The sequence below is a fragment of the Ruegeria sp. HKCCA4633 genome, assembly GCF_013034605.1.
Lineage (GTDB): Bacteria > Pseudomonadota > Alphaproteobacteria > Rhodobacterales > Rhodobacteraceae > Ruegeria.
Genome location: NZ_WQGJ01000003.1, coordinates 113,206 through 170,331, shown reverse-complemented (window position 1 = coordinate 170,331; position 57,126 = coordinate 113,206). Strand labels below are relative to the sequence as shown.

Here is a 57,126-nt window from a genome sequence, read left to right as displayed (position 1 = left end):
TTTTCTACTCAGCACAACCGCAAGTGGCGGTTCAAAATGAAATTGAGCTTAATTGTTATTGTCAGGCAAGAGCAGCCTCGACTTAGAACCGTAGACCGAAGCCTATCGAAAAACCGGAAAATTCTTCGGCAACTATACCGTTTAACATTAAGCGTCCCGCTCGAACGGCCGGTAGGCCGGTCAAGCGAGTATCAATCTCAAGTCCGAAACCAGCCGTTGCTAGCCAATCGGTATCAAGAACGGTTGCGCTGTCACCGTGATACAGCACGACACCGGCATCCAGAACAAGTTGCGTTGGGAGTTCGAAGAGTCTGACGTTGTTCAGCGGATAGCGATGACGTGAGAACAAGGTTGTTTGATTGGAACTCGCACTTGCGTTCCCAGCCTGCGGCTCATTGATCGGGTTAAATTCCAAGAATGTTTGACGGAAACGGTATTCCACTTGCCACGGCCCAAATTGCGCCTCTCGGAAAATGCCAAGCGAAGCACCGATCCCGAATGCGTTTAAATTCCCATCGATCAGTTCGTTGGAGTTAGATCTCGGGCCCAGCAGTGGAAAGTCGGCAAAAATGGCATCTGCAGTCACTTGGCCAAGTGAGAAATGTCCGACCGGCCGAATCTTCCACTCGTTTATCAAGGGAAACTCCCAGCCGACGCCAACCGTTGCTGCCACGCTTGACCAAGTTACATCCAACTCAGTGCCGGTAGCGATCCCCGGGAAGAAGATTACCGGGTTGTACTTTTGGTAGGCAACAAGACCCTCTAAATAAAGCCCGTTTTCAAATGGCTTGTGCCCTCCTCGCAGCTGGGTCGAGCGTAGACTTTTGGTACCTCCGGAAGCATCAAGAAAAGAAAACGAGGATAAAGTCTCATTTGGGGTGGCGGCGATACTCAAGACAGACAAAGCCGCTTGTGCAGCGGCCTCGGAGGCATCAGGGTTTATACTTTGAGCAAAGGTTGGACTGGTCGTATTTGCAGCCGACAGTGCGGCGAAAGCAAGAATTCGTCTCAAGGTATCGGCTCATTTACCAGAAAAAAGAAGACCAAGCGATATCTCTTCATCTTAGCACTACAAGAACAAGAATACCGCGCCTTTTGCTGTAAATATTTTGTTGTTAGTCAATTTTGCCTGGTTTGTGACGCCTTAAGAAAACCCGCTCGAGTTCTTTCTGGGTTGATGGGTTGATCTCCCCGATTGATCGTTGCCGCAACAAATGGAAGCTTTGTCTGCAGACCGGTCATTCAACCAACCTTCAACCAACGTCCTTTTTGGACAAAAGGAACAAAAAAATGGGCCCAGTCAGATCAGGCTGCTCAGCCTTCAGGAGACTGCACCTATTTGTCCACCGGATGACGTAGAACCCAATGCCTTTAGTAGTAAATCAATGTTCGCTCTTGCGGCACCTTCGTTAGCTTTTTGCAACCTTTCAACGCCAACAAATGCCTCCGACAAATCTGCCGTGTACTCCGACTTTATAGTTCTGTCGAAAAGTATCCTGCTATTAGTATCAATAATGTTGTATCGGACGGTCATTGCGACCTTCAATTCGAAGCCAACAAGCGGTTGTTCGACACTAAGAATATCAGCACGTAGCGTGTACTGGCCTGAAGTAGAGTAAATTCCAGCTTGACGAAGAGAAGTTTCTAAAGCCGCCTGAAAATCTTCTTTTGATATTTCCGATGTCCACATGGGGTTGGTTTCTTCCCCACCATATCCAGTCACCTTTCCGACTGAACTGTGGTATTTTGCCGAACTTGGTGTTGGTGCAATTGAACCCGGAACCATGGCCGTTTTTTGCGCTGGCTGAGCACAGCCGGCTAAGAGTATGCACATTGCCACCCCTGTTACTTTGCTGGCAAAATCAAAAGGCATAATCCCCCTTTCATTCACAGCCACTGTTATTTGGCTCAAAAGTGAAGTGAACTGCCAATGATTTAATGATCTTAGGCCAGAAGCGTCTTTGATGTGTATCAACTCAGAATTTAGCTGGCACCGCAACGAGCGTCCCCAATAAGGGGACGCCTTTGTCCGTTAAACGTTCCATCAAAAAATTTGATGGTGCCGCACTGGTGCAAACGACAGCTTTGTCCGCAATTCAGTCGCAGCACAAATTTTGTCGAACGTCCGCAGATTCGTGTGAAACTGCAGTTGAAAATGCTTGTTTTTAGGTCTTGCCCCCAGAGTGCATTAAAATTGCTCCGTAAACGAACCGAGCCGCCACCGATCTAACCGCGAAGCTGCACGACCTTTGCCTCAGTCTGGGTCGCATAATCGGCCCACTACTGCATGAGGATGCGCCGCTTGGCTGTTCTCCGTCTCAAGCCGCTGACGCTAACGTTCCGAAATTGGATCTGCCCCCAGCGCTAGAACACCAGCCCAATACACACGTTGCTTTCTTGTGTCGGCCAGAGATACCTCTGGGATGTCTGACATCCGCACCTGTAGGCCTGATTGAAGGATTTGCATAACGGAAGGTTTCTGGCTCATCTGAACCGTTAAGGAGTGAAGATGAGACGGAAAGCTGGAACAGACAAACCGACGCCTGAACGGGTCGTCAAGGACATTCGCCGCAAGACGCGCAAGCATCATTCTGCGGAGGAGAAGATCCGCATTGTGCTGGAGGGTTTGCGTGGCGAGGAGAGCATCGCTGACGCTCTGCCAATGGAACCGACGATGTTCTTCCTCAAGCCATTGCTGCCACCAGGGTACTCCGACCTACTGGATGCGCTTGCCCCAACAGAAGGCTTTTAGTCGCGAGGAAAAGTAGCCAGGTAGCCGTCATTTGTCTGTCTCAAACTTTTGTCGGGCTGGTTGGCGGCGTGTTTACTCGTTTCTATACAATCTGGAGTAGAAAAATGTTCAGATACAGTGGTTTACAAGTTTAATCAGTTCGTGAAAATATCAACGCAGTGCTTGCCACACATACCACGCAAATTTCATTTTTTATTGTTATAGTTCGATCGTTGCTCTGAAACCGATCATACCTGTCTGATCTAGACCGGATACCCAAGATCCTGGATTAACTTCCAAATGTCTCTGTTTGCCGCAGACAACTGATCAACAACCCCTTCGATCTCGCGCAGGGCTTTATCGTCTACTGTGTCTTCGCGGCCGAGTTTGATGTCGGTTTTGCGATCCGCGATGCGCATCAGGATGGTCTTTGGATTACCGCTTTCGGGGTCGAAGGAATAGATACAATGATTGTATTTGTTGCGGATGCCCGACAGCTTTGTCAGACGCTGCGTATGCGCAAGGATCGGGTCGCGGATTTGTGGCGGACGCCCCTCCATCTTGGCCAAGCGTTCGACCAAATCAATTCGGGCACGGGTGGTGTTCAGAGTTAGAAAGATGATGACGGAGACGTCTTTGGATGCCCCTGTTAGGCCAGCTATCAGATGGATCAACAGGCTTTCGGTGTTGGTCCACATATAGTTCAACCTACCAACCAATAAGATCAACCGGTCGAACCGGGTTTCGAACGTGTCAGTCAAGGGCGGGCTGCTGCACCGCATGAGGTGCGACCTCGAAATAGAAATGAGCTGCTGCAGTTCGGTTGTTGACGCCAATCTTGCCGACGACATTGTGCATGTGCAGCTTAACCGTATGTTCGGTGATGCCCAGCTTGGCTGCGATCAGCTTGTTGCTTTTGCCTTGCGAGACCAATTGCAGCACCTGTTTCTCGCGGCGCGTCAGCTTGGCGTAGCGTGAATTCAGATCGGTACCATTTTGTGTGACTGGGGGCGAATGTACAGCTGCCGGTGTCGGGTTCTGGGGGGTAACTTGTACACAATCGGCCAGAAAGCTGGGCAAGTACAATTCTTCATGCATCAGCAGTCTGAGGATCGCGCGCCAGGCATCCGGTGCAACATTCATAGGTAGAAAACCGATCTCACCCAACCGGGCCCGATCCCACTGCTGAAACAGGCGACGCGCCAAACCTTCCTTACGATAGGCAAATGCAATACAGCCCGAGCCTGTACAATTGGTGTAGACGTCGGGACGCGACAGCAGATCTTCGATCATCATCTGGTCGACAACTATGATCTTGTTGCTGTTTTGCGCATTCGCGCTCATCGCTTCGAGGGATTCAAAGCGTTCGGCGCGGACGCCAAATTCGGTTTGAACGCTTCTGAGTGTTTGGTTGGAATAGAACAATTCTTTTCCGACAAAGACGATCGACAAATCTTCGGAATAATTGCCCTGAGTGGCAGTTTCATTCTGCAAAGACTTACTCATTATTGCCCCCTACAAAACAGGCGTAACTGGAATTTGATTCTTAAAAAATGGAACGAGTAAAAAACGTTAACTAATCAATAAATTATGGTCCTTTTATTATAACTCGAATCTTGAATGCCTACAACCTGATGGCGCAAGCCCACACTGGGATTCATAGAACTTTCGTTTAGGATTTTGCGGTCTCTTTTGTGTAACCGGCGGAAACAATTGTGTTTATTTTTTGTCAGTATCTCCGTCTAGAACTTTTGCCCCGGCTATGTGCTGGCTGAGATTGTTTTTGTAAAAAATACAATAAAAACAATAAAATAAACTTGTCAGAACTTTTCACTAGCTAGGCGCGAATCGGGGTCGCTGCAAACATGGGCGGGCTTCAATTTCAGAAGTGACTATCCCTGACGTGATCGCCCTCAGCGTATTTTTGCTTTGATTTGGAGGGTCACGTTTTCGGCTTGGCCGGGAAAGGAGGTGGCCCAGAGTAAGAAAACGAATACCGCATTCAGCGTCTTTTTCGCTGTGTGTGCTTTTTTGTTTCAACCGCGCCTGATACCGCTTTGTAGATGAATGGCGGTCTGGCGTTCCAGAAATGGGAATTTGTCATGAGACGTAATGTAAATAATACAAACGTAACGACCGTCGATGAAATTAACGTCGAAAATCTGGATGCACCGGTCAATGTTGAGATCCCTGTAGAAGAAGCCTTTGTCGAGGCCGATCTGACAGCACAACAACAGCAGCAAGACCAGAATGTCGACAACTCGAATGATCAAGGTCAGGGTCAAGACCAAGGTCAAGGCCAGGATCAAGGTCAGGGACAAGACCAAGGCCAGGATCAGGGTCAGGACCAAGGCCAAGGTCAGGATCAGGGTCAGGGACAAGACCAGTCTCAGTCGCTGGATGCCGGTGACGACAGCAACGACAACTCCAACAACAACGCCATCAATATCGATTTTGGTGGTGGCGAGTGGATTCCGCGCGACGATGATCAAGTTGATCTGGATCTTGGGGATTCCGCGACAGTTGGCGATGTGATCACCGCAGGCCGTAATCTGAACTATGATCCCGGCGATGACATGAATCTGGACATCTCAATGGATGGTGCGGGCACCGCGATGTCATCAGTTAACAACCAGGTTGCCAGCCTGAGCGATGACGACACGCTGGAGTCAGCGAGCGTTGCGAACAATTCAGGTTTCTACCAGAACGGCGACGCCAATGGCGGCACAGCCACGGCTGCAGAAGGTATCCGGGCGAATGCAGATGGCGGAACATCGGGTGACGGTGGAACCACAGTAGGCGGTTCGGCAAACTCGTCAACGCTTGGCAGCCACGCGTGGGCCGCAGGTGGAGACACCGGCAGCGCCGATGCGGATTCGGCAGGCGGTGACGGTGGGTCTTCGGGTGACGCGTCCAACGCAAGTATGGGTATGGGTACATCCGATGCCAGCTCGACCGGCGATAGCTCGGGTGGCAATGGCGGAGATGCTGACGGCTCGGCCTCGTCGGACAACGACGGCAGCACAAGCGTAGACGGTGATGGAACCGGTGGCGCTGGTGGTAGCGCGGATTCGTTTGGTCTGGGTCTGGGTCTGGGTCTGTCCGGTGCAAGCTCTTCAGGTAACGCCGACGGTGGAGACAGCGATTCCGATTCCACCGGCACCGGTACCGGTACAGCGGATAACGCAACGGATGCGTCCGGAGCTGATGGTGGTGACGGCAGTGCTGCGACAGAAGGTTCAGCTTCGAACAGCAGCGACAGCGACACTGAAGCCAATGACGCCTCGGCAGGCGACAACACGGCGGATGGCACTGCAGACAGTGGTGCGGACAGTTCTGCTGATGGTGACGGCGGTGATGGCACAGGCGGTGACGGAACCGGCGGTGATGGCACTGGTGGTGACGGAACCGGCGGTGATGGCGAAGGTGGCTTTGCCGCGATGCTTGAAGCTGCGATCATGGAGTTGCAGGAACAGCTGGGCATGATTGATGCCGAACCTGGCGAAGGCGGTGACGGAACCGGCGGCGACGGAACCGGAGGAGACGGCTCTGGTGGTGACGGAACGGCTGGCGATGGCTCGGGCGGCGATGGTTCGGGTGGCACTGCAGATGCAGATTCCGACGCCCAGGGTGTTGGCGATCAATCGGCAAGTGGTCCGGATATTGATCAAAGCCCAGGCGATGTGAACGGTTCAGCCAGCAATTCGCAAGCAACGGATGGCAGCGGCGGTGACGGCGGTTCAAATGCGGCTGACGGCGCGGCCGATGCGATGGGTTCCGGAACATCAGCTGCAGATGGTGACGGCGGTGCAGGTGGCAGCACCACTCCGACGTCTACTTCCAGCGGCAACGGAGCTGGATCTGCCGATGCAGCCAATACTGCAGGCGGCGGCGGTGCAGCGGATGTCTTCGGAGACGCGGACACAAACGGTGCGGCGGACAGCTTGGCCGAAGCGATTGCCGGTTACGGTGGCGCGGGTAGTTCCGACAACGACTCGACCTCGACCGGATCCGGTGACGCAATGGGTTCGGCTGATTCAGGGAATGCTGGTGCCGGTGGCGCGTCTGCTGCAAACGGCGGAACCAGCGGAGCCTCGATGGGCAGCGCAACCTCGGGTGACACCATGGGTGGCACCATTACGGGCGGCAGCGCAGCCGGAGCCTATTCGGGTGACGGTGGCGCAGGCGGCTCGGGCGGCAACTGGGGCGCAAACAATGGTGGCGATGGCATCGTGACCGGCGAATCCTACGCCTCGGCTGCGGCGGTTGTCGACACCTCGGCCTTCAACCAGTCGATCGTCATGGGTGCCAATGTACTTGGCAACTCGGTTGATACGACCATGGTTGGCGGTTCGATGACGTCCTCGTACGCAAGCGACGACACCGACACCTAAGTCACAAAAGCGGGGCCCGCATTTCCGGGCCCTGTATGTCTTTTGAAACCTGCCGAGGCCGTTCATCGCGGCCTCGGCCCAACTGAACCCAAAGCGGAAATTTTGGCCGGTGCGGGTGTAAAGGAAAACCGACATGGCCCTTGACAGTATTTCCGAGACGATAGCGCATTTTGTTGGAACATTTGAGCTTACGATCGAACAGTCCCGGTTGCGGGATCAGTACGAGGAATTCACAGCGCTGAGGCGCAAAGCCGATGTCGAAGGGCTGGACGATCCGGCCTCGATCCATATCAAGGCAGACTTGGATATTCCGGCAGGCGAGTACAAAGCTCTGCCCTACAGTTTTCAACCCTCTGAACCCGAAATGCCGCTGCCGGCTGCACCTCTTGGGCCGGTGTCAGAGGCGGTGATTGTTTTGGACGGTCCCGGAGAGCCTGTGCGTTATGTGCCGGAAAACGAAATAAGCGATACGGGCCCGTCTTACTTTGTCCAACTGATCATTCTGCAACCGGAAACCGTGCCGCTGGGATCGGCCGTGACCGTTACCGTGCAGACGGTTTACATGCGCGACAATGACGTTGTGGGCGACGGAGATTTTCGAGACCCCGAAGCGCTAATGGTGCAGGGCGAGCAGATGCTAGACATGGCTCTGTCGCTTCACGCCATTGCCGCGCCATCATTTTCACTCGCGGACTACCAATCGACCGAAATGCTCGCGGCACTCGCCGATCAGATGGCGAACCCGATGATCTCGGACATTGAAGGCGTAACGGTGCATCAATTCCACGGCGGCGATGCGATGGGTGTGATCGTCAACGGCGAATACGTCACGGACGCTCCGGAATGGAAAGATCTGCTTCCTAAATATCATCAGCCCGATGACACGGAAAACACGGCTGAGCTGCCGTATCCTGTAGAATGGGATCAGTCAAAGGACCCAGAATTTGATGACGGGCACCTGGTTGTGACCGGTGGCAACGTTGCGATCAATGCAATGGCGGCCACTGTGGCTTGGGTGGATGCCCCAATCATCGCGGTCGGAGGGCAGGCGGTCAGCCTGACGGCCATTAGTCAGGTCGCAGTTGTTTCCGACTGGGATCAAGGTGAGCCGGGAACGGGCAGTGGCACAAACATCGTGCAGACCTCGCAAATCGAGGTCGAATCCAAAACGGCACCTTGGCTGGGTGCATCATCTGGCGCTGCGTCTGCGGCACCGATTGTTATCGTGGACCATGTTCAGGGTGATCTGGTCGTCGCGAATTTCATCAAGCAGGATATCGATGCCACGGATATCGACCAAATCGAGACCGAAATTTCTGCTTCGTCAACCATGTATGCGCTGGGCGACAACGAGATGTACAACGTCTCGGACCTTATTCAGCTGGGCAATTATTATGATGTGATCATCATCGACGGAAACATGATCTCTGTGGACGTTGTAAACCAGACACTCGTGTTGGTTGACGACGATGTCATTAGCGGCGGCATGGACCCGGCAATGGACGAAGACGAAGCGGGTGGCGACGAAAACCTCGTGATGAACGAAGCCTCTGTCAAAACGGTAGGGGATGACACCTATCAGGACATGTCCCAAGAAATGTCGGACACTATGGCGCTGGCTGATGACGACATAGCCGCGCTTGAGGATGCCTTGATGAATAATCCTGATTTCGCCGGGATGGAGCAAATACGCGTTCTCAAGATCGACGGCGATTTGGTGCAGGTCAATGTCGTGGAACAGACAACCGTGGTGCAGGATCAGGACGACATAGAGCTATCCGGCCCCGATGCATCCCAGACAGAAGTGGTTGCTGGCAGCAACGCCCTGTTGAACAGCGCAAGCGTGACCAAGATGGGTGTGGATTCGACAATCATGGCCGCAAACGGAGCGTACTCGGATCTGCTTCTGCATCAGGCCAGTCTGCTCGACATGCCCACCAATGAAGACATAACGGCAATGACCAATGAAGCCATCGCCGCAATCATGAGCGATATGAGTGTCGCGCAGCCTGATGCAGCGTTGGCTTTGACCGCTCCAACAACTGATACCACGACCAACGACGATGGCCTGCAAACCGTGCTGGCTTGATTTTTTCGTTTTTTACCGAGTGACCAGAAGGTTAGTAGATGTCGATCGTATTTACGTCGCACCGCCCGTACTTATCCAGCCCCTTGGACAGGCAGGGCGGAGGAAGGCCGCAAAGCCAAAATCTTGGTGAGAAGGTGAAAGCCACGCCCGCAGGGCCCAAAATTGCGCCGCGTCTGCATCTGACAAAGCAAATGCGCGTGTCGGACCCGAAAGCAAAACAATCAGTGAAACCTGAGAAACTGAAGCAATCCGAAGATCACGACCACTCACGCGAACAACTGCGCGCTGATCCTCCCCATCAGTGTGCAAAGCCGCAACCCGCGCATGACAAAGACCCGACGGGTGGCGGCAATGGGGTGGCCGATGCTGATGGCCCTGGTCAGGTAACCGCCGAGGAAACGACTGCGCGCAAGACCCCCTCTGCGCGCGCGGCCGGCGAAAACCGCATGGGCACCACGATCGAGGCCAAGGCAAACCAACCTCTGCCGCAAAATCAGACTGGTGGCGGAGACGGCAAAGGGCCACCCCAAACCTTTCACAAGCGCACCCCGCCCGAGGACTTTCAGCGCACCCTGCGGGTGTCGATCCGCGCGATCTGGCGCAACCTAGCTTTTGTGTTGGTTCTGACTTGCGCCACGAACATTTTGATCCTGGCGATCCCGATATACCTGTTTCAGATCAGTGACCGCGTTCTGACCAGCCGGTCTCTGGATACATTGATCATGCTGACCGCAATTGTTGCGGGCGCGGTGATCTTTCAGTCAGCCTTCGACGCGGTACGCCGTTTCATGCTGATGCGCACCGGGGTCGAAGTGGCAGCCCGTTTGGGCGCGCCGGTTCTCAGCGCGGCGGCCCATGCGTCGCTGCATGGCAACGGGCGCGAATACCAGACGTTAGGCGATTTGCAGCAACTACGTGGCTTTCTGGTTTCGGGCACTCTTATCTCGTTCCTGGACGTCCCCTTCGCGCCCTTGTTCATCCTGATGATTTTCCTGGTGCATCCGCAGTTGGGCATGATCGTTGTCGTAACCGCGCTGCTCTTGATGACGATTGCCCTGATCAACCAGAAAATGACGGCCAAACCCTTTGCCGAAGCCAACAAGGCGCAGTCGCTGGCGAACCAGCATCTGGATTCGATGTCACGCAACAGCCAGATCATCAACGCGCTGGCCATGATCCCCGAAGCTGTGCGGATCTGGGGCAGGGACACCGCTCAGTCTTTGACTTGGCAGGTGCGCGCTCAGGACCGCAACGTGATCTTCGCAGCGGTTTCGCGCGCTGTCAGGCTGCTAACCCAAATCGGTATTCTGGGGTGGGGTGCCTATCTGGCGTTGCAAGGAGAGATCACCGGCGGGATGGTGATTGCCGCCTCGATCATTGCGGGGCGCGCCTTTGCACCCATCGAAGGCTCGATCGAGGGTTGGAACAGCTATCTGCTGACACGCGGCGCTTATGGGCGGATCAAGGCTTTGCTGTCGACCTCTGCCCTGCAATACGAAAAGCTGCGCCTGCCGCGTCCCGAAGGCCGCTTGGATGTTGAACGCTTGCTGTATGTGCCCGGTGGGACCAAACGGGTGGTTTTGAACGGGATCACATTCTCGCTGACACCCGGAGAAACGTTGGCCATTATCGGCAATTCCGGTGCGGGGAAGACGACGCTGGGGAAAACACTGGTCGGGTCTATCCTGCCCACTTCGGGCAGTGTGCGGCTGGACCTGATGGATATTCGCAACTGGGATCCGCGCCAGTTTGGGGAAAGCATCGGCTACCTTCCGCAGGATGTCCAACTGTTCCCCGGCACGATCAAGGACAACATTGGTCGGATGCGGGCAGATGCGACCGACGAACAGATCCACGATGCTGCCGTTTTGGCCGATGTTCACAACATGATCGCGACCCTGCCGCAAGGGTATGAGACGGTGGTGGCCGCAGATGGCGCGCCTTTGTCTGGTGGGCAAAAGCAACGTATAGCGCTGGCGCGGGCGTTCTTCGGCAACCCGAGAATGGTTGTGCTGGACGAGCCGAACTCGAACCTCGATGTTGCCGGTGACAAAGCGCTGGCCCGGGCGATTGAGCAGGCGCGCGAAAGCAAGATCACCGTAGTTGTCATCACGCAGAAACCGACGCTGTTGAACGTAGTCGACAAGATCATGTTGCTGACCGATGGGCGCGTGGCCTTGTTCGGTCAACGCGATCAGGTTCTGCAACAAATCAACGCGCCGCGCAAAGAAACCGGAATTGAAGGCCAGCAGGGGGGCTGAGCATGAACGACCTCGTACCTGTGAAGAATTCTGCCGACGAACCTCAACTTTGGTATGCCGAGGTTCCACGCTCAATCAACCGGCTGATTGCCATCGGACTGGTCATGCTACTGGTGTGCTTTGGCGGTTTCGGGGTCTGGTCCTTCAGCGCCCCTCTGGCGGCTGCGGTGATTGCGCAGGGCAGTTTTGTTGCAACCGGTCGAAACAAGATCGTTCAGCATCTTGAGGGCGGGATCATCGAAGAAATTAAAGTAGTCGAGGGGCAGTCGGTTCAGGCCGGGCAAGTGCTGATGACGTTGGACCAGACCTCGGCGCAGGCCAACGAGCGTGAACTGTTCATCCGCAAGATACGCCTGCAAGCCATGACCCAACGGTTGCTGGCGGAATATGGTGAACGCGAACGCCTTGTCTTTTCTACGGACCTTCTTGAAGCTTCCCAGGATGTCGAAGTCATGGCCATTCTGGACGGGCAAAGGCTCAGCTTTGATGTATCGCGCAAGACGCTTCTGAACGATGTCGCCTTGCTTGAGAGGAACATGGAGGCGCTGAAGATCCGGTCAAGAGGGTTTGAGGCTCAGCTGGATAGCATGGTGCGGCGCGCCGAGATTTTGCAGGAAGAATATGAGGCCAAAAGCCAGCTTTACGAAAAAGGTCTTGTTCGCAAAGGAGAGCTCAACGCGATCCGACGCGTTCAGGCCGAAGCTGAAGGGCAACAAGCACGGTTGCAGGCTGAGGCAGCCGAGATCAACCAGATGCTACTGAAATACGAAGAACAGATCACGCGCACCCGGTCTGCTTATCGCGAGGCTGCGCTGGATGAACTGGGCGTGATCGAGGCCGATCTGGAAAGTGTGCGCGAAAAGTCTCGTCAAGCGCGCAACGTTCTAGAGCGAGCCGTAGTTCGGGCCCCTGTGACCGGTACGGTGGTGCGATTGCACTATCACACGCCGGGTGGTGTTATTGAAACCGGCGAACCCATTGCCGAAATTTTGCCCGCCGATGCGCCCCTGATCATCGAGGCACAGATTCCCCGCACGGAAATCGACAGCGTAATAACCGGGCAGACTGCCTCGGTCCGTCTGATTGCTTTGAACCAACGCACGACTCCGGTGTTATATGGCGAGGTTTTCTATATTTCTGCTGACGCTTTGCCCGAACAGACCTCGGGCAGTCCGCAGGAAGTGTATCTGGCGCGCATTTCTCTGACACCGGATGAGTTGCAACGGGTCAGTGGCTTTATTCCTACGCCTGGGATGCCGGCCGAAATTATGATCCAGACCGAAGAACGAACTTTTGCCGCTTATATCGCCAAGCCCGTGTCAGACAGTATGTCACGCGCGTTTCGCGAGCATTAGGGTAGGGCTTTCAGGTCACCTCTACACCTTCCAAATTCCGCATGTTACCCTTTGCCGGTGAGGTGAAGGAGAAGATACATGCCGGTGACGGTCAAAGACATGATGGAGGCCGCTAATGCGGTGGTCGCGCGGATCGATACCGCGCAGGCAAAGACTATTCTTGAGCAGGGCGGGCTGCTGCTGGACATTCGAGACGCGGCAGAGCTGCAAGCCACGGGTCGCGCCGCAGGCGCGCACCATATCTCACGGGGAATGCTGGAATTCCGGGCTGATGACACGTTGCAATCCCATGACCCGGAACTGCGTAAAGATCGCCCTATCGTTCTATATTGCGCCTCGGGGGGCCGAGCGGCGTTGGCTGGCAAGCTGCTGAAAGACATGGGATATCGACAGGTCTACAACCTTGGCGGCTTGGCGGACTGGGTAAACGGGGGCGGTGAACTTGTGGGGGCTTGATACAAAACCGTTCTGCATCTGACACAAATCAAGGCAAAACACATTCGAATCGCATGATATATGGCCGGAAGTTACCTAAAGGAAATCCGGACATGTTTCGTCTTGCCGCAATGCTGTATTCACTGATTGCAACTGCCCTGTCGGGTTCGGCTGTGATCGCAGTTTTGACTGCTGGGATGGTTTCGGTCAGCGCAATTGTTGGGGCAGCAGCAGCAGGGGCCGTGATTGCCGCGCCCGCGTCTTGGATGGTAGCCAAGCGGCTGTATCAGGGCGCTTGATCAAGCATTCAGAAACGTTCTGACGGCCGCTTCGAACTCGCGCGGTTTCTCGGCGTGCAGCCAATGCCCAGCGCCTGGGATTTTGGCAAACCGTGCGCTGGGAAACAGCGCGCGGATTTTGTCGCGATGCTCTGGCAGGACGTAATCAGATGCACCACCGGACAGGAACAATGCAGGCCCGGTCCATGATGCAGTTAGCTCGGGAAAGCCCATGATATTGGGCATTTGGTCCGCCAATACATCCAGGTTCAGCAACCAACGTTTGCCATTGATGTCCAGGGATTGCGTAAAGAAGCTTTGCAACGCTTTTTCAACACCCTGTTCAGCCAGTTGTTGTTCTGCGTCCGAACGGCGTTCGATGCGTGAAAAATCAACCGCCTGCATGGCCTCGATGAACTGGATTTGACTGTGCGTGTATTTTACCGGCGCGATGTCGGCGACCACCAGTTTGTTCACCAAGGCCCCATGGTGCAGCGCTAGGGTCATCGCAGCTTTGCCACCCATGGAATGCCCAAGCACATCGGCCTTGCCGCCGATATGTGCGATCACTTCGGCGATGTCCTGCGCCAGGTGGGGATAGTCGTGTTGCGGGTTCCACATGCTGCGGGCGTGGTTGCGCATATCCACGGCCACAACTTGCCGTTCGTCCGATAGCCGTTTGGCTATCACACCCCAGTTGCGGGCAGAACCATACAGGCCATGTGCAATGATGAGTGGGGGAAGGGCGGTTGGTGCGCCATGTACAATCGTATTTAGCATAACCCGAGTGATACTCGCGCACATCGCGGACGACCACCCCCATTGTAGGTCTACGAACCAGCCGCTAGATTGCGCGGCAGGAGGCCACCCATGTCGCAAGACCCAGACATTCAGACCCGGATCGCCGATACCGTGGCCTTGTTGCGTGCCAAGCTGGGCGTGCGAGACAAAACCCTTGAGGCATCAATCCGAAAGGCCAAGCGGCGCTTACCGCGTCGTGTCTACAAACAGGCTATGGTGCTGGCCCGAGCCGAGGCGATGGCGGCACATCCGAAACTGAGGCAGGTTCTCGACACACCCAAGTTGATCCGGGCAGCAGATGTGGTGCAGGGGCATCTCAGCGCGATCAACCTGGCCGACCGCAGATGGGGGTGGTTTCTGGGGATGCTTGGTGGCTTGGCTTTTAACCTGCTGGCCCTGACGACACTGCTGCTGGTCTTTCTGTGGTGGCGCGGCTTGATCTGATCTTGGGTTTTAAGCTGCGTACTGTAGCCCAGCGGGAAGAAAAGACTTGAAAAGGCCCTCAAGTGAACCAGCGACGCGCACAGTAGTTCTGCGGATAATGACAAAAAAAACGGCGCCTCGGGGGCGCCGTTTTCTGATGTGCTGAACTTCTTACAAGTTCGTATAGATCGGGAAGCGTGCGCAGAGTTCTGCGACTTCGGCTTTGACCTTTGCTTCGACAGCAGCGTTTCCGTCTTCGCCATTGGCGGCCAGGCCGTCGACCACTTCGATGATCCAGTCGGCGATCTGGCGGAACTCGGTCTCGCCAAAGCCGCGGGTGGTGCCGGCGGGTGAGCCCAGACGGATGCCCGATGTCACGGTCGGCTTTTCGGGGTCAAACGGCACGCCGTTCTTGTTGCAGGTGATATGCGCCCGGCCCAGGGCTTTTTCGGTCGCGTTGCCCTTCACGCCTTTGGGACGCAGGTCGACCAGCACCACATGGGTGTCGGTGCCGTGGGTCACGGTGTCCAGACCGCCCTTGATCAGTTGATCCGACAGCGCCTGCGCGTTGGTGATGACCTGCTGGATATAGGTCTTGAACTCGGGGCGCTGCGCCTCACCAAAGGCCACGGCCTTGGCCGCGATCACATGCATCAGCGGGCCGCCCTGAATGCCGGGGAAGATGGCCGAGTTCACTTTCTTGGCGATCGCCTCGTCATTGGTCAGGATCATGCCGCCGCGCGGGCCGCGCAGGGTCTTGTGCGTGGTCGTTGTGGCCACATGCGCGTGCGGGAAGGGGCTGGGATGCTCGCCTGCCGCGATCAGACCGGCGATATGGGCCATGTCCACGTGCAGATAGGCACCGACCATATCGGCGATCTCGCGCATGCGAGCAAAGTCGATGGTGCGCGGGATGGCCGAGCCGCCGGCAATGATCAGCTTGGGCTGGTGCTCTTTCGCCAGCGCCTCTATCTGGTCATAGTCGATCAGGTTGTCCTGCTTGCGCACGCCGTAATGCACCGCGTTGAACCACTTGCCCGATTGGTTCGGGGCCGCGCCGTGGGTCAGGTGGCCGCCTGCATCCAGGCTCATGCCTAAAATGGTGTCGCCGGGCTTGATCAGCGCCTGGAACACACCCTGGTTGGCCTGGCTGCCCGAGTTGGGCTGCACGTTGGCAAATTCACAGCCAAAGAGCTGCTTGGCGCGGTCGATGGCCAGGTTTTCGGCGATGTCGACGAACTGGCAACCGCCATAATAGCGCCGACCGGGATAGCCTTCGGCATATTTGTTGGTCATCACCGAACCCTGCGCTTCCATTACGGCAGCAGAGACGATGTTCTCGGAGGCAATCAACTCGATCTCGTCGCGCTGACGGCCCAGTTCCGATGTGATCGAGCCAAAAAGCTCAGGGTCGCGGTCAGACAGGGATTGGGTGAAAAATCCGGTGTCACGAAGATTGGCGTTCATGGGCGCTCCACATGGCTGGGTGAAATCTTGCGGATTTCCTATCGGAAACGTTGCTTCTCCAAAAGGCTTAAAGCGACGAATTTCTAAGCTGGCGCGTCAAGACTGGCCTATTGGGGAAAGGTATGTTTGTTTCGGAACCAAATGCGTAGGACCGGAAACCGTAAAATATGAAAAAGAGAATCGCCTTTCTTGCCAGTGAGGTCAAAGTGGCGCAGACGGCCCGGGATGCTCTGGTGGCTAAACACGGAAACGCTGCACCGCGCGACGCAGATGTTGTGGTTGCTCTCGGCGGGGATGGCTTCATGTTGCACACCCTGCACAACATGCAGCATCTCGACACACCGGTATACGGTATGAACCGGGGCACGATCGGCTTTTTGATGAACGAATACCACGAAGACGACCTGATCGCGCGTCTCGAGGATGCCGAAGAAGAGGTTATCAATCCGCTGGCGATGCGCGCAATGGATCAATCAGGCAAGTTGCACGAGGCGCTGGCCATCAACGAAGTGTCGCTGCTGCGGGCTGGCCCACAGGCTGCAAGGCTGAAGATCAGCGTTGACGGTCGCGTGCGGATGTCGGAACTGGTATGCGATGGAGCCTTGCTGTCGACACCCGCCGGATCGACGGCCTACAACTATTCGGCACACGGGCCGATCCTGCCAATTGGTTCGGACGTTTTGGCGTTGACTGCGATTGCCTCGTTCCGTCCCCGCCGTTGGCGTGGCGCGCTGCTGCCCAAGATCGCAAAGGTTCGATTCGACGTTCTTGATGCCGAAAAGCGCCCGGTCATGGCGGATGCCGATTCCATTTCTTTCCCGGATATCGACTGGGTCGAGATCAGGTCGGAGCCGGCAATAGAGCACCGCATTCTATTTGATCCGGGCCACGGGCTCGAAGAACGCCTGATTTCTGAGCAATTCACATAAAAGCGGGCCGCCGTGCACTTTTTTTCGGTTTATGTGAACCAGTTCACATGGAATTGATTGCCGTTTTAGTAATCTCAACTTGCCTGGAGAACACGCCAAGGTGGGAGTGAGTGGCCACCTGAACGGCGTTTTCGAATGATTGTGCAAATTTTGCGCTGGCGAGGGTGGGTGGTGCTACGCTCGTCATCAGATTTCCGGGCGTATTTTAGCAGTTGGACCTCGGGCACAATGACCCGAGGTCTATTTCTTTTTGGGGCCAATTATACGCTTTTCATTTGATCCCAAAGCGCGGTGCACATTTGACCCACGCGGGCTTCGATTGCCGCAGCGGCGTCTACCGCCAGATCTTCGCGCCATCGCTGCGCTGCAATTTGAACATTAATCGGTTGTGGCCCCTTCGGCAGATCGGCCAAGTGCGCGGGTACGCAGGCTGCCGGAAGCCCCAGGAAGTTCATCGCGTAAGAATACACCGCGCAGCCCAGAACCTCATGCACGCCTTCAGCCCCTTCCGTATCGCGGTCGGGCTTGAAGAAGGGCTGCGGCAAGAAGGGTGACAAAACCAGCGGATAATCTTGCATGAACAGCGACCATTCGCGCGCGTAGTGGCTGCGTTTGGCCAGCATTTTTACCAGCTCGGTTTCGACGATCGGCGGGAATTCCTGAAAGTAGACGTTGAAAATCTCTTGGATGGTTTGCGAACCGGCCGCTTCGATATCCGATTTCATCAGGGTCAGCACTTCGCCCATAAGTGCGCGATAACCGACCCGCCCACATTCGAAAACGTCCGGCGGATCGACCTCATCTACGGCATAGCCAGCATCAACCAACGCGTCGCGCGCCGTATCAAGGGCCTTTTCGACTTCGGGATGCAGAGCATAGCCAAAAGTGTTTTTCGTGAATGCCACCTTGATCGGACCAGCCGGGGATTCACCGCGCCAAGGCATTGGCACATGGAATGGGTCGCGCGCGTCTGCCGAGATCAGGCTGGGCATCGAAAGGTGCAAATCTGCTGCAGTCCGGGTAATCAGGCCCTGAACAGACATTGACTGGGCCAACAAGCCGCGCTCGACCTTTTGGCTTGGGTTCCAGGCGGGAACACGCCCCAGCCCTGGTTTCACTGTGACCGCCCCATTGGCAGCTGCGGGAAAGCGCAGGCTGCCGCCGATATCATTGCCATGGGCCAGCGCCCCGATACCTGCCATCACGGCCGCGCCCGCTCCGCCCGATGATCCACCGGGTGAGATATGGCTGCCCCATGGGTTATGTGTGCGCCCGTAAAGCGCGTTGTCCGTATCGGCCCGAAACGAAAATTCTGGTGTATTGGTTCGCCCGATTACAATGGCCCCGGCCTTATGCAGATTACGGACAACCGGTGCGTCATCCGGCGCGATGACGTCCTTCAATGCCACGACGCCGTTGGTGGTGGCGTGACCTTTCTGATCCACATTCACTTTTATCGTGACCGGTACACCATGCAGTGCTCCGCTTGGTCGCCCGCTTGCACGGGCGTTATCCAAGGAATGTGCACGTTCCAACGCCTCTGCGCGCAGATCTTCGACCACGGCATTCAGGTCGGGGTTGACTGCATCCATCCGGTCAATCGAAGCCTGTACAACCTCAGTCGCACTTAGATCACCGCGTCGCGTCAGGGTGGTCAAGTCTGTGGCGCTGAGACGCCAGATGTCGGAATCTGTCATGGGCCCTCACTGTGTTACAGCGACAGTAGGGGGCTTTGTTCCGGTTGCAAGGGCAGACGTGAAAAGGGCGGCCTGCGCCGCCCCAAGATCACTTTGCGTAACCGATTGTTTGTAAGGCGTCCTTGATTTCATCAAGGATGGCAGGATCGTCGATGGTAGCAGGCATTTTATAGTCCTGACCGTCAGCAATCGAAACCATCGTGCCGCGCAGGATCTTGCCCGAACGGGTCTTGGGCAGCCTGTCGACGATCACTGCCAGTTTGAAGGCTGCAACGGGGCCGATCTTTTCGCGCACCATCTTGATGACCTCCTGAACCACATCACCGTGGTCCCGGTCGGCGCCGGCATTCAGGCATAGGAACCCGACAGGCATCTGACCCTTCAACTGATCCGATACACCGATCACAGCACATTCGGCCACGTCTGGGTGGGCGGCCAGAACCTCTTCCATCCCGCCGGTCGAAAGGCGATGACCCGCCACGTTGATGACATCATCAGTTCGCGCCATGATATAGAGGTATCCGTCCTCGTCGATCATGCCTGCATCGCCCGTTTCATAGTAACCGGGGAAGTGCTCCAGATAGGATTTCTTGAACCGTTCCTCTGCGTTCCAGAGGGTCGGCAGCGTGCCCGGAGGCAACGGCAGCTTGACCGCAATGGCGCCCAGTTCTCCCGCTTTCATCGGGTGGCCGCCTTCGTCCAGAATTTGCACGTCATAGCCCGGCATCGGTTTGGCGGGTGAGCCCAGCTTGATCGGCAGTTCTTCGATGCCCAGGGGATTGCCAGCGATGGCCCAACCGGTTTCGGTTTGCCACCAATGGTCGATCACAGGAACGTTCAGCGCATTTTGCGCCCAAATAATCGTATCGGGATCGGCACGTTCGCCTGCCAGATACAGGGCGCGCAAATGCGACAGGTCGTATTTGGCGATCAGTTCACCCTTTGGGTCTTCTCGTTTTACGGCGCGGATCGCCGTGGGTGCGGTGAAAAAGCTTTTGACCTTATGCTCTGATATCACGCGCCAGAAGGTGCCAGCGTCGGGGGTGCCAACCGGTTTTCCTTCGAAAACGATAGTTGTGTTCCCATGGATGAGCGGTGCGTAGCAGATATACGAATGTCCTACGACCCAGCCCACATCGGATGCCGCCCAGAACACATCGCCTGGATCGACGTTGTAGATGTTCTTCATCGACCAGTTCAGCGCCACCAGATGTCCGGCAGTGGGGCGCACAACACCCTTGGGCGCACCCGTGGTGCCAGAGGTGTAAAGGATATAGGCCGGATCGTTACCATCGACCGGTACGCATTCTGCAGGTTCAACGCCGTATTGAAAACCGTGCCAGTTGAAGTCGCGTCCTTCAATCAGTTGAGCAACCTCTTGTTCACGCTGAAATATTACGCAGAATTCTGGCTTGTGATCAGCCAGGTCGATCGCGCCGTCCAGCAGAGGTTTATAGTGCACCACGCGACCGGGCTCCATCCCGCACGACGCGGCGATGATCGCTTTGGGTTTGGCGTCATCAATACGAACGGCCAATTCGTTACTGGCAAACCCGCCGAACACAACCGAATGCACCGCGCCCAGTCGTGCACAGGCCAACATTGCCTCAAGCGCCTCGGGGATCATCGGCATATAGATGATGACGCGATCACCTTTCTCGACACCTTTGGCTCGCAGCGCACCGGCAAGGTTGGCCACACGGTTGCGTAGCTCAACATACGAAATCTCGCGCTTGGTATGAGTGATGGGGCTGTCATAGATGATGGCCGTTTGCTCTCCGCGACCGTTTTCCACGTGACGGTCTACCGCGTTCCAGCACGTATTTACCCGCGCGTCGCTGAACCATTCATACAGTGGGGCATTGTCGTCGAACAACGCTTTGCTGGGTTCTTTTACCCAGTCGATCCCTTTGGCGGCGTCCATCCAGAACGCTTCGGGGTCAGTTTTCCAGCTGTCATAAACGTCCTGATACGCCATCTCGTTCTCCTCACAACGACTTGAATATTGTGTTAGGACCCAGAAAACTTTCGGGCAAGCGTGTCAAATGGCGACGCGTCAGTTTATCGCAAAATATTTGCAGGAAACCACTGAAGAGGCTGCAAAGTTTTGCAAACCCCTTTTCTGCCAGCGGGAAACAAAGATCTCAAGGTCGAGTTTGCAAATCTGCAAACCCTGCGCTGCAAAAACAGGAACGGGCTACGACTCAACAAAACTCGAAGTGTTAAGCGCGTTTGACTACTGCCGACAGAACAACCTTTAGACGGCCACAAGTTATCGGCCATTCGTAAATTGCTGGTAAACCGCACCCCATTCCAGAGTGCGGTCCGGGTTATCATTGCGATTGCTCAGCCGTAATGCGCAACCGGAGTGCCAGCGATGGCAGCCATATTCAGCAAGCCGCGCGCGGTGATCGACGGCGTTACAATATGAGCTTTGTTGCCCATGCCCATCAGAATGGGGCCAACTTCGATTCCATCAGCTTTCATCTTAAGGATATTGCGCACCCCGCTGGCAGCGTCCGCATGAGCGAAGATCAGCACATTTGCTGCGCCTTCAAGACGCGAAGCCGGGAAAATGCGCGCCCGAAGGTCTCCGTCCAAAGCGGCATCCAGGTTCATTTCACCCTCGTACACGAAATCACGCGGCTGTTGATCCAGAATGTTCAGCGCCGCACGCAGCCGTTTGCCGGACCCTTCGGCTTGATTGCCGAATTGGGATTGCGAACAGAATGCAATTTTGGGCTCGATCCCGAACCGGCGCACGTGCCGTGCCGCACCAATGGTGGTTTCGGCCAGCTCTTCAGGGGTGGGCAATTGACGAACATGGGTGTCGGCAATGAACAGGGGCCCGTCTTCCAAAATCATCAGGGACAACGCACCATGCGGACGCAGGTCGCCATCGTCCAAAACCTGTTCGACATAATTCAGGTGCCAGCGATACTCGCCGAATGTACCGCAGATCAGACTGTCCGCTTCACCGCGATGCACCATAATGGCGCCGATCGCGGTGGTGTTGGTGCGCATGATTGCCTTGGCCAGATCCGGTGTCACGCCGCGGCGCTGCATGATCTGATGGTACGAGTTCCAGTAATCGTAATAGCGCGGATCGTTTTCCGGGTTTACGATCTGGCAATCCGTTCCAGGGCGTATTGTCAGGCCCAGCTTTTCACAGCGCGCTTCGATCACTTCCGGGCGTCCGATCAGGATTGGTGTCTCTGTTGTCTCTTCCAGGATGGCTTGCGAGGCGCGCAGCACGCGTTCATCCTCGCCTTCGGCAAAAACGATCCGGCGGGATGCGACCGCAGCGGCCTCGAACACAGGGCGCATCAGTAGGGCGGATTTGAAAACGGTCTGGTTCAGCTTTTCTTTGTATGCCTCAAAATCTTCGATTGGTCGTTTGGCGACACCGCTTTCCATGGCGGCCTTGGCCACGGATGATGAAACGACCCCAACCAAACGAGGGTCGAAAGGTTTGGGGATCAGGTAATCCGGGCCAAAAGTCAGTTGTTCACCTTTATAAGCGGCCGCGGCTTCTGCGCTTGTTGTCGCGCGTGCCATTTCCGCGATGCCGTCAACGCAGGCGATCTGCATCTCATCATTGATCTCGGTCGCGCCCACATCCAGCGCGCCTCGGAAGATAAAGGGAAAACACAGTACATTGTTGACTTGATTTGGAAAATCGCTGCGACCCGTGGCTATGATCGCGTCTGGGGCAACGTCGCGCGCGGCCTGTGGCAGGATTTCCGGCGTCGGGTTGGCCAACGCAAAAATTATCGGACGGCTGGCCATTTTTGCAACCATCTCGGGTTTAAGGACATTCGGACCGCTGAGGCCGAGAAACAGGTCTGCTTCTCCGATGACCTCATCCAATGTCCGCAGATCCGAGTTCTGGGCGAACTGGGATTTCTGCGGGTTCATATCCTCGGCGCGGCCTTCATAGACAAGCCCATGAATGTCGCATAACCAGATGTTCTCGCGCTTGACACCCAGTTTCACCAGCATGTTCAGGCAGGCAATCCCCGCAGCTCCACCTCCGGTCGAGACAACCTTAATGGTGTCAAAGGACTTTCCGGCCACGTGCAGGGCGTTTTTGGCAGCGGCCCCAACGACAATGGCGGTCCCATGCTGGTCGTCATGGAACACAGGAATGTTCATGCGCTCACGGCAGAGCTTTTCGACGATGAAACAATCGGGGGCCTTGATGTCTTCCAGGTTGATTGCGCCAAATGTTGGTTCAAGCGCGCAGACGATATCCGCCAGTTTTTCAGGGTCTGGTTGGTCGACTTCGATATCAAAGCAATCGATGCCTGCGAATTTTTTGAACAGGACGGCCTTGCCCTCCATCACCGGCTTGGACGCAAGCGCCCCGATATTGCCCAGCCCCAGAACCGCTGTGCCGTTGGACACTACCGCAACCAGATTGCCGCGTGCGGTGTAGCGTTCTGCATTTGCTGCATCTGCCTTGATCTCAAGGCTGGCCTCGGCCACGCCGGGCGAGTAGGCGCGGGCCAGATCGCGCCCGTTGGCCATCGGCTTGGTCGCCTTGATCTCAAGCTTTCCGGGTTTGGGATGGGCATGATAATCAAGCGAAGCCTGTCGCAGGCTAGGGGTGTCGGACATTGGCGTTTCTTCTCCCTGGGAAATATAATTTAACCTTAAACTATTTCTTTTAGCTTGGCTACGTTGCGTCACTTCGGCGAGTTGTCGCAACCGTGAAGTGTATAAAGCTTGATTTTTGTCACAAAACATTTATGTCTAGGCAACTTTGCAACCCATAACACCACTCAGGCAAGAACAAGCAGTTATGACAATCAAGTTAAATGAGCAGGTCGGTGGCCTGTCCTACGGCTTTATGTCGCGTGCCCAGTATGCTCGGCTGGTGCTGTGGGGTGCAGCGTTGTTGGCGGGTGCTCTGGTCAGCGTTATTCTTGTGTGGCCCGAGTTCGCGGCAAAGTTCAACCATGAAGGCGGCCCGATAGAAACAGTCTCGGCCGCAGGTTTGTTTGTCGCGGGTCTTGCGGCGCTGTGGCGGTACCGGGGCGTGACCCGTGCCTATATCGGCCTCACATGCCTTTTGCTTGCTGAGCGAGAGTTAGAGGCTGACATCTATTCCGAAGGAAGTCTGCCATTTGCGATCCTTCATGGGTTGGACGTGTTTCTGGATATCGTATGGGTCAGGGTTGCGCTGATCCTGTTGGTGCTGGGCGGTGCGATCTGGCACGGCATTCCAACAGGGTGGCGTGCGTTCAAGCAACGCAACCTGTCATTGATTGTGTTCGTTGCGGCGGGATGCGCGGCCGTGACTGCTCAGCTGTTGGAAGAATTTGTCGGGCTGTACAGCGGTGCCTTGTCTGACCTCATGCAAGTGCGGCTTTTTGTTCTGGAAGAAACGCTCGAGATGTTCTTTTCGATTGGCATTTTGGCCTCTGTTCTGATCGGATGGCCGAAAACGCAATCCAACGGAACGCCCCATGACCAAGACAGCCGAGCCATCGCAGACATACGCTGAATTTCGCCTGCCCACGCAAGAGCTGCGTGACGACATCCCCTTTTACACAAAGACATTGGGGATGAAGATGGACATGATCTATCCCGCAGACGATCCGCGCATTGCGGTGTTCTCAGGGCATGGTTTGCGGTTGCGCATCGAAAAGGATGCACCCGAAAGCGCCGGAACGCTGCGTATTCTGACCGATGACCCAGAAGGTTTCGCCAACGGTGAACGGGTTCTTGTTGCGCCAAACGGGACCCGTGTCGAAATCGAAGAGCGTAGCCCGCCGCTTGTGATGCCTGAAACGGTTCATTCCTTTGTGGTGCGCAGGCTAAAGGATCAGGCTCCTTGGATCATCGGGCGCGCCGGAATGCATTACCGCGATCTGGTGCCGGATCGGCTCGGCGGTTCAATCATCGCAAGCCATATTCGTATTCCAGACGGCGGCCCCGTGCCTGACATGGTGCATTTTCACAAGGTTGGGTTTCAACTGATCTTTTGCATCCACGGTTGGGTCGATGTGGTCTATGAAGACCAGGGCGAAAAGATGCGGCTGACGGCTGGCGATTGCTTTATCCAACCACCGGAAATTCGCCATCGCGTGCTGGAAGCATCCGACAATGTTCAGGTCATCGAGATCGGTGTGCCGGCAGAACATGTCACGGAAATCGACCATGACATGCAGCTCCCAACCCCGCATTTTCGTCCCGATCGGGAATGGCAGGGGCAACGCTTTGTCTACAATCAGGCGAAGGATGCCGAATGGGTGCCGTTCCGTTTGCCAGGTTACATCTGCCGCGACACAACGATTGCCGAAAACACTAAGGGGGTCGCCGGGGTTCAGGTCGTGCGCAAAGGGCAGGGTGAACCGGAATGGGCCAGCCATGACACCGATATCCATTTCACCTTCGTGATGGACGGCCAAGTTACACTGGAAGGCGAAGGTCGCGAACCCTACCGGCTGGAACAAGGGGATGCTTTTGTCATTCCACCGGGCATGCGTACGCGTTTGTCCGCACCATCGGATGATATGGAATTGCTGGAAGTCACCTTGCCCGGTACCTTCAACACAACACTGGGGTGACTGAAAAACAAGGTAAGGGGGCTTCTATTCCCCCGCCTTTTTCCGGTAGGGTCCAATTTTCTGACCAGATGATCAAAAATGAGGAATCGCCATGTCGCTGAAAGACGCTGCCTTGTCCGTCCGGGAAAACGCCTATGCGCCTTATTCGAACTTCAAGGTAGGCGCGGCGCTGCGGTCTTCCTCGGGTCAGATTTATTCTGGTTGCAATGTCGAGAACGTCGCATACCCTGAAGGCACCTGTGCCGAGGCCGGTGCGATTGCCGCGATGGTTGCCTCAGGCGAACAGCACCTCACTGAGGTCTATGTGGTCGCCTCGAGCCCGCAACCCGTGCCGCCTTGCGGTGGTTGCCGACAGAAACTGGCCGAGTTCGGCAAGCGTGATGTGAAAGTCACTTTGGCAACCGTGGATGGTGCCGAGTTCGAAACCACCATCGGAGAATTGCTGCCTGGCGCGTTTGATGCCTCTCATATGGAAGATGTCTGACGCATGGATGCCCGTTCGATCATTGCAAAGCTGCGCAGGCTTGAGGTGCCGGGGCGCGAAGAATTGATCTGGTTTGCACAGGGGCTGGCCGATGGCAGTGTCAGCGACGCGCAGGCCGGGGCCTTTGCCATGGCCGTCTGCATGGGCGGTTTGGGCCCGCAGGGGCGCGCGGATTTGACAGTCGCGATGCGCGACAGCGGTGATGTGCTTACTTGGGATGTCGACGGGCCGGTGATCGATAAACACTCGACCGGCGGAGTCGGGGATAGCGTTAGCCTTGTACTTGCTCCGGCGCTGGCGGAATGCGGGGCATATGTTCCAATGATCTCGGGCCGTGGGTTGGGGCACACCGGCGGGACACTGGACAAGCTTGAGGCGATACCGGGCGTCAGCACGCAGATCGGGCAAGATCGTCTTGCACAGATCTTGGGTGAAACCGGTGCTGCCATTGTTGGCGCAACGGGGCAGATCGCTCCGGCCGATAAGCGACTTTATGCGGTGCGTGATGTAACCGCGACTGTCGAAAGTTTGGACCTGATCACGGCTTCGATCCTTTCCAAAAAATTGGCGGCCAGCCCGGACGCACTGGTTCTTGACGTCAAGGTCGGCAGCGGTGCCTTCATGAAAACGATGGAAGATGCTCAAAAGCTTGCCACAGCATTGACCGAGACTGCAAACGCGGCGGGGTGCCGGACGTCGGCGGTGATTACGGATATGAACCAGCCACTGGCCCCCGCGTTGGGCAATGCCTTGGAAATTGCAGAAGTTATGAAGGTCCTGACCGGATCGCAATCTTCACCGTTGGCAGACATCTCTGCCGAGCTCGGAGGGGTATTGTTGACGGATGCCGGAATGTGCGGGTCGGTCGCGGAAGGACGCGAACAGATCGCCGCAGTCATCCGGGACGGGCGCGCCGCAGAACGGTTTGGTCGCATGATGGCTGCGGTCGGCGGCCCCGTACAGTTTGTCGAAACCTGGGCCCGGTTCCTGCCAGAGGCCAACGTCATCCAAGAGGTTCCCGCCCCCAGGGATGGTTACGTCTCGGCCATCGACGGAGAAGCGCTGGGTCTTGCCGTGGTGGCGCTGGGCGGTGGTCGTCAGGTCGAAAGCGACCAGATCGATCCAGCGGTTGGGATCTCTGGTATTCTCCGGCTGGGGGATCGTGTATCCAAAGGGGCACCCATCGCTGTAATCCATTCAGCACGGGAGGACGCCGCGCTTCGGGCTGCAAAAAGCGTTCTCAGCGCTATTACGATCAGCGATACACCTCCATCGGTTCCTGATCTGGTGCGCGAAAGGATCAGCGTATGACCCGCGCGTTCCTTGTTGTCATGGATTCCGTCGGTATAGGCGGTGCACCTGATGCCAGTCAGTTCTTCAATGGCAGTATTCCGGATACAGGGGCGAATACTCTGGCCCACATCGCACAGGCTTGTGCCGAGGGGCGGGCAGAAGGCGGGCGATCAGGCAATTTGACCTTGCCGAATCTAGATGCGTTGGGTCTGGGTGCGGCTGTGCGCTTGGCGTCCGGGGACGAAACTCCGGGGTTGGGCGCAGAACCCACCGGCCTGTGGGGCTGCGCGCGCGAGCATTCGCCCGGCAAGGACACGCCCTCGGGCCATTGGGAACTGGCAGGCCTGCCAGTGCCGTGGGACTGGCATTATTTTCCAGACACGGTTCCAGCCTTTCCAGCGGACCTGAGCCGTGCCGCGGCTGAAGCGGCAGGGACCGAAGGCGTCCTTGGGGATTGTCACGCTTCGGGCACTGCGATCATCGCCGAATTGGGTGCCGAGCACATGCGGACCGGTTGGCCGATCTGCTACACCTCTGCCGACAGCGTGTTTCAAATCGCTACCCACGAAGAAAGCTTCGGGCTAGACCGGCTGCTGGACATGTGCCGCACGCTCGCGCCGCGATTGCATGAGATGAAAGTGGGTCGTGTTATTGCGCGCCCCTTTATCGGCACGCCAGAGACTGGCTTTGAACGCACGACCAATCGCAGGGATTTCGCTATTTTGCCGCCCGCACCAGTGCTGACCAATTGGGCACAGGATGCGGGACGGAAGGTGCACGCCGTGGGCAAGATCGGCGACATCTTTTCGATGCAGGGCATCGACACGCTGCGCAAAGGATCTGATGCCGAATTGATGCAGCACCTGTCTGATCTCGTGGACGAGGCGGAAGACGGCAGTCTGACCTTCGCCAATTTCGTAGAATTCGACAGTTTGTATGGCCATCGCCGCGACATCAGCGGTTATGCCCGCGCGCTTGAATGGTTCGACCGGGAAATCGGGAAGATTCTGGCGAAACTCCGCCCTGGAGACCTGTTGCTGCTGACCGCCGATCATGGCAATGACCCCAGCTGGACCGGAACGGATCACACGCGTGAACAGGTGCCGGTTCTGATTGCAGGGCAGGGCGCGGGGAAGATCGGACAAGTGGATTTTGCCGATGTCGCCGCCAGCATTGCTCATCACCTGAACATTCCGGCGCAAGGGCCGGGTAGGAACTTTTTATGAACGTCGCCGACCTTCCAAAAATCGAACTGCACCTGCATCACGAAGGCGCAGCGCCTCCGGCATTCATCCGTCAACTCGCGCATGAAAAGCGCGTGGACCTGGGCGGTATCTTCAAGTCGGACGGATCTTATGATTTCCGCGACTTCGCGCATTTCCTGAGCGTGTACGAGGCCGCTTGCGAAGTTTTGAAAACGCCCGAAGATTTTCGACGGCTCACTTTGGCCATTCTGGAAGAAAGCGCCGAGAATGGTGTGGTTTATTCCGAGACTTTTCTCAGCCCGGATTTCTGCGGTGGCGGCGATCTGCACGCGTGGTGCGATTATCTGAACGCCATCCAGGATGCCGCAGACGAGGCCGAGCGCAAGTTTGACATTACGCTGAGGGGCGTGATCACCTGCGTGCGCCATTTCGGCCCCGAACAGGCCAAGCGCAGCGCCCAATGTGCAGCTGAGACCGCTGGCGACTGGATCACCGGGTTCGGTATGGGCGGGAACGAATCCATCGGTGCGCAAGGTGATTTCAAATGGGCCTTCGATTGTGCGCGCGAAGCCGGTCTGCGTCTGACCACACATGCGGGTGAGTTCGGTGGCCCTGACAGCGTGCGCGATGCCATCCGTGATCTGGGGGTCGAACGCATCGGTCACGGCGTTCGCGCCATCGAAGACCCCGACCTTGTTCGCGAATTGGTGGATCGGGACATCACTCTTGAAGTCTGCCCAGGGTCGAATGTGGTTCTGGGCCTTTTCCCGGATTTTGCAGCGCATCCGATCGCACGCTTACGCGACGCAGGCGTAAAGGTCACGGTGTCCACAGACGACCCTCCGTTCTTTCACACGACCATGCGGCGGGAGTATGAGATGTTGAACGCAGCTTTCGGCTGGGAGGCCGAGGATTTTGCGACACTGAATGAGATGGCCCTGAACGCGGCCTTCTGCGATGAAGATACCCGTACGCGGGTCAAGAAAAGACTGGAGACATCATGAGCGAACACCTGACCGTCGTCGATCACCCGTTGGTTCAACACAAACTGACGCTCATGCGAGACAAGGGCACCTCAACGGCTGAGTTTCGGCAGTTGCTGCGCGAAATTACGCTTTTGCTGGCTTACGAGGTCACGCGCGAAATCCCGTTGACCACGCGCCATATCGAAACGCCGATGGAAGAGATGGACGCCCCGATCCTAGCGGGCAAGAAGATGGCTTTGGTGTCAATCCTGCGCGCAGGAAATGGGATGTTGGATGGGGTTTTGGAACTTGTGCCCTCCGCGCGCGTTGGCTTTGTCGGGCTGTATCGCGACGAAGAAACCCTGAAGCCCGTACAGTACTATTTCAAGGCACCCGAAGGCCTGAAAGACCGTTTGGTCATTGCCGTGGATCCGATGTTGGCCACCGGCAACAGTTCGGCCGCTGCCATTGATCTGCTGAAAGAGGCGGGCGCAACGGATATCCGCTTCCTTTGCCTGCTGGCGGCACCCGAAGGTGTGGCGCGAATGAAAGAAGCGCACCCGGATGTGCATATTGTCACCGCTGCACTGGACCGCGAGTTGAACTCGAAAGGCTATATCATGCCGGGCCTGGGCGATGCGGGCGACCGCATGTTCGGCACCAAATAAGCCTGATTATTCGCCGCAAATGTTCTGAAGTCGGACCCAGTCGCGGTCCGGCAAAACTTGTTCAAGGGTGCGACCCGCCATCGGGTCCGCCTCGATCAGTCCCAAGACAGTTTCACCTGTTATATCTCGGGCATATGCATAAGGCGTCGAGGGCAGGGCGGCTTGTGCAAAGACCACCAAAAGCTGGTCATCCAAAAGCGAAGGCCGAGGGTCTGATACAACTTGTTCGGTGTAGTTGTCGATGATGGCAGGCGTCAGTCCGCCGGTTGTCAGCAAACGGAAGGCCGAAGATGCACCGGTTCGATCCAGAAGATCATCAAGCGGGTCCGTCTGTTCCATGCGGGCGCGTTCCGCGATGACATAACCCGCGGCGACGGCAGGGTCTTCATAGTCTTCCACCAACGATTTGTTCAACACAACCGTGCCGCCGGGAAGGCTCAGACTGTCCTGTACGCCTGCAGGCAGGATAATGATCTGGCGTACACCAGTCCGCTTGGCCAGCCGATCCAGCGACCCCTGCGCATCCACCGAAGAACAGGCGCGCCCTGAGACACGTTCGATCCTGTGCAGTATGGTCTCACCGATTTCCTGCCGTTTTACCTGAGGAACGACGGAAACGACGTGGCTCTGCAATGCGCCGGGCAACCAAAACAGCAGCAGGGCCAATACAGAGACAACAACGCCCCCGACACTCAACCACCGCAGACGACCGGGGTGCGGGCGCGCGCGATCAATGGCGCGTTGCAAGCGGTCAATGGCGTCCAGCATAGTGGTTTCGGTTTCCGCCAGTTCCAGCGTTTCGTCCGGGTCGCCGTCGGGGTTGAAAACGGCCGGAAAAGACCCTGGGTTCTGTCGTTCCAGTGCAGCCAAAGACCAATGGGTCAAGGCCCTGTCATTGAAGTCGGAAATCGTCAGAGTGGCTTCACCGATCGATACCACAACCTCTCGCCGCTGTTCATCGGGCGAAGGGCGCCACAGACCGGTGGCTTCGATCCGCTGGTACTTTTTCAGGGCCGTCATCTTGATGGGGTCTGCTCAGAATTGTTTTGCTACAGCTTAGCATGGTGCATTCGTTAGGCGCAAACCTGTTGCGCAGCTAAAGCAAAATGTGCTGGATACCCGACAAGAAAAAGTCCCAGAACTTTGATCGCAATCGAGGCACTTACATGCAGGATCATTCAACAACTTCGCCGGTTTTGGCTTCGGGTTTGATGATTGGCTCCATGGCGATCATTGGCGTGATCGACAATGTGGTGGTGCTGTTGGCCGAAACGGTTGGCTTGTGGCAGTTCCATCTGACCCGTGCCTTGCTGATGTTTCCATTGATTGTCGGTCTTTCTGTTGTGGGTTTGGGTCGGCTGCGCCCACGCCGTTGGAGATCCGTCATTTTACGTAGTGTTTTGATGACGGTCGCCATGCTGTGCTATTTTGCATCTTTGGCGATGATGCCCATTGCGCAAGCGTTGGCAGGATTGTTCACGTCGCCGATCTTCGTGCTGTTGATTTCATCTCTGGCGCTCAGGCAGACGATTGGCCCCTGGCGCATTCTGGCCGTTCTGATGGGATTCACCGGTATTTTGTTGGTGCTGCAGCCAAACCCGAGCGACTTTGATACGCGGACGCTGTTGCCGGTTGTGGCCGGTTTTTTCTATGCGTTGGGCTCGATCCTGACACGCACACATTGCTCGTCAGAAAGCACGGTGGCCATGTTGGCGGCCATGGTTATCACACTGGGTACAGCCGGAGCGATTGGCGCCATGGCTTTCACGCTTTCCCCTGTTGACACCCCTGACGGACCGGAAGGCTTTGTCACGCGGGGCTGGGTTTGGGCATTCGGACCTGCGATGCTTTGGATCGGTATCCAGGCCGTTGGTTCGACGGTCGCGGTCTTCATGTTGATCAAGGCGTATCAGGTGGGTGAGCCATCTTATGTGGCTGTCTTCGAGTATTCAGTCATGATCTTTGGCCCGCTTTTTGCTTTTGTAGCACTTGGGCAGTCCATCGGCGTCATGCAAGTTTCGGGCATTGCCTTGATCGCATTGGCGGGCGCATTGTTGGGATGGCGGGCTAAACGCTCTTCCTCCTTGCAAGAGATGGCCTAACGCTCACAAAGGGCCGAATGGCGAGGATTCGCCACAGCCCGCACGGGTCTTTCGTTTCAGAAATGGCAAAAAAGCTCGAATTTACGGAGTGAATGTTTACAAAAATACAAGGGGATGGGGCAAATATTGCTCAAATCAGGCGCAATTATGTCTGAAATAAGACAGCCTTCATTTTTTGGTGCTAGCTATTGGGCATAACCAATTTGTGCCAAAGGGGGTTCGGCACGTGTCTGAAGTTACGAGTATTTCTGTTTATCTAAATCAATCGCCCGAGTTTGAGCCAATCAATCCAAGTCACGCGATGAACGCGCGCCGTGGCGGATTTTTGCAGGGCACGAAGATTGCCACCACCAGTGGCTGGAAGCCAGTCGAACGGATCGCTGTAGGTGATCTGGTTCGAACACTCGACCACGGTTTCAAAGAGGTGCGCCGCATCTCGACCAGTACCGTGGTCATTCCAGCAGATGAGCGGCGCGCTGAATATCTGCCGATCTTTGTACCGGCCCGTGCTGCCTTTAACGGGCGACCAGTTTGGTTGATGCCTGAACAAGGTATGGCACTTAGCTTGTCCAAGATTGATGAAGGGGCCGAAGGAATTTCGGTGGTGCCCGCACGTGTTCTGAATGGGGCTGGGCGCATGATGTCTCAAGCTCCGGGATCATCTTTTGAAGTCAGTTCGCTGTTCTTTGACGAGGATCAGGTGATCTTTGTCGAAGGGGGCTTGCAAGCGTTTTGCCCTTCGGGTCGCTTTTCGATGCGGGGGACAGCCCAAGTGCAAGCATACAAGGTCGTGGACGAGACTGCCGCAGAAGACCTTGTCAATTCGATTGCTATCAAGGGCGACATGTCGGCCCTAGCAAACCCATTGGGTGCACTGCCTGCGCCCATTCCGCAGGACCCGATATTTCCGATCCGCCCGCCATCTGGGGTCAGACGGCCTGGTCGACCGGGGCGCCCGAACGCGCCGGTTCTGTTCCTGCGGCCCGAATGGCAGATCTAACCAAACACTGACAAGAACGATGCAGGCGCGTGGTTTCACGCGCCTGCATCATTGTTTCAAGCGGCTTTTGCTTCGGGATTGAAGCGGCCATAAAAGCTCTGACCTTTTTCGGCCATTTCACGCAGCAGCGGCGGGCAGGTGAAGCGCTCGCCGTAGGTTGCGGCCAGTTGATCGCACCGCTCGGCCGCATAGGGCGTGCCGATGATGTCCAGCCAGCTGAGCGGGCCACCGGACCAAGGCGCAAAACCCCAGCCCAGAATCGCGCCCACGTCACCTTCACGGATGTCTTCCAGAACGCCTTCTTCCAGCGCGCGCACCGCTTCTAGCACCTGCGCGAACATCAGGCGTTCCTGGACTTCGATCAGGTCAGGCTGCTCGGCGGCCAGCGGGTACTTGTCTTGCAGACCCTTCCAATATTCGACGCGCTTGCCCTTGTCGTCATAGTCAAAGAAACCCGCATTGGCCTTGCGACCCAGTCGGCCCTGTTCCTCCATCCAGAAGATCAGATCGTCCGAGGGGCTTTCGGGATAGGCATCGCCCATGGCCGCCTTGGTGGCGCGGGCAATCTTGGCACCCAGATCAATCGAAGTTTCATCGGTCAGCTGGATCGGGCCGACCGGGAAGCCAAGCTGACGCGCGGCGTTGTCGATCAGGATAGGGCTGACGCCCTCGGTGATCATGCGCGCACCTTCGTTGATATAGGGGATGATGCAGCGGTTGGCATAGAAGAAGCGCGCATCGTTGACCACGATCGGTGTCTTGCGGATCTGACGGACATAATCCAGCGCCTTCGCCACTGCGCGATCCCCGGTTTCCTTGCCCTTGATGATTTCGACCAGGAACATCTTCTCAACCGGCGAGAAGAAGTGGATGCCGATGAACTGTTCGGGCCGCACCGAGGCTTTCGCCAGATCCGTGATCGGCAGCGTCGAGGTGTTCGAGGCAAAGATGCAATCCTCGGGGATGATGGCCTCTACCTTCTTGGTCATCTCAGCTTTCACACCGGGGTCTTCGAACACGGCTTCGATAATCAGATCGCAGCCGTTCAGATGTTCCAGATCGGGGGTCGCGGTGATGCGGGCCAGCAGGGCTTCTTTCTTCTCAGCCGTGGCTTTACCACGCTTGATGCCCTTGTCCATATAGCTTTGGCTGTACGCCTTGCCCTTGTCGGCGGCTTCCTGATCACGGTCGATCAGAACAACCTCCATCCCGGCCTGGGCGGAAACCAGAGCGATACCGGCACCCATCATGCCCGCGCCCAGAACGCCGACCTTTTTAACGCGCTGATCTGGTACATCCTTGGGACGCACAGCGCCTTTCTCCAACGCTTCCTTGTTCAGGAACAGCGACCGGATCATGGCCGACGAAGACGGGTTCATCAGGACATTGGTGAACCACCGCGCCTCGATCTTCAGGGCGGTGTCGAAGTCAACCAATGCGCCTTCATAGATCGAGCTCAGCAGAGCTTTGGCCGCCGGGAACGCACCCTGCGTCTTGCCGTTCACCATCGCGCTTGCACCCACGAAGGTCATGAAGCCAGCAGGGTGGTAAGGTGCGCCGCCGGGCATCTTGTAGCCTTTCGCGTCCCAAGGCTTTACCAAATCGGCATCCTTGGCGTTCAGAACCCATTCCCTGGCTGCAGCAACCGGGTCATCTGAAACTGCGTCGATCAGCTGTGCACCCTTAGCCTTCTTCGGGTCCATCATCTTGCCTTCCAGCAGGACGGGAGCCGCCGCCATCGCACCAACCATGCGGCTATAGCGCATTGTCCCGCCGCCACCTGGGAAGATACCCAGCAGAATTTCGGGCAGACCGATCTTGGATTTCGGGTTGTCGGTCATCACGCGGTGATGGCAGGCAAGGGCGATCTCGGTCCCGATCCCGGCGCATGTGCCGTTGATTGCGCAGGCAATAGGCTTGCCGCCCTTCTTGGTCTTGGGGTCCATACCTGCCAATTCCAGCTTGCGCAGAATGTGGTGGCCACCCATGACGAAATCGAACAGCGCTTGCGCCGGTTCTTCACCCGCCTCCTGGCGAATGGTGGCCAGCGTATTCAGGTCCATGCCGCCTGCAAACGAGCCCTCTTTGCCCGAAGTGATGACGATCCCCTTGATCTCATCATCGTTCAGGGCCTGATCGATCAGCTGGCTGACCTCCTGAAACGCCTCGCGGGTCAGCACGTTCATGGATTTGCCCAGGGCGTCCCAGGTTACGAAGGCGACGCCGTCCGCGTCTTTGCTCAGAGTGAAATCAGTCATTGTCATCTCCAATCTGGTCAGCCGTCAGCGGGCTGCCGTCTTTCCGGGTGAAAGAGAATCCGTTCTCATCATCCTTCACCATCATGTCTAAGTCGCTGTAAAAACAGGTCTCGGTCGGGGTCCGAGTGCCCACCACCAGAAAGGTCGCAGGCGCATCGGTTTTGTTCACAAGGTGATGGCCGTTGGTTTCACCAGCGGGCCAGGCGGCGCAATCACCGGGCTGCATCTCATGCTCACCATCGTCGTCGATCAGCACGCATGTACCGCTGAGCATGATGGCAAACTCGTCCTGCTCCATGTGGTAATGACGCAGCGAGGACAGAGCTTGTGGCTCAAGCCGCACGATGTTGACCCCGAACTGGGTCAGCCCACCCGCATCTCCAACGCCCTTTTTGAAACGGCCTCCGACCGCCTCAGCCAGCTTGCCAGGATAGGACGAGCCACCCTTGAACGGGATCTGAGAGAGATCCAGCTTAGGCATCAGATCCGCTCGATAATCGTTGCTGCACCCATGCCGGACGCGATACAAAGCGTGGCCAGACCGGTTTCCTTGTCCTGACGCTCAAGCTCATCCAGCAGTGTGCCGATGATCATCGCGCCGGTTGCACCCAACGGGTGACCCATCGCGATCGAGCCGCCGTTCACGTTCACAAGGGCCGGATCGACGTCGAATGCCTGCTGGAACCGCAGCACGACCGAGGCAAATGCTTCGTTCACTTCGAACAGGTCCAGATCGCCGATCTTCATGCCATTGTCGGCCAGGATCTTTTCGGTCACCGGAACCGGGCCGGTCAGCATGATGGTCGGATCGGTGCCGATCTTGGCGGTTGCCTTGATACGGGCGCGCGGCTTGAGGCCGTATTTTTCACCGAACTCTTTGTTGCCGATCAGAACAGCCGCCGCGCCGTCCACGATGCCCGAACTGTTGCCCGCGTGGTGGATGTGGTTGATCCGTTCCAGATGCGGGTACTTGATCATCGCCACCTTGTCGAAGCCGGGCATCTGCTCGCCCATCATCTGGAAGGACGGGTTCAGCGCGCCGAGGCTCTGCATGTCAGTACCGGGGCGCATGTATTCGTCGCGATCGAGAATGGTCAGGCCGTTCTGGTCAGTCACCTTGATGACGGATTTCTCAAACCGGTTGTCTTCCCAGGCCTCTGCCGCACGCCGTTGCGATTCGACGGCCAGCGCGTCTGCGTCGTCGCGGCTAAAGCCATACTCAGTAGCGATAATATCCGCTGAAATACCCTGCGGAACGAAGTAGGTCTCCATTGCCAGCGAAGGATCAACTGCAATCGCCGCGCCGTCGCTGCCCATAGCCACACGGCCCATCATCTCAACACCGCCAGCGATATAAGCATCGCCAGCGCCGCCTTTGACTTGGTTTGCCGCCAGGTTCACGGCTTCCATGCCTGAGGCGCAGAAGCGGTTGATCGCCAGTCCTGGGATCGACTGATCCAGGTCCGAGGCCAGAACCGCCGAGCGGGCCAAACAGCCGCCTTGTTCCATCACTTGCGTGACGTTGCCCCAGATCACGTCCTCGACGGCGTGGCCTTCAAGGTTATTGCGTTCTTTCATCGCGTTCAGGGTCAGGGCGGAAAGGCGCACCGTGGTAACCTCGTGCAGGCTGCCATCCTTACGGCCCTTGCCGCGCGGGGTGCGCAAGGCGTCATAAATATAAGCTTCGGTCATGGGTCTTCTCCTTAAGCTCGATCCGACGGGTTGCCGGGCATCAGGTCATAGGGGTGTTTCCAGCCGGGCTGCTCGGATAACCGGATCAGCCAGGCGTCGATATGGGGCCAGTCGGCACGGTCAAAGCCGAATGGTTCGGGATAATAAAGGTAGCCGCAGCAGCTGAGATCGGCGTTCGTCACGCCGTCACCGACGATCCAGTCGCGACCGTCCAAATGGGCGTTCAAAACTTGGTAAGCTGTCTTCAGGCGCCCCTGGTTAAAAGCAATTACGTCCGGGTTCCGGTGCTGTTCGGGCAGGAAATTGATCAGGAACCGTGTCAGCCCGGCCATTGAACTGAGCTTGTGGTTGTCCCACAAAACCCAGCGCAGGATGTCGTAGTTCTCATCCCGATCCTTGCCACCGAATTTACCGGACTTCTCGGTCACGTAAGCCTGAATGGCGCCGGACTGGCTGGTCCGAAAAACACCGTCGATCAGGACAGGCGCTTCGCCCATCTCATTCACTTCGGCGCGAAACTCCGGGGTGCGCGTCGCACCGTTGAAAAAGTCGACAAAGACCGGTTCCCAGTCCAACCCGGACATTTCAAGAGCGAGTGCGGCCTTGTAGCTATTTCCGCTTTCTCCGAAGCAATGCAGCTTTATGGTCATTCAATCGCCCCTCCCGTGGCGTTTGTGGATAGGTCGGTAGTTCCGTATTTGAAACGAGAAGAAGGGCGGGTTTACACTTTTCTCGTAACGGTTTCTTAAGGTTAATGCGGTTTCGTCCTCTTGCGGTACAGGCTGCCGAGCCGATGACCGTACGAGGAGAAGCCCCGCCGTCCCGGCTGAGTGCCACCTAGTGAGATCAGTTCCCGGATGGCGGGGTGGACGCGCATCCATATCTTCCTCTTGTTCCAAATACGGCCGCCGGAGGCGGAGTGATCGGTTGGCTTGTGTGTGCCATAGACTTGGCGTTCCGACGTCACCGCTTGCGCGCTTCAAGTTCAGAGTTGAAAATCCGCAAGCGATGGGTCAGGTTTTCCTCATCAATCACGCTGTTGAAATTTTCGAACAGAAAAGACAGTGCTTCACCTTCGTCCAAACCGGCCTCACGCGCGAAGGCTTTGAGTTTGCGATATCCGTCTTCCGTCATGGCGACGGGAAAACGGCGGGTCAGGCGAAAGCGTTTTGGCATCTTTTCTCCTCCGGGTGCGGGCTTGGGCAGCTTTGCCTGAGCCAAGATTGAGATCAGAAATTCGCTGCGTCCAGTGCCATGACCGTGTCCGCGCCTGTCCGGATGCGCGCAAGGTGCATCGCCGTCGCAGGCAAGCGTCGAGCCATGTAGAAGCGGCCGGTGTTAATCTTGGTTTCGTAGAACTCTTTGTCCGACGCACCTCGGTCCAGCGCATCCTGTGCGGCTTTTGCCATTTGCGCCCACATCAGGCCCAGGCAGACATGACCGAACATGTGCATGAAGTCGTACGAACCAGACAGCGCGTTGTTCGGGTTCTTCATACCTTCCTGCATGAAGTACATGCCAGCGGCTTGCAGGTCCTTGGATGCAGCTTTCAGCGGTTCGATGAAGGCCTTGTCATATGCTTCGTCCTTGCCACCGTTTTCCTTGCAGAATGTTTTGACCATCTCAAAGAATGCCATGACGTGCTTGCCGCCATCCTGCGCTAGTTTGCGGCCGACAAGGTCAAGCGCCTGAACGCCATTCGCGCCTTCGTAGATCATCGCGATACGGGCGTCGCGGGTATATTGCGACATGCCCCATTCTTCAATGTAGCCATGGCCGCCATAGACCTGTTGAGCTTGTACGGTCATGTCATAGCCCTGATCCGTCAGGAAACCCTTGATGACCGGGGTCAGCAGCGAGATCAGACCATCCGCGTCCTTGTCACCCGCGCGGTGCGCTTTGTCGAGCATCGTCGCGCCCCACAGGATGAACGCCCGCGCCCCTTCGGTAAAGCTTTTCTGGTCCATCAGGTTACGGCGGATGTCAGGGTGTACGATCAACGGATCGGCAGGACCGTCCGGGTTCTTCACGCCGGTTACGTCGCGACCTTGCAGGCGGTCCTTGGCGTACTCCAGAGCATTCTGGTACGCGGCCTCGGCCTGTGCCAGACCTTGCATCCCCACACCAAGACGCGCTTCGTTCATCATGGTGAACATGGCGCGCATGCCTTTGTGTTCTTCGCCCAAAAGCCAACCGGTGGCCTCGTCATAGTTCATGACGCAGGTCGAGTTGCCGTGGATGCCCATTTTCTCTTCGATCTTGCCGACAGAGACGCCGTTACGCTCACCCGGTGTGCCGTCTTCGTTGACAATGAACTTTGGCACGATAAACAGCGACACGCCCTTGATGCCCTCGGGGCCGCCGGGAATCTTGGCCAGCACCAGATGGACGATGTTGTCGGCCATGTCATGGTCGCCGGACGAGATGAAAATCTTCTGCCCCGAGATCTTGTAGCTGCCATCGCCCTGTGGTTCGGCCTTGGTGCGCATCAGGCCCAGATCGGTGCCGCAATGCGGCTCGGTCAGGTTCATGGTGCCGGTCCATTCACAGCTGACCATGTTTGGCAGGTACTTGTTCTTCTGTTCGTCAGTCCCGTGCGCCAGGATGGCCGAGGCCGCGCCATGGGTCAGGCCCTGATACATGGTGAATGCCTGGTTGGAGCCTGAGAACATCTCGCCGACGGCGGTGCCAATTACATAAGGCATGTTCTGGCCGCCATATTCTTCCGGCATGTCGAGGCCAGTCCAGCCACCTTCCTTCATTTGCTCGAAGGCGTCTTTGAAACCGGTAGGAGTGTACACAATACCGTTTTCCAACCGGCACCCTTCTGTGTCACCCACGACATTCAGCGGATGCAGTACGTTGGTGGCAACCTTGCCAGCCTCTTCCAGAACCGCGCCGGTAAATTCGGCTTCCAATTCGTTATAGCCGGGCACATCCGACTGCGAGATTTTCAGAACGTCATGCAGGATGAACTGCGTGTCTTTGGTTGGCGCGTTGTAAACGGGCATGTGAAGCTCCCTTAATTCATATGTCCGGATGGCGGGTCGAGGTTATTCGGCCGCCTTCTTTTCCTGTTTCATCGAGGCGATAACCTTCTCGCCCCAGCGCAACTGCTCTTTCAGATCGTCGATGGCTTGCGTCAGTTCGCGGCGGCGTTCTTCCATGTCGGCCAGGCGTTCTAACGCGATTTCATAGGTGCGGGTCATCTGAGTGACCTGCTGGTCGCCCACATGGTACAGATCCAGAAGTTGGCGGATTTCTTCCAGGCTGAAGCCAAAGCGTTTGCCGCGTAGAATCAGTTTCAGCCGCGCCCGGTCACGCTTGGTGAACAGACGTTTTTGGCCTTCGCGGATCGGGAACAAAAGTTCCTTGGCCTCGTAAAACCGCAATGTGCGTGGTGTGACATCATAGGTCTCGCACATCTCGCTGATTGTCATCACATCTTCGGTCATTCGTCATACTCTCGTCACTGGCGTCATGAAACATGAGTTGCGCAGTTGCTTTGCGCTTTACAACACGTGAGTGACGTTTACGTAATTCAGACGCTGCGTCATTTCAAAGTTGACGTAACATCCGAACGCGTAAACGCTGATTGATGAAATTTTCTTTCCCTAAGGTCACGCGAAAACTCAGCCTTTTGCGTGTGTGAAAGTTGTTCTCACACGCATGAGGTGTGCTGAGCCGCGCTGACTTGGCGAAGCAGACTTAAGAATACGGGGGGTTATTCCAGAGACTTTGCCGTCTGATCGCGCAGACGCTTCAGCTCATCCATCGCTTCGTCCAGTTGCTGGCGCTGCTGTTCAAGCTCGCTCATCTGACGATCAGCCATTTCGACAAATGTGGCCATTTGCGCCGCGTTGCCCTGATCTTCATAGATCAACAGCCATTGGCGAATCTCTTCCAGTGGGAAGCCAAACTTACGGCCACGCATGATCAGCTTCATCCGGGCGCATTCCCGCGCACCGTAAAAGCGGGACCGACCTTCGCGGTCCGGCTGCAAAAGTTCGATGTATTCGTAATAGCGCAGGGTGCGCGGCGTTACGTCGAACTCGGCACACATCTCTTTGAATGACAAACGATTGTTGGACATTCCTGATCTCCTCGCCAGCAACCTAGGCGGTCCCGATCCCAAGCGCAACAGGTGGGCTTGCCCTTTGCCGATGCAGCGGCTCATAAAGGGGGCGCAGAGAACAGGACAGATAACGATGGTCGACAAGACAGTTTTAGCCCGCCAGTTTATCGAGGCGATCCCTCATGCGCGGGCTTTGAACCTGACGCTGACCCATATCGGCGAGGGTGAGGCAGAGATTACCCTGCCATACAACGAGGACCTGATCGGAGATCCGCGCACCGGCGTGATCCATGGTGGGGCGATCTCGACCATCTTGGATACATGCTGCGGCGCTGCTGTCATGAGCCACCCTTCCGCGCCCGGCGGGACAGCAACTATCGACCTCCGGATCGACTACATGCGAGCGGCAAAGCCAGGTCAGACCATTACCGCCAGCGCGACCTGCTATCACATCACGCGGAACGTTGCCTTTGTTCGGGCCACTGCAGTGGATAACGACAAGGACTTACCGGTGGCGACTGCGGCCGGCTCTTTCACGGTTGAGGGGAAGTAACATGGCAAGACCGCGTCCAGAACCCGTGCAGGTGGTCAAGCAAAGGCGTGATGCGGCATTGCGCGCGTTGGTTGATGGTGTTCCTTACATCCGTTTTCTCAACATCGGCTTCGACCGACGCGGTGATGAATTGACCGGTGTTCTGCACTTTGATGACAAGCTGATTGGCAATCCGTTTCTGCCTGCGATTCACGGCGGCGTGACAGCTGCGTTTCTCGAAGTGACAGCCGTCATCACGCTTAGCTGGGAACACATGTTCCCAAGCATAGAAAGCGGAGAGATAGACGCCGAAGCCATCGTGACGGACAAGAGCATTCGCTTTCCCAAGACAATCGACTTTACCGTTGACTACCTACGCTCAGGCTTGCCACGCGATGCCTATGCGCGGGCCTTTATCAGCCGATCCGGTCGGCGCTATGCCTCGGTCCGGGTTGAAGCCTGGCAGGACAACCATGCAAAACTTTTTGCGCAGGCGTCCGGGCATTTCCTGATGCCTCAACCTCCCAGAGATAAGGGCTGACCATGCAGGACGCCTCGGCGCCCATCACGCATAGGCGGGTGCTGAAGATCGCAGTCCCGATTGTTCTGTCGAACGCAACCGTGCCCATTCTTGGCGCGGTCGATACGGGCGTTGTGGGGCAAATGGGGCAGGCCGCACCGATCGGTGCCGTGGGTGTGGGTGCGGTCATTCTGGCCTCGATCTATTGGATATTCGGTTTTCTACGCATGGGCACGACCGGTTTGGCTGCCCAAGCGCGCGGGGCAGGTGACGTAGTGGAAACCCGTGCTTTGCTGATCCGGGGCTTGATGTTGGGTGCAGCGGCCGGTGTGTTCTTTGTTCTTGCGCAAGCAGCGGTCTTTGCCGGGGCATTTGCCCTGTCACCTGCCAGCCCCGAAGTTGAGGCATTGACGCGCGCCTATCTCGAGATTCGTATTTGGGGTGCTCCGGCCACCATTGCTTTGTATGCCGTGACCGGATGGCTGATCGCGGTTGAACGGACGCGTGGCGTTTTCGTTCTGCAAATTTGGATGAACGGGCTGAATATCGTTCTGGACCTGTGGTTTGTTCTGGGGCTGGGATGGGGCGTGGAGGGCGTCGCTGTGGCCACCCTGATCGCAGAGTGGACTGGTTTGGCGCTGGGCCTTTGGCTGTGTCGGGATGGATTCGAAGGTAAAATCTGGCGCGACCGGGCCAGGATTTTCGATGCTGCGCGCCTACGCCGAATGATGCAGGTCAACGGTGACATCATGATCCGATCGGTCCTTTTGACGGGCTCGTTTACGACCTTCCTTTTCGTGGGCGCGGATCTGGGCGACGTGAACCTGGCCGCCAATCAGGTTCTTCTGCAATTCCTTGAGATCACAGCCTTCGCCCTGGACGGGTTCGCCTTTTCGGCCGAGGCTTTGGTCGGTGGCGCAGTCGGTGCGCGGGATCGGCACCAGCTGCGACGCGCCAGTATCATGGCATCGCAATGGGGGCTTGGTGGAGCCATATTACTGGGGGCTGTGTTCTTCCTGGCTGGCCCGTCCCTGATTGATCTGATGTCAACCTCGCCCGAGGTGCGTTTGGCCAGCCGTGACTACTTGTTTTGGGCGGCGTTAGCGCCAGTTGTCGGTGTGGCCAGTTGGATGTTTGATGGCATCTACATTGGTGCCACTTGGACCCGCGCCATGCGCAACGCAATGATTCAATCCGTAGCGATCTATGTGGTCGCTCTGTTCGTTCTGGTACCGAGCTTTGGCAATCACGGCCTTTGGGCCGCACTGATGGTTCTGAACATCGCGCGGGGTGCGACGATGGGCTGGCGCTATCCCAAGCTGGAAGCGCAAGTGGCCTAAAGCAAAGCCAACAGGTTCTCCGGCGGACGCCCGATGGCAGCTTTGTCAGCGGCAATGGCCAGAGGCCGTTCGATCAGAATGGGGTTCTCGGCCATGGCGCGGATCAGCTCGTCATCCGATGCGGTTTTTGCCAGCCCCAATTCCTTGAACCGCTTTTCGCCGGTACGCACCATGTCAATTACAGGCAGTCCCAGTGCTTTCTGAGCGGCCCGCAACGCATCGGCCGAGGGCACATCTTCAAGGTATTTTCGCAATGTGATCTGCGCACCCTTTTCTTCCAAAAGCGCCAGTCCGGCGCGGGATTTGGAACAGCGGGGGTTATGCCAGTATTCGATCACAGCCAGTCCTCTCGTTTGCTGCCCACGGCCTGGGCAACGCTGTCATAGCCATCACGCGCCAGCAATTGATCTAGCCCATGCGCGATATCAGCAGCAAGTGAGATCCCACCGTAAACCATGGCGGTATAGAACTGTACAGCAGACGCCCCGGCGCAGATCTTGGCGTAAGCCTGTTCTGCGTTGCTGATGCCGCCGACGCCGATCAGCGGGATTTCTCCACCGGTCAACTGGCTCAGCTTTGCCAGCACGCGGGTGGATTTTTCGAACAAAGGCGCGCCAGACAATCCTCCGGCTTCACCTTTATGCGCGCTACGCAACCCGTCACGCGACAGGGTGGTGTTGGTGGCGATCACCGCATCCACGCGGGTTTCGCGAGCAACCTCAGCAATGTCCTGCAACTCAGGCTCGGTCAGATCAGGCGCAATTTTCAGAAAGATCGGAAGCGGGCGGGGCAGTGCATCGCGTATTTCGATCACACCATTCAACAGCGCGGTCAGCGCGGCCTTGCCCTGCAAATCGCGCAGTTTTTCCGTGTTCGGTGACGATACGTTTACGGTGGCGAAATCCAGATGTGCCGCGCAATGTGCCAGAACTTTCGCAAAATCACCTGCTCGGTCTTCGCTGTCTTTATTGGCCCCAAGGTTCAGGCCGATCACAGCGTCTTTGGGGCGCTCTGCCAGCCGTTTGGCCATCACCTCCATGCCTTCGTTGTTGAAACCAAAGCGGTTGATGGCTGCCTTGTCCTCGGTCAGACGAAACAGGCGTGGTTTGGGGTTTCCTAGCTGCGGACGGGGCGTGACTGCGCCCACCTCGATAAAGCCAAACCCGGCGCGCGACAGAGGTGCGAGGACCTCACCGTTCTTGTCGAAACCAGCGGCCAGGCCGACCGGATTTGGCAGATCCACACCCGCCAAGTTGGTTTTCAGGCGCGGTGTTGTCACAGGCCCCGGCGCGGGCGTTAGACCGGATTTCAGCGCCTTGATCGACATGCCATGAGCAGCTTCGGGGTCCATGCGGTGCAGAGCGTTCAGCCCCAGTTTTTCAATCAGTTTCATCCGAAGGCCTTTCCGCTTTCCCCTGATCCGCACCGGATCAGGCGCGAGGTTTCGACCGCAGCCTGACGATGGATCACCGCCGCCCGGTACACCGGGTCTGTCACCATTTCAAGGAACGCGTGTGCTGTCGGATAGCGTGCGATAAAGACGGCATCCCATGTTTCATCCGACGGCCCAATGAGAGTTGTTTCAAACACCCCACGCCACAAAATGCTTGCCCCGATACGTGCAACAATCGGCCCAGTTTCAGCGCCGTATTTCTGATAGGCTTGTGCCCCGGTCAGCCCCGCGCCCGCCAATTCATGCGCAGCAGGATACTGCGCTGTGGCCCGGAATTTCACCAGATTGAGCATTTCAATTGGCTGGTTCCGGTCCAGAGCCTTAAATGCCTCGAACTGATCCCGTTCCGGGTCGATAAAGGACGTCATTCCATATCCTTGGGGAACTGGTGAACAGCACCGTCAAACGGCAGGAGGCGTGACCAGACAACGTCGCTAAGCCGGATCTGGCGATAGAGATGCGGGAACAGGGCACCGCCGCGCGATACTTCCCATTTCAGATCTTCGCCCATGGCGTCGGCATTACAGGCCAGTAACGTCAGATCATCCACACCTGCGAAGTGTTTCGCCGCCGTCTCAGCAGCTTGTTCAGCCGTTGAAAAATGGACAAAGCCATCGGTGACATCAATTGGCGCGCCATCTGTCGCGCCCTTGTCTTGCAAGGCGGCCCATTCATCGGCCCGGAAAATTTTGTAAATCAGCATATCGATCTGATGCCCCGCGCAGCGCTTGGAATCAAGCTGGATTTCCTCTTTGACTCTTGGGCGTCATAGGCGCACGATCTCTGAAAATATAAACAGGGAGATTCAGTATGTTGACCCGATTTCTGGCGTCTACAGCAATTCTTGGCCTGACTGCCGGCGTGGCAGCGGCCGAATACAAGCTAACCATTCTGCACACCAACGACATTCATAGCCGCATCGAGTCGATAAACAAATACGACTCGACCTGCGATGCTGAGGATGAAGCAGAAGGTAAGTGTTTTGGCGGGGTTGCGCGCCTCAAGACGATCGTTGATTCCCGCCGTGATGCGCTGGCGGATCAGAATGTTCTGCTGCTGGACGCCGGGGACCCGTTCCAGGGATCGCTGTTCTACACCACCTACAAAGGTTCAGCAGAAGCCGAATTTATGGAAGCGATCGGCTATGACGTCATGGCCGTGGGCAACCACGAATTTGACGACGGCCCGGAAGGGTTGGCGTCGTTTATTGAAACGGTCAGCTTTCCGGTGATTTCAGGCAATCTGGACCTGTCATCGTCGGCCGAGCTGAAGGGCAAGGTTGAAAACCATGTGGTGCTTGATGTCGGCGGACAGAAAGTGGGCATCATCTCGGCGTTGGCTACGGATACGGTCGAAACGTCAAGCCCCGGCAAAGATGTCGTGTTTCAGGACGAGATCGAAAGCCTGAAAGCGGATGTGGCCGCTTTGCAGGATGAAGGCGTCAATATCATCATCGCGTTGAACCATGTGGGACTGGCCAAGGATCTGGAAATTGCAGAACAGGTGCCGGGGCTTGACATTGTGGTCGGTGGCCATTCGCACACGCTTTTGTCAAATACACAGGAAGGCGCCGCCGGGGCATACCCGACGATGGTCGGCGATGTGCCGGTTGTTCAGGCGTATGCCTATTCCAAATACCTGGGCGAAATCACACTGACCTTTGATGACGATGGCAATCTGATCGCCGCAGAAGGAGAGCCCATACTGCTGGACGCCTCAGTCACACCTGACGAAGGCATCGCGGCCCGCGTGGCCGAAATGGGCGCGCCAATTGAAGAGATGAAGCAACGCGTTGTTGCAAGCTCGGCCGCCGCGATTCAGGGCGACAGGTCGGTCTGTCGGGTACAGGAATGCGAAATGGGCAACCTTGTGGCCGACGCGATGCTGGCCCGTGTCGCCGATCAGGGTGCGCAGATTGCGATCGCCAATTCAGGTGGCCTGCGCGCTTCGATCGATGAGGGCGACGTGACCATGGGTGAAGTTCTGACGGTGCTGCCGTTCCAGAACACGTTGTCCACTTTTGAGATCACCGGTCAAACCGTCATTGATGCGCTGGAGAATGGTGTTAGCCAAGTTGAAGAAGTAAAAGGCCGCTTCCCGCAAGTCGCGGGCCTGAGCTACACTTGGGACCCAAGCATGGCCCCGAACGAAGGCCGCATCAGTGAGGTCATGGTGGCCGAAGGTGATGGGTTTGTTCCGATTGACCCGAACAAGACCTACCTCGTTGTGACCAATAACTATGTGCGCAACGGCGGCGACGGGTACTCGATGTTCGAAGGCGACGACAAGAATGCCTATGATTTCGGCCCCGATCTGGCCGATGTCACAGCTGAATATCTGGCGGAAAACGCGCCGTATCAGCCTTATCTGGATGGGCGTATCAAGCAGAAGTAAATCTACCGTCTGAAACAAAAAAGCCGCATCCAGGTGATGCGGCTTTTTTTGTTTCGCTGCGTGTCAGCTGAAATCGTATTCCGGCCAGAGTTTCGGGTCAAAGCCGTCCAGCATTGCCGTTATGTGATCGGCCACTTCGCGCCAGCCGCCAATTGACTTGGTCGAGATCTTGCTTCGCACTTGATCCACACTGGCCGTGCGAACCTGTTTTGTGTTTTTCTCGGGGTGTACCATCGACTCGTGCCAATCTACTCCGCAAAATTCAGCCACGCGCTGGCTGTGGGTTTTGGGATCTGCCACCAACTCTTCGTAGGGCAAAGTTAGGATCTGACCTTCGAACACCGTGTCCCAGTGCGCTATATAGCGGCGATAGAGATTGGCGGAATGTGCAATGGCGTCCAGACTTGAGGCGTAGTTCATGCCGCCTGCGGGAAAACGTCTGATCCATTTCGACAAACCGACGTCTCTGGGATCGCGCAGCATGTTGACAATCTTGGCGTTGGGGAAGGCGGCCAGAATAAACCCAACGCGCTGGTAATTGTGCGGCAGCTTATCGACAAACCCAATCGAGTTTTCCGGTATGTTCGGCATGTTTTCCCGATACGAGCGCGCGATGTCTTTTGCGGCTTCCGCGTCAAACACCTTGTCGGTTGCGTGGAAATTGTTTGTCAGTTCCGGGATCAACATCAACTCACCGCACCCGGCGATGTCGGGGGCCGAACTCAGCATCATTTCCATCAGGGTCGTGCCGGATCGCGGCTGTCCAATCACAAAAATCGGCAGCGGCGCTTCGGACTGGATACCTTCAAAGGATGATGTTCCTTCGGGGAACAGCTCGATGATTTTGTGCAGCTTTTCTTCTTCTGCTGCAAAGTCATAAGGCACCGCGTCGTGTTGTACGGCATTTGCTTTTGCAAACTGGGGCAAAGCCGCGGCGATACCGTCGGTTTTTTGGACAAGATGCGCCTTGGCAAATTCTAGCTCTTGCAGGGGTTCATCTTTTTCAGCCGCCGCAGCCTCGACCGCAGACATCAATTGCGGCACGTTCTCTTTTGACGCCATTGTGGCCGCTTGCAGCAGAGCATTTGCGTGATGGGGTTGAGTGTTCAGGATGTCGTTTAAGATACTGAACGCCATTTCCTTGTCGCCAGAATGATGCAGATTGAGCGACTTTTGGAAAGCGACCATGATGTTTTCCGGTGCCAAGTCATAAGCGCGTTCTATGTCACGCGTGCTTTCCTCGACAAAGCCCATCTGAAGATAAGCCCGCGCCCTTTTTGCAAGAAGTTCCGGGTTGTCAGGGTCCGAAGCAAGGCTATGCGTTGTGAACTCTACAATCGAACGCCAGTTTCGGCCTTCGCGCTGAATCTCGTCAATGACCCGGCGAAGCTCTTTGTTGTTGGGAAACTGTTCAACCTTTTGTTCGGCATATGTCAGTGCGCGCGTGATTTGCCCCGTTTGCATCAGGGCATTTGCCAGGTTTTCGGCAAATTGCGGATCATCGGGTTTCTTGCGCGAGGCTTCCAAAAAGTGGGGTATGGATTTCTTATACTGCTTCAGCTCTGTCAGAACAAAACCGGCGATTGCATGAAAATCCGAGTCCTTGGGGAATTTCTTGACCCCAAACTGGGCTTTCTTCAAGGCCTGTTGCAGTTTGCCTGTTTCCAAAAGGGAAATTGCTTTGCTCTTGAGGGTTTGAGCGGTTTGGTTTTTCATGTGACCCGAAAGATCCTGCGCCTGTATCAAGAATATATCGATGGTTCATTACCTATGTGCGGACGGTTTGCAATAACTCTTCCCAATGACGCCATGGCACAGCTGTTTTCTGCCCGGCCTGCAAATGCCTTACCGGCTGTTCCAAATTACAATGTTTGTCCGACAAATCAGGTACATGTGGTGCGCAATGGCGAGACCGGTCGTCATTTAGATGCGCTGCGTTGGGGGTTTTTGCCACATTGGTACAAATCCGAAACAGCCGGACCATTGTTGATCAACGCCCGGTCAGAGACTTTGGCTGACAAACCAGCCTTTCGCGACGCTTGCCGATCGCGCCGTTGTTTGATCGTGGCTACGGGGTTCTATGAATGGACCAAGACCGAACAGGGAACCCGCTTGCCGTGGTACATCCATCGCAAGGATGGGGCACCGATTGCCTTTGCTGGGGTTTGGCAGGACTGGGGCCCTCAGGAAAGCCGACAGGGCACCTGTGCGATCGTGACGACAGGTGCAAATGAAGGCCTCAAGGGCATACACCATCGGATGCCCTTGATCCTTGAGCCTGAAGATTGGCCATTATGGCTGGGCGAGGCGGGAAAAGGGGCCGCGCGATTGATGCAGCCGGGGGCCGAGGATGTGCTGACCTTTCACCGCGTCGACCCGGCAGTGAATTCGAACCGGGCCAGCGGACCTGAACTGAATGAACCTTTTGGCGGGTGAGGGCGCGTGGCCTTTCCTTTCGAAACACAGCAAGCTAGACCTCTGGTATGGCTTTGAAATTCCCCGATCTGTCCCAACTTTACGCGCATGGTTTTGACACGGTTATCGACGTGCGCAGCCCGGCTGAGTATGCCGAGGATCATTTGCCGGGTGCGATCAACTTGCCGGTTCTGAATAATGAGGAACGGGCGCGCGTCGGGACCATCTATGTGCAGGAAAGCCCCTTTCTGGCACGGAAACTTGGGGCGGCGCTTGTGTTCCGCAATGCAGCCAATCACATCGAACAGCACCTGAGCCAACACGAGGGCAGTTGGCGCCCCTTGGTCTATTGCTGGCGCGGTGGCCAGCGTTCCGGATCGTTCACCTGGATGTTGCAGCAAATCGGTTGGCGCGCTGATGTGGTCGAAGGCGGCTATCGCACCTATCGCCGGTTGGTGAATGCGTATTTGTACGACGATCCTCTGCCGCATCGATTGATCGCCTTGGATGGCTATACCGGAACGGCCAAGACGGATCTGTTGGCTCTGTTGCAAAGGCGCGGCGTACAGGTTCTGGACCTTGAGGCATTGGCCAATCACAGGGGATCTTTGCTGGGGGAAAGGCCAGGTGGACAGCCTGCGCAAAAGGCGTTTGAATCGGCATTGTCCAGCGCGCTGTGCGCAATAGATCCAGCGCGTCCTGTTGTAGTCGAGGCGGAGTCTTCGAAAATCGGCAGTCTGATCCTGCCGCCCAGCCTTTGGACGGCGTTGTGTGCGGCCCCCAGGGTGCAAATCACAGCGCCGATTGAAGCGCGGACCGCTTATCTGGTGAGGGCCTATGACGATATCCTGTCCGACAGTGATCGTTTGCGGGATCGGTTGTCCCCGCTGCGTTTTCATCGCGGTCACGAGGTCGTCGACGGGTGGATGTGCCTGATCGATGCGGGTGAAAAACACGCGCTGACACAGGCGTTGATGGAACAGCACTACGACCCGGCCTACACCAAATCACGGCAATCCCGGTCGGTTGAGGTGCTGGCCAATCTCGACATTGCGTCCTTGGACGACGGCGGCCTTTCAGCGGCCGCGTCCCAAATCGAAAGCCTGCTGGATCAACTTTGAAGCCGCAGGCCCGGTGTTTCAGTCAATTCGCCTATGATTACAGCCGGATAACCCGCGGCCTTCAAATCCTTGATCAGGGCATCGGCCACTGACGGATCGACAGCGGCAAGCAAACCACCAGCCGTCTGAGGATCAAACAGCAAAGCGGCTTTGCCTTCGGCGGGCAGGTCCATGGCAATCACCCGGTTGTCGGCAAAGATGGTCGAGCGCACGCCCTGATCTGTCAAAGTCAACGCGCCGTCCATTACCTCGACCGCGTTCAGATCAAGTACTGCACCACAGTTTGACGCGTCGCAGATACCGTGCAGGTGCCCGGCTAAACCAAACCCGGTCACGTCGGTCATCGCATGGGCCTTGGCCAGTATTCTTGATGCTTTCCCTTGCGATTGGGTCATGTGCTGATAAGCGGCCGCGACCCAGGCTCCATCTGCCAGACCGGCCATTTCGGCAGCCATCAGAACGCCGCTGCCCAAGGGCTTGGTCAGGATCAAACGGTCTCCCGGTTGCCCGCCCGACAAAGTGATGGGCGGCGTTTCACACAGGCCGGTTATGGTAAAGCCGATGGTCATCTCATCGCCCATGGAACTGTGGCCACCCACGATCTCAGCCCCGGCCTCTCTCATCACGTCGCCTGCCACTGCCATGATTTCTGACATGGTGCGGCCCTGAAGACTGGCAGACATACGAGGAAGGATGATCGTCGCAGTTGCGGCCTGAGGTGCAGCCCCCATGGCCCAGATATCCCCCAAAGCGTGAACAGCAGCGATACGCGCCATCAGGACGGGATCATTGGTGAAAGCCCGCAGGTGATCTGATGTCATGACCTGCTGAACGCCACCTGTTTGTAGCAAGGCTGCATCGTCTCCGGGCAGGGGGATGATGTCTGAACGGTCAGGCGCGGGCTGGGATTTCAGTGCTGTCTGCAACGCATCGCGCCCGACCTTGGCGCCGCATCCTCCGCACATGGGTTTTTCCCCAAGCGCCTTATCCAGCCCGAAGGCCCGGTCGTGTGGCAATGCAGAAAGCTTCATTTGCGGCAGGTCTCGAAACCTGTTCATGAAAGTTTGGTCGATGTGGTTCTTCCATTTCCACATGATCGGGCCGCTCAAGGATGTACCTAAACGCTCACCCAGCGCGGATTTGCCGCCCAACGAGATCAGTTTGAGGTAATCCTTCTGCGGGACATATCTGCGCATCCGTCCCGCACTTAGTGCAGCACGCAGATTGTCGAAAAGAACGGGTGCTTCGCGCACCGCGTAAACGCCTGCCTTGGGGCGCGGATTTTCTGACAGATGAGCGCAATCCCCGGCGGCATAGACAGCAGGATCGCTGGATTGAAGATAGCTGTTCACCCGGATGTACCCGTCTTGCAGATCCAGCCCTGTACGTGCGATCCAGTCATATGGGCGCGCCCCGGCGGCTCCGGTGACGAAATGGGCGGGGATAGCGCGGCCGTCCTGCAGTTGGACGTGATCAGCGGCGATCCGGGTAATCACTGCGTTTTCGATGACTTTCACACCCAGATCCTGCATGGCGCGACGGATCGTGGCCTCCGCCTTGGGTTTGGTAGCCGCCAGGATTGAGGCATTGTCGATCAGCGTGATCCGCGCCGCGCGCCCCTTTGCTTTGAGAGCGTGGGCCATGGCCATGACCAATTCGGCCCCGGCAACGCCCCCGCCGATCACCGCGACAGACGCAGGGCCATCATGATTCAGATAGTCAGCCCATCGCGCGGCAAATCGGCCCAGAGGTTTGGCTGGAATGGCATGTTCGGCAAAGCCCGGCAGAGCGGGCATGTCCGAGGTGATCCCAACATTGACCGAAGCCACATCGAACCCGACTGGCGGGTGCCCGGAAACATGCACCTGATGGCTATCAGTATCGATCCCTTCGACGGCACCCAGTATGACCCGCGCATCTGCAAAGCGCGCCAGTTTTACCAGATCGATGTCCAATTCCCATCGGTCGTAGTGCCCGGCGACATATCCCGGCAACATACCGGAATAAGGAGCAGTAGGGCCTGGATTTATTACAGTGACCCGCGCACCTGCAAGAGGAGTCATCCCCCATTTTCGCAAAAGCAGCGCGTGGGTATGACCTCCGCCAACAAGAACCAAATCGCGGGTCAGGGGCAGCGGAGGTGAATGCATAGGAATTAGTTCGCGCTATGGTCCGGGACGTCTTCGACCTGCTCGACCGCGTGGGTGGCCCAAAGCTCATCCTCACCGGCATCCGGCAGACCTTCGGGCTTTTCATGACGGTGAATGTGCCATTTGGCAATGAACAGGGCCGTGATCGGAGCGGTCAGGAACAGAAACAGCGTGATCAGCAGCTCGTGCATGGACAGTTTACCCTCCAGCAGCACCGAATGCGCTATTGAAGCCAGCAAGACGCCGCCCACTCCCAACGTTGTCGCCTTGGTCGGCGCGTGCAGGCGCGACATTGGATCTTTCAGTTTGATCATCCCAAACGAGCCGACAAACCCGAAGATACCCGACATGATCAAGAAGACGGCGATCAGCAATTCGACGAGAAATGTCATGTCGCCCTCACTCGATGATGTTGCCGCGCAGCATGAAGCGCGCATAGGCCACGGTTGAAACAAAACCCAGCATGGCAATGATCATGGCGGCCTCGAAAAAGATCTCGGTACCTTGATCCAGACCATAAAGGATCATCAGGGCAATGGTGTTGATCACCATCGTATCCAGCGCCAGAACGCGCGTGCCGACGCCGTCAGCGGTGATGATCCGCCACAGGCACATCATGATTGCGGCGCCAAAACAGGCGAAGGCGAAGTAGATGGCGTATTCGATCATTCGAAAATCTCCTTCAGGCGGCGTTCATAGCGTTGTTTGATCTGATCGCGAACCGCCTCGGGGTCGGGGGCGTCAAGGCAATGGACCAGCAGGTTATGCCCTTGTGCCGACAGATCGCAGCTGACCGTGCCGGGGGTCATGGTGATTGTTCCGGCCAACACGGTAATCGCCTCGGGGGTGCGCAGTTCCAGCGGGACGCAGATCCAGTTGGGTTGGCGGTCGGCATCCCGCTTGAACAGGATGATCCGGGCAACGGTCACGTTTGCAACCACAATGTCCCAAAGCACGACCAGTATATACTCTGCCACCATCCGCCAATTACGCAGTTTGGGGCGATCCGGCCAATAGGGCTGCGTTATGAAGGGGATGATGATCCCCAGGATCAGGCCAAAAACCAACGAATTCAACGATCCATTATTGGCCAGCAAAACCCACACGAATGTCAGCAAGAAAGTCAGATGAGGGTGCGGAAAAATCCGGCGCAGCAGTTTCATCATTCTTCCCCTCCCAATACGGCAGAGATGTAGTTTTCAGGCGCAAACAACTGGCCTGCCGTTTTGCTTGTGTATTCCAATGCAGGGCCCGCAAACAGGGTCAGAAGGATCAGACCTGCCACCAACCCAAACACGGCTGTGATAGCAAGGCCCGGTTGCGGTTCCGGGGCAACCGGTGCGGGTACCTCTTCACCATCGACAGGGTCTTCTACGGTAACCACCTGCGTGTCGTGGCTTTTCCAGAAGATCAATGTGCCCGCGCGCGCCAGCCCAACAATGGTGACAAAAGATCCGATCAGAATAACAGCCCAGACCGCAGTTGCGTCCGATGCATCCCGCGACGCGTCCAATACCAGCAACTTGCCGATGAAGCCTGAAAGTGGCGGCATACCTGCCATCGCGATGGCCCCGACAAAGAACAGGGCCGAGATCAGGCCGCTTTGCGGCATGGGCGTTGTTGGTGCAATTGCCCCGCCGCGACGCTCCATCACCAGATCAGCAACAAGGAACAACAGCGCAGTCGCCAAGGTCGAGTGGAACACATAATAGAGTGCTGCAGCCGTCGCATCTGGCGTGAATTGTGAGATCGCGATCAGCAAGGTCCCCATCGAGGCGATGGCGCAAAACGCAACCATGCGAGCTATGTGTTGCGATCCCAAAATTCCGATGGCCCCAACGGCCAAAGTCACAAGCGCTGCGGGTTGCAGCCAATCGCCCACCAAACCTTGCGTCGCTTCGACCTCGGGTCCGAAGGCCAGCGTATACATGCGAATGATCGAGTAAGCACCAACTTTGGTCATGATGGCAAATAGGGCAGCCACGGGTAATGGCGCATTGGCGTAGCTGGCTGGAAGCCAGAAATGCAGCGGCAAAACGGCGGCCTTGATACAGAACACCAAAAGCAGAAGCACCGCGCCAACCCGCAAAAGGGCGGTGTCCTCGGCGGGGATTTCGGCAACGCGCACAGCGATATCTGCCATGTTCAGCGTACCGGTGACGCCATAGATTGTCCCCAAGGCAAACAGGAACAGGGTCGAACCCAAGAGGTTGTACGCAACATATTGCACGCCGGATTTTAACCGGACCGAACCGCCTCCATGGGTCATCAAACCGTAAGAGGCGATTAGAAGGACCTCGAAGAAAACGAACAGGTTGAACGCATCGCCTGTCAGGAAAGCTCCGCAGACGCCCATAAGCTGGAAATGGAACAGCGCGTGGAAATGTTTGCCGCGCTCATCCCAGCCCGACGCGATGGCATAAAGCACAATCGGCAGGGCTAGCAGTGCCGTTAGCAGAACCATCATGGCCGACAGCCTGTCCAGCACCATGACGATGCCGAATGGCGCTGGCCAGTTGCCAAGCTCGTAGACCAGAATTTCACCGCCCGAAGCTTGCGCGGTAATGGTCAGCGCTATGCCAAGCAGGGCAATAACGCCCGAGACCGAGAAGATACGCTGCAGGTCCAGATGATAGCGCAGGACCATGATGATAAACGGGGCCAGGATCGCGGGAAGGACGATCGGCGCAACGATCCAGTGGTTCATGCGTCTTCTCCCGGCGCGTCTACGCTGTCCTGTGGGCTCATGTCGATATGGTCATCCTTCGAGGACAAATAAGCCGAGAGCGCGATCATCACGATTACGGCTGTCATTCCAAAAGAAATCACGATGGCCGTCAGCACCAGCGCCTGTGGCAGCGGGTCGGTATAGGGCACGTCTTCGTATTTGTTCAGAACGGCAGGCGCATTCAGCGCGAGTCGCCCGGTGGCAAACAAGAACACGTTCACAGCATAGGTGATGAGTGACAGGCCCAGAATGACCGGGAATGTCCGACGACGCAGGATCAGGAAAATCCCGGCGGCGGTCATAATGCCTACGGCAGAGGCTACGAGCGCTTCCATCAGGCCTGCTCCTTCTCTTTGTCTTCATCTTCAGAGGAATCCCGCAGCGGGTTGATATCCATTGGGAATTCCTGTGCCATGCCCGGCCGCCAGGCAAAGCGTGACAGGCTGTCCAGCGCGAGCATCACCGCCCCAAGAACGGCGAGAAAGACGCCCACGTCAAACAGCATGGCCGTGGCCCACTCGAACTCTTCCAGCGGCGGCCAGTTGATGTAGCCAAAATCGCTGGTCAGGAAGGGGCGTTCGTTGAACCAGGCCCCCAATCCGGTCGCCGCAGCTATCAGCACGCCCCAGCCGATGGTTCCGTGATAGTAGAACCTTTGCCGTTCGATGGCCCAGGTGTAACCGCTGGCCATGTACTGCATCAGGAACGCAATCGCGACAATCAAGCCCGCGATGAAGCCACCCCCGGGTTGGTTATGTCCGCGGAAGAAGATGTAGGCGCCCACCATCAATGCGATTGGCATCATGACGCGAGTGACCACAACCATCATCAGCGGATGTGAGTCCCCAGATTGAGGCCAGTGCGGTTTGCGGTTCAGCAAATAGCCGCGCACATTTGTACCCAGAACCGCTTCGGTCAGGGCAAAGATGATCAGCGCCGCGATGCCCAGTACGATGATCTCGCCAAAGGTATCAAAGCCCCGGAAGTCGACCAGAATGACGTTCACGACGTTCGTGCCGCCACCACCTTTGTAGGAGTTCGCCAAATGGAAGTCCGAGATCGTTGGGAACGCGAAATCCCGCAGCATGATCGCGTAGATCAGTGCGCCGGTCCCGATGCCCGCGACGACAGAAATCGCAGCGTCTCGCCACCGCCGTGCGGCTGAACTGTCCCACGGCGTTTCCGTGGGCAGAAAGTTCAGCGACAGCAGAAGCAGGATCATGGTTACAACTTCAACCGAGATTTGCGTCAGCGCCAAGTCCGGCGCGGATAGATAGTTGAAGGCGACTGACACGA

Annotated in this window: 53 protein-coding genes and 1 pseudogene (1 of these 54 only partly in view); 24 read left to right on the top strand and 30 right to left on the bottom strand. The window is 56.7% G+C overall.

Annotation, left to right across the window (positions count from 1 at the left end):
- Positions 1-82: 82 nt before the first annotated feature.
- Positions 83-1,012, bottom strand: coding sequence for an autotransporter domain-containing protein (locus GOV85_RS10185; protein ID WP_171177621.1), 930 nt, complete (start codon positions 1,010-1,012; stop codon positions 83-85).
- Positions 1,013-1,321: 309 nt separating this feature from the next.
- A complete protein-coding gene (locus GOV85_RS10180) occupies positions 1,322-1,897 on the bottom strand; it encodes a hypothetical protein (protein ID WP_171177613.1) in 576 nt (191 codons plus the stop codon).
- A gap of 612 nt (positions 1,898-2,509) precedes the next feature.
- Here GOV85_RS10180 and GOV85_RS10175 point away from each other — a divergent pair.
- A pseudogene (locus tag GOV85_RS10175) lies at positions 2,510-2,653 on the top strand (IS3 family transposase); the annotation flags it as partial.
- A gap of 341 nt (positions 2,654-2,994) precedes the next feature.
- Here GOV85_RS10175 and GOV85_RS10170 read toward each other — a convergent pair.
- Both GOV85_RS10170 and GOV85_RS10165 read right to left on the bottom strand, forming a co-directional pair.
- On the bottom strand, positions 2,995-3,492 hold the full coding sequence (locus GOV85_RS10170; RefSeq protein ID WP_209509581.1) for a hypothetical protein: 498 nt from the start codon (positions 3,490-3,492) through the stop codon (positions 2,995-2,997).
- Positions 3,485-4,237, bottom strand: a complete 753-nt coding sequence (locus GOV85_RS10165) for a response regulator transcription factor (protein ID WP_171177609.1) — start codon at positions 4,235-4,237, stop codon at positions 3,485-3,487. The genes GOV85_RS10170 and GOV85_RS10165 overlap by 8 nt, the downstream gene beginning before the upstream one ends.
- Before the next feature lie 596 nt (positions 4,238-4,833).
- On the opposite strand from GOV85_RS10165, the gene GOV85_RS10160 reads away from it, so the two are divergent.
- The 6 genes from GOV85_RS10160 to GOV85_RS10135 all read left to right on the top strand — a co-directional run bounded on the left by GOV85_RS10160 (position 4,834) and on the right by GOV85_RS10135 (position 13,564).
- A complete protein-coding gene (locus tag GOV85_RS10160; RefSeq protein ID WP_171177607.1) occupies positions 4,834-7,125 on the top strand; it encodes a hypothetical protein in 2,292 nt (763 codons plus the stop codon).
- A gap of 133 nt (positions 7,126-7,258) precedes the next feature.
- Complete coding sequence (locus GOV85_RS10155) at positions 7,259-9,214, top strand: type I secretion protein (protein ID WP_171177605.1); 1,956 nt, start codon at positions 7,259-7,261, stop codon at positions 9,212-9,214.
- 356 nt (positions 9,215-9,570) lie between these two features.
- The gene (locus tag GOV85_RS10150; protein WP_371813588.1) at positions 9,571-11,475 is read left to right on the top strand and encodes a type I secretion system permease/ATPase; all 1,905 of its coding nucleotides are present in this window, start codon (positions 9,571-9,573) and stop codon (positions 11,473-11,475) included.
- Between the two features lie 2 nt (positions 11,476-11,477).
- Positions 11,478-12,830, top strand: coding sequence for an HlyD family type I secretion periplasmic adaptor subunit (locus GOV85_RS10145; protein ID WP_171177602.1), 1,353 nt, complete (start codon positions 11,478-11,480; stop codon positions 12,828-12,830).
- Between the two features lie 78 nt (positions 12,831-12,908).
- Positions 12,909-13,286 (top strand): rhodanese-like domain-containing protein, encoded by a 378-nt coding sequence (locus GOV85_RS10140; RefSeq protein WP_171177600.1) that lies wholly within the window; start codon positions 12,909-12,911, stop codon positions 13,284-13,286.
- A gap of 92 nt (positions 13,287-13,378) precedes the next feature.
- Positions 13,379-13,564, top strand: a complete 186-nt coding sequence (locus GOV85_RS10135) for a hypothetical protein (protein WP_171177598.1) — start codon at positions 13,379-13,381, stop codon at positions 13,562-13,564.
- Here the strand turns inward: GOV85_RS10135 and GOV85_RS10130 are convergent, their stop codons facing one another.
- The gene (locus GOV85_RS10130; RefSeq protein ID WP_171177596.1) at positions 13,565-14,323 is read right to left on the bottom strand and encodes an alpha/beta fold hydrolase; all 759 of its coding nucleotides are present in this window, start codon (positions 14,321-14,323) and stop codon (positions 13,565-13,567) included. It lies immediately after the preceding gene.
- A gap of 90 nt (positions 14,324-14,413) precedes the next feature.
- Here GOV85_RS10130 and GOV85_RS10125 point away from each other — a divergent pair, with 90 nt between their 5' ends.
- Entirely contained in the window at positions 14,414-14,788 is a 375-nt protein-coding gene (locus tag GOV85_RS10125; RefSeq protein WP_171177594.1) for a hypothetical protein, read from the top strand.
- Positions 14,789-14,938: 150 nt separating this feature from the next.
- On the opposite strand, the gene glyA is transcribed toward GOV85_RS10125, so the two are convergent.
- Positions 14,939-16,234, bottom strand: coding sequence for a serine hydroxymethyltransferase (gene glyA, locus GOV85_RS10120; protein WP_171177592.1), 1,296 nt, complete (start codon positions 16,232-16,234; stop codon positions 14,939-14,941).
- Between the two features lie 167 nt (positions 16,235-16,401).
- On the opposite strand from glyA, the gene GOV85_RS10115 reads away from it, so the two are divergent.
- Entirely contained in the window at positions 16,402-17,163 is a 762-nt protein-coding gene (locus GOV85_RS10115; protein ID WP_171177590.1) for an NAD kinase, read from the top strand.
- A gap of 260 nt (positions 17,164-17,423) precedes the next feature.
- On the opposite strand, the gene GOV85_RS10110 is transcribed toward GOV85_RS10115, so the two are convergent.
- The 3 genes from GOV85_RS10110 to GOV85_RS10100 all read right to left on the bottom strand — a co-directional run bounded on the left by GOV85_RS10110 (position 17,424) and on the right by GOV85_RS10100 (position 23,480).
- Positions 17,424-18,860 (bottom strand): amidase family protein, encoded by a 1,437-nt coding sequence (locus tag GOV85_RS10110; protein ID WP_171177587.1) that lies wholly within the window; start codon positions 18,858-18,860, stop codon positions 17,424-17,426.
- Between the two features lie 88 nt (positions 18,861-18,948).
- Entirely contained in the window at positions 18,949-20,838 is a 1,890-nt protein-coding gene (prpE, locus tag GOV85_RS10105) for a propionate-CoA ligase PrpE (protein WP_171177585.1), read from the bottom strand.
- A gap of 368 nt (positions 20,839-21,206) precedes the next feature.
- Positions 21,207-23,480 (bottom strand): NADP-dependent malic enzyme, encoded by a 2,274-nt coding sequence (locus tag GOV85_RS10100; protein ID WP_171177583.1) that lies wholly within the window; start codon positions 23,478-23,480, stop codon positions 21,207-21,209.
- 184 nt (positions 23,481-23,664) lie between these two features.
- Between GOV85_RS10100 and GOV85_RS10095 the strand changes: the two genes are divergently transcribed.
- The 7 genes from GOV85_RS10095 (at position 23,665) to upp (ending at position 30,050) form a co-directional block, all read left to right on the top strand.
- Positions 23,665-24,369, top strand: coding sequence for a hypothetical protein (locus GOV85_RS10095; protein WP_171177581.1), 705 nt, complete (start codon positions 23,665-23,667; stop codon positions 24,367-24,369).
- The gene (locus GOV85_RS10090) at positions 24,332-25,435 is read left to right on the top strand and encodes a cupin domain-containing protein (protein WP_171177579.1); all 1,104 of its coding nucleotides are present in this window, start codon (positions 24,332-24,334) and stop codon (positions 25,433-25,435) included. Before GOV85_RS10095 ends, GOV85_RS10090 begins: the two co-directional genes overlap by 38 nt.
- A gap of 91 nt (positions 25,436-25,526) precedes the next feature.
- Positions 25,527-25,919 (top strand): cytidine deaminase, encoded by a 393-nt coding sequence (locus GOV85_RS10085; RefSeq protein WP_171177577.1) that lies wholly within the window; start codon positions 25,527-25,529, stop codon positions 25,917-25,919.
- Positions 25,920-25,922: 3 nt separating this feature from the next.
- Entirely contained in the window at positions 25,923-27,230 is a 1,308-nt protein-coding gene (locus GOV85_RS10080) for a thymidine phosphorylase (protein WP_171177575.1), read from the top strand.
- Complete coding sequence (locus tag GOV85_RS10075) at positions 27,227-28,438, top strand: phosphopentomutase (RefSeq protein WP_171177573.1); 1,212 nt, start codon at positions 27,227-27,229, stop codon at positions 28,436-28,438. The genes GOV85_RS10080 and GOV85_RS10075 overlap by 4 nt, the downstream gene beginning before the upstream one ends.
- Complete coding sequence (locus tag GOV85_RS10070; RefSeq protein WP_171177571.1) at positions 28,435-29,421, top strand: adenosine deaminase; 987 nt, start codon at positions 28,435-28,437, stop codon at positions 29,419-29,421. Before GOV85_RS10075 ends, GOV85_RS10070 begins: the two co-directional genes overlap by 4 nt.
- Entirely contained in the window at positions 29,418-30,050 is a 633-nt protein-coding gene (upp, locus tag GOV85_RS10065; protein ID WP_171177569.1) for a uracil phosphoribosyltransferase, read from the top strand. The genes GOV85_RS10070 and upp overlap by 4 nt, the downstream gene beginning before the upstream one ends.
- A gap of 6 nt (positions 30,051-30,056) precedes the next feature.
- Here upp and GOV85_RS10060 read toward each other — a convergent pair whose 3' ends face one another.
- Positions 30,057-31,070, bottom strand: a complete 1,014-nt coding sequence (locus tag GOV85_RS10060) for a hypothetical protein (protein ID WP_171177567.1) — start codon at positions 31,068-31,070, stop codon at positions 30,057-30,059.
- Between the two features lie 86 nt (positions 31,071-31,156).
- Here GOV85_RS10060 and GOV85_RS10055 point away from each other — a divergent pair, with 86 nt between their 5' ends.
- Together GOV85_RS10055 and GOV85_RS10050 are read left to right on the top strand one after the other, a co-directional pair.
- A complete protein-coding gene (locus GOV85_RS10055) occupies positions 31,157-32,152 on the top strand; it encodes a DMT family transporter (protein ID WP_253282781.1) in 996 nt (331 codons plus the stop codon).
- A gap of 226 nt (positions 32,153-32,378) precedes the next feature.
- Positions 32,379-33,152 carry a Hint domain-containing protein gene (locus tag GOV85_RS10050; RefSeq protein ID WP_348540071.1) on the top strand — a complete coding sequence of 258 codons (774 nt, stop codon included), beginning with the start codon at positions 32,379-32,381 and terminating at the stop codon, positions 33,150-33,152.
- Positions 33,153-33,208: 56 nt separating this feature from the next.
- On the opposite strand, the gene GOV85_RS10045 is transcribed toward GOV85_RS10050, so the two are convergent.
- The 8 genes from GOV85_RS10045 to GOV85_RS10010 all read right to left on the bottom strand — a co-directional run bounded on the left by GOV85_RS10045 (position 33,209) and on the right by GOV85_RS10010 (position 41,195).
- Complete coding sequence (locus tag GOV85_RS10045) at positions 33,209-35,410, bottom strand: 3-hydroxyacyl-CoA dehydrogenase NAD-binding domain-containing protein (RefSeq protein ID WP_171177566.1); 2,202 nt, start codon at positions 35,408-35,410, stop codon at positions 33,209-33,211.
- A complete protein-coding gene (locus tag GOV85_RS10040; protein WP_171177563.1) occupies positions 35,403-35,891 on the bottom strand; it encodes a cupin domain-containing protein in 489 nt (162 codons plus the stop codon). Before GOV85_RS10040 ends, GOV85_RS10045 begins: the two co-directional genes overlap by 8 nt.
- Positions 35,891-37,102 (bottom strand): acetyl-CoA C-acetyltransferase, encoded by a 1,212-nt coding sequence (locus GOV85_RS10035; protein WP_171177562.1) that lies wholly within the window; start codon positions 37,100-37,102, stop codon positions 35,891-35,893. Before GOV85_RS10035 ends, GOV85_RS10040 begins: the two co-directional genes overlap by 1 nt.
- 11 nt (positions 37,103-37,113) lie before the next feature.
- Positions 37,114-37,752 carry a glutathione S-transferase family protein gene (locus GOV85_RS10030; protein ID WP_171177559.1) on the bottom strand — a complete coding sequence of 213 codons (639 nt, stop codon included), beginning with the start codon at positions 37,750-37,752 and terminating at the stop codon, positions 37,114-37,116.
- 313 nt (positions 37,753-38,065) lie between these two features.
- Positions 38,066-38,278 carry a hypothetical protein gene (locus GOV85_RS10025; protein ID WP_171091078.1) on the bottom strand — a complete coding sequence of 71 codons (213 nt, stop codon included), beginning with the start codon at positions 38,276-38,278 and terminating at the stop codon, positions 38,066-38,068.
- A 53-nt stretch (positions 38,279-38,331) separates the two neighbouring features.
- On the bottom strand, positions 38,332-40,113 hold the full coding sequence (locus tag GOV85_RS10020; protein WP_171177557.1) for an acyl-CoA dehydrogenase C-terminal domain-containing protein: 1,782 nt from the start codon (positions 40,111-40,113) through the stop codon (positions 38,332-38,334).
- 42 nt (positions 40,114-40,155) lie between these two features.
- On the bottom strand, positions 40,156-40,557 hold the full coding sequence (locus tag GOV85_RS10015) for a MerR family DNA-binding transcriptional regulator (protein WP_171177555.1): 402 nt from the start codon (positions 40,555-40,557) through the stop codon (positions 40,156-40,158).
- Between the two features lie 269 nt (positions 40,558-40,826).
- On the bottom strand, positions 40,827-41,195 hold the full coding sequence (locus tag GOV85_RS10010; protein WP_171177553.1) for a MerR family DNA-binding transcriptional regulator: 369 nt from the start codon (positions 41,193-41,195) through the stop codon (positions 40,827-40,829).
- Positions 41,196-41,310: 115 nt separating this feature from the next.
- Here GOV85_RS10010 and GOV85_RS10005 point away from each other — a divergent pair, with 115 nt between their 5' ends.
- Genes GOV85_RS10005 through GOV85_RS09995 form a run of 3 tightly spaced genes read left to right on the top strand, consistent with a single transcriptional unit; the run spans position 41,311 to position 43,569 of the window.
- Positions 41,311-41,730 (top strand): PaaI family thioesterase, encoded by a 420-nt coding sequence (locus GOV85_RS10005; RefSeq protein WP_171177551.1) that lies wholly within the window; start codon positions 41,311-41,313, stop codon positions 41,728-41,730.
- A gap of 1 nt (position 41,731) precedes the next feature.
- Positions 41,732-42,250: a PaaI family thioesterase gene (locus tag GOV85_RS10000; RefSeq protein ID WP_171177549.1), complete on the top strand. Its 519-nt coding sequence runs from the start codon at positions 41,732-41,734 to the stop codon at positions 42,248-42,250.
- Positions 42,251-42,252: 2 nt separating this feature from the next.
- Positions 42,253-43,569, top strand: coding sequence for an MATE family efflux transporter (locus GOV85_RS09995; protein ID WP_171177547.1), 1,317 nt, complete (start codon positions 42,253-42,255; stop codon positions 43,567-43,569).
- On the opposite strand, the gene arsC is transcribed toward GOV85_RS09995, so the two are convergent.
- From arsC to GOV85_RS09975, 4 genes are read right to left on the bottom strand one after another with little or no spacing between them, the layout of a single operon-like run.
- On the bottom strand, positions 43,566-43,907 hold the full coding sequence (gene arsC / locus GOV85_RS09990; protein WP_171177544.1) for an arsenate reductase (glutaredoxin): 342 nt from the start codon (positions 43,905-43,907) through the stop codon (positions 43,566-43,568). The genes GOV85_RS09995 and arsC overlap by 4 nt on opposite strands.
- Positions 43,904-44,962 (bottom strand): quinone-dependent dihydroorotate dehydrogenase, encoded by a 1,059-nt coding sequence (locus tag GOV85_RS09985; RefSeq protein ID WP_171177541.1) that lies wholly within the window; start codon positions 44,960-44,962, stop codon positions 43,904-43,906. The genes arsC and GOV85_RS09985 overlap by 4 nt, the downstream gene beginning before the upstream one ends.
- Positions 44,959-45,390, bottom strand: a complete 432-nt coding sequence (locus tag GOV85_RS09980) for a DUF1330 domain-containing protein (RefSeq protein WP_171177539.1) — start codon at positions 45,388-45,390, stop codon at positions 44,959-44,961. Before GOV85_RS09980 ends, GOV85_RS09985 begins: the two co-directional genes overlap by 4 nt.
- Positions 45,387-45,725: a DUF952 domain-containing protein gene (locus GOV85_RS09975; RefSeq protein WP_171177537.1), complete on the bottom strand. Its 339-nt coding sequence runs from the start codon at positions 45,723-45,725 to the stop codon at positions 45,387-45,389. The genes GOV85_RS09980 and GOV85_RS09975 overlap by 4 nt, the downstream gene beginning before the upstream one ends.
- Before the next feature lie 107 nt (positions 45,726-45,832).
- On the opposite strand from GOV85_RS09975, the gene GOV85_RS09970 reads away from it, so the two are divergent.
- The gene (locus tag GOV85_RS09970) at positions 45,833-47,416 is read left to right on the top strand and encodes a bifunctional UDP-sugar hydrolase/5'-nucleotidase (RefSeq protein ID WP_171177535.1); all 1,584 of its coding nucleotides are present in this window, start codon (positions 45,833-45,835) and stop codon (positions 47,414-47,416) included.
- Positions 47,417-47,479: 63 nt separating this feature from the next.
- Here the strand turns inward: GOV85_RS09970 and GOV85_RS09965 are convergent, their stop codons facing one another.
- A complete protein-coding gene (locus GOV85_RS09965; RefSeq protein WP_171177533.1) occupies positions 47,480-49,132 on the bottom strand; it encodes a tetratricopeptide repeat-containing sulfotransferase family protein in 1,653 nt (550 codons plus the stop codon).
- 54 nt (positions 49,133-49,186) lie between these two features.
- Here GOV85_RS09965 and GOV85_RS09960 point away from each other — a divergent pair, with 54 nt between their 5' ends.
- Both GOV85_RS09960 and mnmH read left to right on the top strand, forming a co-directional pair.
- The gene (locus tag GOV85_RS09960; protein ID WP_171178081.1) at positions 49,187-49,852 is read left to right on the top strand and encodes an SOS response-associated peptidase; all 666 of its coding nucleotides are present in this window, start codon (positions 49,187-49,189) and stop codon (positions 49,850-49,852) included.
- Between the two features lie 47 nt (positions 49,853-49,899).
- Positions 49,900-50,952 carry a tRNA 2-selenouridine(34) synthase MnmH gene (gene mnmH, locus GOV85_RS09955; protein WP_171177531.1) on the top strand — a complete coding sequence of 351 codons (1,053 nt, stop codon included), beginning with the start codon at positions 49,900-49,902 and terminating at the stop codon, positions 50,950-50,952.
- Here mnmH and selD read toward each other — a convergent pair.
- The 7 genes in view from selD to GOV85_RS09920 are tightly spaced (at most 7 nt apart) and all read right to left on the bottom strand, a layout consistent with a single transcriptional unit that may run on beyond the window.
- Positions 50,943-53,102, bottom strand: coding sequence for a selenide, water dikinase SelD (gene selD / locus GOV85_RS09950; protein WP_171177529.1), 2,160 nt, complete (start codon positions 53,100-53,102; stop codon positions 50,943-50,945). The genes mnmH and selD overlap by 10 nt on opposite strands.
- Positions 53,103-53,107: 5 nt before the next feature.
- Positions 53,108-53,494, bottom strand: a complete 387-nt coding sequence (locus GOV85_RS09945; RefSeq protein WP_171177527.1) for a Na+/H+ antiporter subunit G — start codon at positions 53,492-53,494, stop codon at positions 53,108-53,110.
- A gap of 7 nt (positions 53,495-53,501) precedes the next feature.
- Entirely contained in the window at positions 53,502-53,771 is a 270-nt protein-coding gene (locus tag GOV85_RS09940; protein ID WP_170459173.1) for a K+/H+ antiporter subunit F, read from the bottom strand.
- Positions 53,768-54,265, bottom strand: a complete 498-nt coding sequence (locus GOV85_RS09935; protein ID WP_171178079.1) for a Na+/H+ antiporter subunit E — start codon at positions 54,263-54,265, stop codon at positions 53,768-53,770. Before GOV85_RS09935 ends, GOV85_RS09940 begins: the two co-directional genes overlap by 4 nt.
- Complete coding sequence (locus GOV85_RS09930; RefSeq protein WP_171177524.1) at positions 54,265-55,809, bottom strand: monovalent cation/H+ antiporter subunit D; 1,545 nt, start codon at positions 55,807-55,809, stop codon at positions 54,265-54,267. The genes GOV85_RS09935 and GOV85_RS09930 overlap by 1 nt, the downstream gene beginning before the upstream one ends.
- Positions 55,806-56,165, bottom strand: a complete 360-nt coding sequence (locus GOV85_RS09925) for a Na+/H+ antiporter subunit C (RefSeq protein ID WP_170751150.1) — start codon at positions 56,163-56,165, stop codon at positions 55,806-55,808. Before GOV85_RS09925 ends, GOV85_RS09930 begins: the two co-directional genes overlap by 4 nt.
- Positions 56,165-57,126 carry the final stretch of a monovalent cation/H+ antiporter subunit A gene (locus GOV85_RS09920; RefSeq protein WP_171177522.1) on the bottom strand. The gene runs 1,909 nt beyond the window's last position, so the window shows 962 of its 2,871 coding nt (coding positions 1,910-2,871); the start codon falls outside the window, past its right edge — the gene reads right to left on this strand; its stop codon occupies positions 56,165-56,167. The genes GOV85_RS09925 and GOV85_RS09920 overlap by 1 nt, the downstream gene beginning before the upstream one ends.

Excerpts from the sequence above, each read along its gene's own strand:
- GOV85_RS09970 (WP_171177535.1), top strand. The coding sequence starts at position 45,833 with ATGTTGACCCGATTTCTGGCGTCTACAGCAATTCTTGGCCTGACTGCC.
- glyA (WP_171177592.1), bottom strand. The coding sequence starts at position 16,234 with ATGAACGCCAATCTTCGTGACACCGGATTTTTCACCCAATCCCTGTCT.
- GOV85_RS10030 (WP_171177559.1), bottom strand. The coding sequence starts at position 37,752 with ATGACCATAAAGCTGCATTGCTTCGGAGAAAGCGGAAATAGCTACAAG.
- GOV85_RS10020 (WP_171177557.1), bottom strand. The coding sequence starts at position 40,113 with ATGCCCGTTTACAACGCGCCAACCAAAGACACGCAGTTCATCCTGCAT.
- GOV85_RS10115 (WP_171177590.1), top strand. The coding sequence starts at position 16,402 with ATGAAAAAGAGAATCGCCTTTCTTGCCAGTGAGGTCAAAGTGGCGCAG.
- GOV85_RS09985 (WP_171177541.1), bottom strand. The coding sequence starts at position 44,962 with ATGAAACTGATTGAAAAACTGGGGCTGAACGCTCTGCACCGCATGGAC.
- GOV85_RS10000 (WP_171177549.1), top strand. The coding sequence starts at position 41,732 with ATGGCAAGACCGCGTCCAGAACCCGTGCAGGTGGTCAAGCAAAGGCGT.
- GOV85_RS10080 (WP_171177575.1), top strand. The coding sequence starts at position 25,923 with ATGGATGCCCGTTCGATCATTGCAAAGCTGCGCAGGCTTGAGGTGCCG.
- GOV85_RS10165 (WP_171177609.1), bottom strand. The coding sequence starts at position 4,237 with ATGAGTAAGTCTTTGCAGAATGAAACTGCCACTCAGGGCAATTATTCC.
- GOV85_RS09965 (WP_171177533.1), bottom strand. The coding sequence starts at position 49,132 with ATGAAAAACCAAACCGCTCAAACCCTCAAGAGCAAAGCAATTTCCCTT.
- GOV85_RS10045 (WP_171177566.1), bottom strand. The coding sequence starts at position 35,410 with ATGACTGATTTCACTCTGAGCAAAGACGCGGACGGCGTCGCCTTCGTA.
- GOV85_RS09995 (WP_171177547.1), top strand. The coding sequence starts at position 42,253 with ATGCAGGACGCCTCGGCGCCCATCACGCATAGGCGGGTGCTGAAGATC.
- upp (WP_171177569.1), top strand. The coding sequence starts at position 29,418 with ATGAGCGAACACCTGACCGTCGTCGATCACCCGTTGGTTCAACACAAA.
- GOV85_RS10075 (WP_171177573.1), top strand. The coding sequence starts at position 27,227 with ATGACCCGCGCGTTCCTTGTTGTCATGGATTCCGTCGGTATAGGCGGT.
- GOV85_RS10070 (WP_171177571.1), top strand. The coding sequence starts at position 28,435 with ATGAACGTCGCCGACCTTCCAAAAATCGAACTGCACCTGCATCACGAA.
- GOV85_RS10095 (WP_171177581.1), top strand. The coding sequence starts at position 23,665 with ATGACAATCAAGTTAAATGAGCAGGTCGGTGGCCTGTCCTACGGCTTT.
- GOV85_RS10055 (WP_253282781.1), top strand. The coding sequence starts at position 31,157 with ATGTGCTGGATACCCGACAAGAAAAAGTCCCAGAACTTTGATCGCAAT.
- GOV85_RS10015 (WP_171177555.1), bottom strand. The coding sequence starts at position 40,557 with ATGACCGAAGATGTGATGACAATCAGCGAGATGTGCGAGACCTATGAT.
- GOV85_RS10125 (WP_171177594.1), top strand. The coding sequence starts at position 14,414 with ATGTCGCAAGACCCAGACATTCAGACCCGGATCGCCGATACCGTGGCC.
- GOV85_RS10025 (WP_171091078.1), bottom strand. The coding sequence starts at position 38,278 with ATGCCAAAACGCTTTCGCCTGACCCGCCGTTTTCCCGTCGCCATGACG.
- GOV85_RS10155 (WP_171177605.1), top strand. The coding sequence starts at position 7,259 with ATGGCCCTTGACAGTATTTCCGAGACGATAGCGCATTTTGTTGGAACA.
- GOV85_RS10005 (WP_171177551.1), top strand. The coding sequence starts at position 41,311 with ATGGTCGACAAGACAGTTTTAGCCCGCCAGTTTATCGAGGCGATCCCT.
- GOV85_RS10040 (WP_171177563.1), bottom strand. The coding sequence starts at position 35,891 with ATGCCTAAGCTGGATCTCTCTCAGATCCCGTTCAAGGGTGGCTCGTCC.
- prpE (WP_171177585.1), bottom strand. The coding sequence starts at position 20,838 with ATGGCGTATCAGGACGTTTATGACAGCTGGAAAACTGACCCCGAAGCG.
- GOV85_RS09940 (WP_170459173.1), bottom strand. The coding sequence starts at position 53,771 with ATGATCGAATACGCCATCTACTTCGCCTTCGCCTGTTTTGGCGCCGCA.
- GOV85_RS10060 (WP_171177567.1), bottom strand. The coding sequence starts at position 31,070 with ATGACGGCCCTGAAAAAGTACCAGCGGATCGAAGCCACCGGTCTGTGG.
- GOV85_RS09960 (WP_171178081.1), top strand. The coding sequence starts at position 49,187 with ATGTGCGGACGGTTTGCAATAACTCTTCCCAATGACGCCATGGCACAG.
- GOV85_RS10110 (WP_171177587.1), bottom strand. The coding sequence starts at position 18,860 with ATGACAGATTCCGACATCTGGCGTCTCAGCGCCACAGACTTGACCACC.
- GOV85_RS10090 (WP_171177579.1), top strand. The coding sequence starts at position 24,332 with ATGACCAAGACAGCCGAGCCATCGCAGACATACGCTGAATTTCGCCTG.
- GOV85_RS10100 (WP_171177583.1), bottom strand. The coding sequence starts at position 23,480 with ATGTCCGACACCCCTAGCCTGCGACAGGCTTCGCTTGATTATCATGCC.
- GOV85_RS10130 (WP_171177596.1), bottom strand. The coding sequence starts at position 14,323 with ATGCTAAATACGATTGTACATGGCGCACCAACCGCCCTTCCCCCACTC.
- mnmH (WP_171177531.1), top strand. The coding sequence starts at position 49,900 with ATGGCTTTGAAATTCCCCGATCTGTCCCAACTTTACGCGCATGGTTTT.
- GOV85_RS10010 (WP_171177553.1), bottom strand. The coding sequence starts at position 41,195 with ATGTCCAACAATCGTTTGTCATTCAAAGAGATGTGTGCCGAGTTCGAC.
- GOV85_RS10145 (WP_171177602.1), top strand. The coding sequence starts at position 11,478 with ATGAACGACCTCGTACCTGTGAAGAATTCTGCCGACGAACCTCAACTT.
- GOV85_RS10135 (WP_171177598.1), top strand. The coding sequence starts at position 13,379 with ATGTTTCGTCTTGCCGCAATGCTGTATTCACTGATTGCAACTGCCCTG.
- GOV85_RS10160 (WP_171177607.1), top strand. The coding sequence starts at position 4,834 with ATGAGACGTAATGTAAATAATACAAACGTAACGACCGTCGATGAAATT.
- GOV85_RS09935 (WP_171178079.1), bottom strand. The coding sequence starts at position 54,265 with ATGAAACTGCTGCGCCGGATTTTTCCGCACCCTCATCTGACTTTCTTG.
- GOV85_RS09925 (WP_170751150.1), bottom strand. The coding sequence starts at position 56,165 with ATGGAAGCGCTCGTAGCCTCTGCCGTAGGCATTATGACCGCCGCCGGG.
- GOV85_RS09975 (WP_171177537.1), bottom strand. The coding sequence starts at position 45,725 with ATGCTGATTTACAAAATTTTCCGGGCCGATGAATGGGCCGCCTTGCAA.
- GOV85_RS10035 (WP_171177562.1), bottom strand. The coding sequence starts at position 37,102 with ATGACCGAAGCTTATATTTATGACGCCTTGCGCACCCCGCGCGGCAAG.
- GOV85_RS09930 (WP_171177524.1), bottom strand. The coding sequence starts at position 55,809 with ATGAACCACTGGATCGTTGCGCCGATCGTCCTTCCCGCGATCCTGGCC.
- GOV85_RS09980 (WP_171177539.1), bottom strand. The coding sequence starts at position 45,390 with ATGACGTCCTTTATCGACCCGGAACGGGATCAGTTCGAGGCATTTAAG.
- selD (WP_171177529.1), bottom strand. The coding sequence starts at position 53,102 with ATGCATTCACCTCCGCTGCCCCTGACCCGCGATTTGGTTCTTGTTGGC.
- GOV85_RS10085 (WP_171177577.1), top strand. The coding sequence starts at position 25,527 with ATGTCGCTGAAAGACGCTGCCTTGTCCGTCCGGGAAAACGCCTATGCG.
- GOV85_RS09945 (WP_171177527.1), bottom strand. The coding sequence starts at position 53,494 with ATGACATTTCTCGTCGAATTGCTGATCGCCGTCTTCTTGATCATGTCG.
- GOV85_RS10140 (WP_171177600.1), top strand. The coding sequence starts at position 12,909 with ATGCCGGTGACGGTCAAAGACATGATGGAGGCCGCTAATGCGGTGGTC.